This is a genomic window from Bacteroidales bacterium (genome assembly GCA_023229505.1).
Lineage (GTDB): Bacteria > Bacteroidota > Bacteroidia > Bacteroidales > JAGOPY01 > JAGOPY01.
In genome coordinates this window covers 1-57,303 of record JALNZD010000023.1, presented here as the reverse complement: position 1 = coordinate 57,303, position 57,303 = coordinate 1, and the positions used below count along the sequence as shown (strand labels likewise).

At 44.3% G+C, this 57,303-nt stretch carries 49 protein-coding genes and 1 tRNA gene; 23 read left to right on the top strand and 27 right to left on the bottom strand.

All coding sequences use genetic code 11. From position 1 onward, the window contains the following. Nucleotides 1-128: 128 nt before the first annotated feature. A complete protein-coding gene (locus M0Q51_09795; protein MCK9400265.1) occupies nt 129-2,129 on the bottom strand; it encodes a DUF3857 and transglutaminase domain-containing protein in 2,001 nt (666 codons plus the stop codon). 246 nt (nt 2,130-2,375) lie between these two features. Between M0Q51_09795 and M0Q51_09790 the strand changes: the two genes are divergently transcribed. The 4 genes from M0Q51_09790 to M0Q51_09775 all read left to right on the top strand — a co-directional run bounded on the left by M0Q51_09790 (nt 2,376) and on the right by M0Q51_09775 (nt 13,373). Then, nucleotides 2,376-6,056 carry a T9SS type A sorting domain-containing protein gene (locus M0Q51_09790; GenBank protein ID MCK9400264.1) on the top strand — a complete coding sequence of 1,227 codons (3,681 nt, stop codon included), beginning with the start codon at nt 2,376-2,378 and terminating at the stop codon, nt 6,054-6,056. A gap of 219 nt (nt 6,057-6,275) precedes the next feature. Then, nucleotides 6,276-9,530, top strand: coding sequence for a T9SS type A sorting domain-containing protein (locus M0Q51_09785; GenBank protein ID MCK9400263.1), 3,255 nt, complete (start codon nt 6,276-6,278; stop codon nt 9,528-9,530). 196 nt (nt 9,531-9,726) lie between these two features. After that, complete coding sequence (locus tag M0Q51_09780; protein ID MCK9400262.1) at nt 9,727-12,336, top strand: T9SS type A sorting domain-containing protein; 2,610 nt, start codon at nt 9,727-9,729, stop codon at nt 12,334-12,336. Between the two features lie 122 nt (nt 12,337-12,458). Continuing rightward, on the top strand, nt 12,459-13,373 hold the full coding sequence (locus tag M0Q51_09775) for a metallophosphoesterase (protein MCK9400261.1): 915 nt from the start codon (nt 12,459-12,461) through the stop codon (nt 13,371-13,373). An 84-nt stretch (nt 13,374-13,457) separates the two neighbouring features. On the opposite strand, the gene rhaD is transcribed toward M0Q51_09775, so the two are convergent. Genes rhaD through M0Q51_09760 form a run of 3 tightly spaced genes read right to left on the bottom strand, consistent with a single transcriptional unit; the run spans nt 13,458 to nt 15,200 of the window. Next, nucleotides 13,458-14,210 carry a rhamnulose-1-phosphate aldolase gene (rhaD, locus tag M0Q51_09770; protein MCK9400260.1) on the bottom strand — a complete coding sequence of 251 codons (753 nt, stop codon included), beginning with the start codon at nt 14,208-14,210 and terminating at the stop codon, nt 13,458-13,460. Beyond that, a complete protein-coding gene (locus M0Q51_09765; protein ID MCK9400259.1) occupies nt 14,197-14,652 on the bottom strand; it encodes a nucleoside deaminase in 456 nt (151 codons plus the stop codon). The genes rhaD and M0Q51_09765 overlap by 14 nt, the downstream gene beginning before the upstream one ends. A gap of 32 nt (nt 14,653-14,684) precedes the next feature. Continuing rightward, a complete protein-coding gene (locus M0Q51_09760) occupies nt 14,685-15,200 on the bottom strand; it encodes an N-acetyltransferase (protein MCK9400258.1) in 516 nt (171 codons plus the stop codon). Nucleotides 15,201-15,561: 361 nt separating this feature from the next. Between M0Q51_09760 and M0Q51_09755 the strand changes: the two genes are divergently transcribed. Continuing rightward, nucleotides 15,562-16,023: a hypothetical protein gene (locus M0Q51_09755; GenBank protein ID MCK9400257.1), complete on the top strand. Its 462-nt coding sequence runs from the start codon at nt 15,562-15,564 to the stop codon at nt 16,021-16,023. 126 nt (nt 16,024-16,149) lie between these two features. Beyond that, the gene (locus M0Q51_09750; GenBank protein MCK9400256.1) at nt 16,150-16,797 is read left to right on the top strand and encodes a peptidylprolyl isomerase; all 648 of its coding nucleotides are present in this window, start codon (nt 16,150-16,152) and stop codon (nt 16,795-16,797) included. A 123-nt stretch (nt 16,798-16,920) separates the two neighbouring features. Here the strand turns inward: M0Q51_09750 and M0Q51_09745 are convergent, their stop codons facing one another. From M0Q51_09745 to M0Q51_09725, 5 genes are all read right to left on the bottom strand, one after another. Continuing rightward, nucleotides 16,921-18,183, bottom strand: a complete 1,263-nt coding sequence (locus M0Q51_09745; protein ID MCK9400255.1) for an Nramp family divalent metal transporter — start codon at nt 18,181-18,183, stop codon at nt 16,921-16,923. Between the two features lie 55 nt (nt 18,184-18,238). After that, nucleotides 18,239-19,411, bottom strand: a complete 1,173-nt coding sequence (locus M0Q51_09740) for a hypothetical protein (GenBank protein ID MCK9400254.1) — start codon at nt 19,409-19,411, stop codon at nt 18,239-18,241. Between the two features lie 164 nt (nt 19,412-19,575). Next, complete coding sequence (locus M0Q51_09735; GenBank protein ID MCK9400253.1) at nt 19,576-20,310, bottom strand: outer membrane lipoprotein-sorting protein; 735 nt, start codon at nt 20,308-20,310, stop codon at nt 19,576-19,578. A 74-nt stretch (nt 20,311-20,384) separates the two neighbouring features. Then, nucleotides 20,385-22,682, bottom strand: coding sequence for an efflux RND transporter permease subunit (locus M0Q51_09730; GenBank protein ID MCK9400252.1), 2,298 nt, complete (start codon nt 22,680-22,682; stop codon nt 20,385-20,387). A 244-nt stretch (nt 22,683-22,926) separates the two neighbouring features. Continuing rightward, nucleotides 22,927-23,505 carry a TetR/AcrR family transcriptional regulator gene (locus tag M0Q51_09725; GenBank protein MCK9400251.1) on the bottom strand — a complete coding sequence of 193 codons (579 nt, stop codon included), beginning with the start codon at nt 23,503-23,505 and terminating at the stop codon, nt 22,927-22,929. A gap of 117 nt (nt 23,506-23,622) precedes the next feature. Between M0Q51_09725 and M0Q51_09720 the strand changes: the two genes are divergently transcribed. Both M0Q51_09720 and M0Q51_09715 read left to right on the top strand, forming a co-directional pair. Further along, on the top strand, nt 23,623-23,874 hold the full coding sequence (locus M0Q51_09720; GenBank protein ID MCK9400250.1) for a hypothetical protein: 252 nt from the start codon (nt 23,623-23,625) through the stop codon (nt 23,872-23,874). Nucleotides 23,875-24,095: 221 nt separating this feature from the next. Continuing rightward, nucleotides 24,096-26,210, top strand: coding sequence for a M3 family metallopeptidase (locus M0Q51_09715; GenBank protein MCK9400249.1), 2,115 nt, complete (start codon nt 24,096-24,098; stop codon nt 26,208-26,210). 39 nt (nt 26,211-26,249) lie between these two features. On the opposite strand, the gene M0Q51_09710 is transcribed toward M0Q51_09715, so the two are convergent. The 5 genes from M0Q51_09710 to M0Q51_09690 form a co-directional block, all read right to left on the bottom strand. Then, nucleotides 26,250-26,738, bottom strand: coding sequence for a prolyl-tRNA synthetase associated domain-containing protein (locus M0Q51_09710; protein ID MCK9400248.1), 489 nt, complete (start codon nt 26,736-26,738; stop codon nt 26,250-26,252). A gap of 47 nt (nt 26,739-26,785) precedes the next feature. After that, a complete protein-coding gene (locus M0Q51_09705) occupies nt 26,786-27,817 on the bottom strand; it encodes an rRNA pseudouridine synthase (protein MCK9400247.1) in 1,032 nt (343 codons plus the stop codon). Between the two features lie 171 nt (nt 27,818-27,988). Next, on the bottom strand, nt 27,989-28,360 hold the full coding sequence (locus M0Q51_09700) for a YraN family protein (protein MCK9400246.1): 372 nt from the start codon (nt 28,358-28,360) through the stop codon (nt 27,989-27,991). A gap of 152 nt (nt 28,361-28,512) precedes the next feature. Further along, on the bottom strand, nt 28,513-29,439 hold the full coding sequence (locus tag M0Q51_09695) for an LD-carboxypeptidase (protein MCK9400245.1): 927 nt from the start codon (nt 29,437-29,439) through the stop codon (nt 28,513-28,515). 92 nt (nt 29,440-29,531) lie between these two features. Next, complete coding sequence (locus M0Q51_09690; GenBank protein MCK9400244.1) at nt 29,532-29,987, bottom strand: GxxExxY protein; 456 nt, start codon at nt 29,985-29,987, stop codon at nt 29,532-29,534. 172 nt (nt 29,988-30,159) lie between these two features. On the opposite strand from M0Q51_09690, the gene metG reads away from it, so the two are divergent. The 4 genes from metG (at nt 30,160) to M0Q51_09670 (ending at nt 34,116) form a co-directional block, all read left to right on the top strand. Beyond that, nucleotides 30,160-32,223, top strand: coding sequence for a methionine--tRNA ligase (gene metG, locus M0Q51_09685; GenBank protein ID MCK9400243.1), 2,064 nt, complete (start codon nt 30,160-30,162; stop codon nt 32,221-32,223). 26 nt (nt 32,224-32,249) lie between these two features. After that, entirely contained in the window at nt 32,250-32,516 is a 267-nt protein-coding gene (locus tag M0Q51_09680; GenBank protein MCK9400242.1) for a hypothetical protein, read from the top strand. A 150-nt stretch (nt 32,517-32,666) separates the two neighbouring features. Continuing rightward, nucleotides 32,667-32,738, top strand: a tRNA-Arg gene (locus tag M0Q51_09675). Between the two features lie 250 nt (nt 32,739-32,988). Continuing rightward, a complete protein-coding gene (locus M0Q51_09670; GenBank protein ID MCK9400241.1) occupies nt 32,989-34,116 on the top strand; it encodes an ATP-binding protein in 1,128 nt (375 codons plus the stop codon). A 307-nt stretch (nt 34,117-34,423) separates the two neighbouring features. Here M0Q51_09670 and M0Q51_09665 read toward each other — a convergent pair whose 3' ends face one another. The 3 genes from M0Q51_09665 to M0Q51_09655 form a co-directional block, all read right to left on the bottom strand. Then, complete coding sequence (locus M0Q51_09665; protein ID MCK9400240.1) at nt 34,424-35,725, bottom strand: T9SS type A sorting domain-containing protein; 1,302 nt, start codon at nt 35,723-35,725, stop codon at nt 34,424-34,426. Between the two features lie 80 nt (nt 35,726-35,805). Further along, nucleotides 35,806-38,040, bottom strand: a complete 2,235-nt coding sequence (locus M0Q51_09660; GenBank protein ID MCK9400239.1) for a hypothetical protein — start codon at nt 38,038-38,040, stop codon at nt 35,806-35,808. Nucleotides 38,041-38,192: 152 nt separating this feature from the next. Continuing rightward, nucleotides 38,193-38,477 carry an RNA-binding protein gene (locus M0Q51_09655; protein ID MCK9400238.1) on the bottom strand — a complete coding sequence of 95 codons (285 nt, stop codon included), beginning with the start codon at nt 38,475-38,477 and terminating at the stop codon, nt 38,193-38,195. Nucleotides 38,478-38,876: 399 nt separating this feature from the next. Between M0Q51_09655 and M0Q51_09650 the strand changes: the two genes are divergently transcribed. Further along, a complete protein-coding gene (locus M0Q51_09650; GenBank protein MCK9400237.1) occupies nt 38,877-39,656 on the top strand; it encodes a DUF4382 domain-containing protein in 780 nt (259 codons plus the stop codon). A 236-nt stretch (nt 39,657-39,892) separates the two neighbouring features. Here the strand turns inward: M0Q51_09650 and M0Q51_09645 are convergent, their stop codons facing one another. After that, a complete protein-coding gene (locus M0Q51_09645) occupies nt 39,893-40,312 on the bottom strand; it encodes a hypothetical protein (protein ID MCK9400236.1) in 420 nt (139 codons plus the stop codon). A 460-nt stretch (nt 40,313-40,772) separates the two neighbouring features. Here M0Q51_09645 and M0Q51_09640 point away from each other — a divergent pair, with 460 nt between their 5' ends. The 3 genes from M0Q51_09640 (at nt 40,773) to M0Q51_09630 (ending at nt 43,454) form a co-directional block, all read left to right on the top strand. After that, complete coding sequence (locus M0Q51_09640; protein ID MCK9400235.1) at nt 40,773-42,287, top strand: T9SS type A sorting domain-containing protein; 1,515 nt, start codon at nt 40,773-40,775, stop codon at nt 42,285-42,287. A gap of 299 nt (nt 42,288-42,586) precedes the next feature. Beyond that, entirely contained in the window at nt 42,587-42,823 is a 237-nt protein-coding gene (locus M0Q51_09635) for a hypothetical protein (protein MCK9400234.1), read from the top strand. 241 nt (nt 42,824-43,064) lie between these two features. After that, nucleotides 43,065-43,454 (top strand): AAA family ATPase, encoded by a 390-nt coding sequence (locus tag M0Q51_09630; protein ID MCK9400233.1) that lies wholly within the window; start codon nt 43,065-43,067, stop codon nt 43,452-43,454. Here the strand turns inward: M0Q51_09630 and M0Q51_09625 are convergent. Both M0Q51_09625 and M0Q51_09620 read right to left on the bottom strand, forming a co-directional pair. Next, complete coding sequence (locus M0Q51_09625) at nt 43,418-43,786, bottom strand: hypothetical protein (GenBank protein MCK9400232.1); 369 nt, start codon at nt 43,784-43,786, stop codon at nt 43,418-43,420. The genes M0Q51_09630 and M0Q51_09625 overlap by 37 nt on opposite strands. 106 nt (nt 43,787-43,892) lie before the next feature. After that, nucleotides 43,893-45,479 (bottom strand): M28 family peptidase, encoded by a 1,587-nt coding sequence (locus tag M0Q51_09620; protein ID MCK9400231.1) that lies wholly within the window; start codon nt 45,477-45,479, stop codon nt 43,893-43,895. A gap of 208 nt (nt 45,480-45,687) precedes the next feature. On the opposite strand from M0Q51_09620, the gene M0Q51_09615 reads away from it, so the two are divergent. Both M0Q51_09615 and M0Q51_09610 read left to right on the top strand, forming a co-directional pair. Continuing rightward, nucleotides 45,688-46,050, top strand: coding sequence for a hypothetical protein (locus M0Q51_09615; protein ID MCK9400230.1), 363 nt, complete (start codon nt 45,688-45,690; stop codon nt 46,048-46,050). Further along, a complete protein-coding gene (locus tag M0Q51_09610) occupies nt 46,051-46,239 on the top strand; it encodes a hypothetical protein (GenBank protein MCK9400229.1) in 189 nt (62 codons plus the stop codon). Here the strand turns inward: M0Q51_09610 and M0Q51_09605 are convergent. Then, nucleotides 46,224-46,928, bottom strand: a complete 705-nt coding sequence (locus M0Q51_09605) for a hypothetical protein (protein ID MCK9400228.1) — start codon at nt 46,926-46,928, stop codon at nt 46,224-46,226. The genes M0Q51_09610 and M0Q51_09605 overlap by 16 nt on opposite strands. A 240-nt stretch (nt 46,929-47,168) precedes the next feature. On the opposite strand from M0Q51_09605, the gene M0Q51_09600 reads away from it, so the two are divergent. Next, on the top strand, nt 47,169-48,632 hold the full coding sequence (locus M0Q51_09600) for a glycosyltransferase family 39 protein (protein MCK9400227.1): 1,464 nt from the start codon (nt 47,169-47,171) through the stop codon (nt 48,630-48,632). A 46-nt stretch (nt 48,633-48,678) separates the two neighbouring features. Continuing rightward, on the top strand, nt 48,679-48,969 hold the full coding sequence (locus tag M0Q51_09595; protein ID MCK9400226.1) for an N-acetyltransferase: 291 nt from the start codon (nt 48,679-48,681) through the stop codon (nt 48,967-48,969). A gap of 116 nt (nt 48,970-49,085) precedes the next feature. Here the strand turns inward: M0Q51_09595 and M0Q51_09590 are convergent, their stop codons facing one another. Next, nucleotides 49,086-49,901, bottom strand: a complete 816-nt coding sequence (locus M0Q51_09590) for a T9SS type A sorting domain-containing protein (protein ID MCK9400225.1) — start codon at nt 49,899-49,901, stop codon at nt 49,086-49,088. 106 nt (nt 49,902-50,007) lie between these two features. Between M0Q51_09590 and M0Q51_09585 the strand changes: the two genes are divergently transcribed. The 3 genes from M0Q51_09585 to M0Q51_09575 all read left to right on the top strand — a co-directional run bounded on the left by M0Q51_09585 (nt 50,008) and on the right by M0Q51_09575 (nt 51,805). Next, nucleotides 50,008-50,427: a hypothetical protein gene (locus M0Q51_09585; protein ID MCK9400224.1), complete on the top strand. Its 420-nt coding sequence runs from the start codon at nt 50,008-50,010 to the stop codon at nt 50,425-50,427. 188 nt (nt 50,428-50,615) lie between these two features. Continuing rightward, nucleotides 50,616-51,233 carry a uridine kinase gene (udk, locus tag M0Q51_09580; GenBank protein MCK9400223.1) on the top strand — a complete coding sequence of 206 codons (618 nt, stop codon included), beginning with the start codon at nt 50,616-50,618 and terminating at the stop codon, nt 51,231-51,233. Continuing rightward, on the top strand, nt 51,233-51,805 hold the full coding sequence (locus M0Q51_09575) for a DUF3109 family protein (GenBank protein MCK9400222.1): 573 nt from the start codon (nt 51,233-51,235) through the stop codon (nt 51,803-51,805). The genes udk and M0Q51_09575 overlap by 1 nt, the downstream gene beginning before the upstream one ends. 50 nt (nt 51,806-51,855) lie before the next feature. Here M0Q51_09575 and M0Q51_09570 read toward each other — a convergent pair whose 3' ends face one another. Genes M0Q51_09570 through M0Q51_09550 form a run of 5 tightly spaced genes read right to left on the bottom strand, consistent with a single transcriptional unit; the run spans nt 51,856 to nt 57,159 of the window. Further along, entirely contained in the window at nt 51,856-52,986 is a 1,131-nt protein-coding gene (locus tag M0Q51_09570; protein ID MCK9400221.1) for a hypothetical protein, read from the bottom strand. Between the two features lie 3 nt (nt 52,987-52,989). Beyond that, nucleotides 52,990-54,162 (bottom strand): radical SAM protein, encoded by a 1,173-nt coding sequence (locus M0Q51_09565; GenBank protein MCK9400220.1) that lies wholly within the window; start codon nt 54,160-54,162, stop codon nt 52,990-52,992. A 23-nt stretch (nt 54,163-54,185) separates the two neighbouring features. Beyond that, a complete protein-coding gene (locus M0Q51_09560; protein MCK9400219.1) occupies nt 54,186-55,454 on the bottom strand; it encodes a B12-binding domain-containing radical SAM protein in 1,269 nt (422 codons plus the stop codon). Between the two features lie 46 nt (nt 55,455-55,500). After that, nucleotides 55,501-56,868 (bottom strand): cobalamin-dependent protein, encoded by a 1,368-nt coding sequence (locus M0Q51_09555; protein MCK9400218.1) that lies wholly within the window; start codon nt 56,866-56,868, stop codon nt 55,501-55,503. A 21-nt stretch (nt 56,869-56,889) separates the two neighbouring features. Beyond that, entirely contained in the window at nt 56,890-57,159 is a 270-nt protein-coding gene (locus M0Q51_09550; protein ID MCK9400217.1) for a hypothetical protein, read from the bottom strand. Nucleotides 57,160-57,303: the final 144 nt, after the last annotated feature.

Sequence of the window (57,303 nt, the reverse complement as noted above, 5' to 3'; positions counted from 1 at the left end):
AGACTAATGATTGATATCAAAGTATCATAAGTTGAACGGTCTACACTGCACGGGGCAACGCTTAAATTTAGTAAGTTATTCTTTGTACGGACTATATTGTTCTATATTTAGGGACTAATGACTAATGTCTAATGACTATCCTTCTTCAGGATCACCGGTTCATCGATAAATTTGGTCTGCGCCAGGGTGGCTTTACGGAATGAAGGCCACTCCTGCGGCTGATAAATCCGCTTGTTATAATTGGCAAGCTGGCTCATCCTGAGCGTATTGCCATCCAGGCTCATCTCGTAGGACCCTTCGAATGAAGCTGTTGTATCGGAAAATGTTTCTGCTTCGGGCCGGTAAATGATCTGGTATTTGCCAGGGAGCGTGATCGACTCGGTCAGTTGCACCTGCCGCGAACAACGGTCCCTGAACGGATATACTTTCATTTCGGCATGGGTATCCATGGAAAGATTTCCGATTGACCGGCGTAGAAAACCCGATGCTATAAACGACTTCATTATCATTTCGTCTCCTTTTACGATAGCATAAAATGGTATCCGGTATTTCAGGACGATCCGGATCGGCTCTTTCTGGTAATCGTAAGGATCTCCATAGTCCACCGAGAGCATTTCCGCCGCTGGATTGATGCGTTTCAACTCCATTTCAAGGTTATGGTCCCACTGGTCTTTGTAACTGCCGGTGAACATGCGGCGGATGGCGCCATCCGACTGCCCTTCGGCCCGAATCGTCAGCTCGCCTTCCAGCGTTCCTTCCGGAGATAATGTCGACGTCCCGAAAATGCGGATATAATGATTTTCAGGTGGAGAAACGGGCGTAATGGCCAGGTCTGATCCTTCCGGCAGGCCCCTGAGGAAATTCTGCTGCTGCTCGGCGCTCGACCATAGTTCACGGATAAAAGGAACCCAGGTGGGATCAAGGAGGTGATACTGACCATCGGAAAGCTTCACTAATGTAACGCTGTGATTGAACTGGTCGGCCGGGATATAATCGATGCGCGAACCGGCCATGGTCATGGCGGCATACGATTCGAAACCCGCGGCCCGCAGCATGGTCACCAGCATACCCGCCTTGTCTTTGCAGACGCCGCAGCGGTCGGTAAAGGTCATCTCGCCTTTGTGCAGCGTGTAGCCTTCGCCACAGCCCATCGAGATGCCGGAATAACGCACTTCATCGGCTACCCAGTGGGTGAGAAGCGAAACCGAATCCATCTCGGTCTTGGCAATGACAAGGATCTCATCGACTTTAGCCTTGATCTCCGGTGTCCAGTCGAAACTGCCGAAGTCTTCATTAACCTGGTAGAACCATTTCGATTTGGCATACCAGTCGGGACTGGTCGACAGCAGCAGCTTGGGCGCCACATCGGAAAGATCGACCATGCCGGGCTCTCTTTTCAGCGGTTTGATATCTTTTTTTGAAAATGTATAGACCATCATATCGCCTTGCCTGACAGCAGATGATTGCACTTCCCCGTTATAAAACTCATATTGCAGGACTTTATCGGCAGGAATGCTGGCGCGGTAAACTTTTTCGATGATCGGGTCGTCGCTGTAGAAGGTCACGATATCGTAGAAATGGCCACGCATCGGCGGGATGTAGCGGTCGTCGTCGCCTTGCTCATCCGTCAGCAATGCGTAGGTAAAGCCCTTGCGGAAAAGCCACACTTCGACGGCATCGCCCGGTTCAAGCCTTCCCACTTCGATCATCTTTTCCCTGGCGCCCCAGTAGATAGCGCGGGCCGGGGCGGGGTAATCGAGGACAGGATTAGTAACCTCAGAACCTCCTCCACTTCCCTCATCCATGCCTCCATGCCCCCCTGCTTCCACGCTTCTATAAACCACCACTTTTTTAATATCGACATAAGCCGACAACGGGTCATAATCAAATTTGATGACGTTCAGTTGCAGGGCTCCGGCAGGGGTTAGCACCTTATAGAGCCGGTGGATGTTTACATACGTCAGGCCGGTTTCACGGACATCGGCAAAAGTGCTGTCGAACACCACCACCAGATTGGCGCCGGGGTAATCGGCGGCATTGATGGATTTAAGGCGTTCGTCCACCGGACCGGAAAAGGCTGTGAAAAGGCTTCCGGTGAAGAGGAGAAAGAGAGATAATCGTCGTAGCATTGCTTTATTTTTTTGATTTCTAAGGAGGAACAATATTAGTAATTTTCTGCTGATTAAAGGTTTCTCGCAGATCAGCGCAGATTTTTTCGCAGAAATACGCAGATTAAGCATTTAAAATATCTGCGTAATCAGCGAGAAACATAATTACATTCCAATGCAACCATTATTAGCAAAACCTTGTCTTAATATATGTTCTTTCTTTCCATCCGTGATACGTCTCTTTGTCATTATTAATTAACCAACGCCATGATGAAAAAGTTATACTGTTTGATTTTAATGCTCTGTTTGCTCCTACATGGAGTTATAGCATTTTCCCAGGCTATACCCGCTGAGTCAGAGATTTTACCAAACCAAAAATTCACTGATTCAAGGCCATTTGTTCATGCTACTGTCATGGATGACGATACCTGGTGCGAAGTTGTCTGGGGTTGGTATCCTCCTTACTGGGAACTGGTTTACGATGATGGTGAAGCTGATGACTATTTCATTTATGCAAACTCCGGAAGCATGAATGCTAACAGGTTCACTCCTTACGGTTACCCGATAAATATAATCGGGGGCCGGATCTATGTGGGCGACGGCTCTTTCCCCGGTCCGTTCCTGGGAACATCTTTCCAGGTTTTGGTTTACGATGATGACGGCGAAGACGGTCTTCCCGGTACTGCGCTCGATTCTATGGATGTTACGGTAAATAACTATGGCTGGGTGGAGTTTGAAGGCATGACGGCAAATATTTCCGAAGGTGACTTCTACCTTGCCATGAAACAGACTGCTCCATCTCCAAACGCAGCGCCTGTTGGTGTGGATAACGATAATCCAACTTATTTTATCAGCTACTGCTATTTCCAGGGAGCACCCGGTTGGGTCCTTTCCCCGCTGCAGGATTTCATGATCCGGGCATGGGTTGTTGGTTATGAAGAACCTTCAAGGGATATCGATTATTACCAGCTTGACCGTTTTTCCGGTTTCGATCCGGATGGCTCTCCTATTCTTGGCGATACGACTTTGTTGGATACAACCTCTAATGTATATTATAATGATACCAACTGGGCCGGATTGGAGGCAGGCTGGTATGCTTATGGTTTGAAAACGCATTATACCAGCGGCGAATGGACGGATTACGATGTTTCTAATATCGTACCACATTTATTAAATCATGATTTGACCATCAATGTCGATTTATGTGATACTACCTGGCCGGATTTAACGGAAGTCACTTTGGAGGGAAGCAGTTATCCATACTGGTCATACTCTTTAAATGGTTCAGGGGCATTACTTTTTGAGGAGGTTTTCGAGGGATACTATACCATCACGGCAACCGCGCCGGGTAATTCAGCATATGTTCTGGAAAATGTTTACTGGAATGATGATTCGACAATAAACATATCACTGATATGCCCTCATTATCCTGCCAGGAATACATTCGCAGATCCGGTGACGCTGCATGCATCCTGGGATCCGCCGCAGGTGGTCATGCTGGATGATGATTTTGAACAGGATGGATTTCCTCCTCCCGGCTGGCAGGCATTAAGCGATGGGAACGGATGGTTCAGGACAACCGACGGAAGCGGCGCCGGATGGAACATCCCCGGGTGGGACAGTTATTATGCCTGTACCAATGATTTGCTCGTGGGTGAAAATAATGGGAGCACGGATTATCTGATCATGCCTGTTCTTGATCTCAGGTACACGTATAATTTTATTCTTTCATTCAATAGTTATTTTGATGGAAGTAACGGGCAGGAGGCTTTTGCAGAATACAGCATGGATGGCGATCCATACTGGGATATATGGGATCAGATTGAACCTTCAACATCCTGGGAATATATTGAACTTGACCTCAGCGCCTTCTCAGGTCCGGAAAGCGAACCTGTCTGGTTTGCATTCCATGCGGATGATAACGGGCAGGATGCATCCGGCTGGGCCATTGACGGTGTAAGAGTCTATTCACCTGATCCACCTGCCTCATTGATCGATTACTATGTTTATCTCGACGATTCCTTGATAGCGATAACCGATACGACTTCCATAAATTTGCCCGTTCTTTCCTATGGACAGGAATATACCCTATGTGTGAAATCACATTACCCTTCCGGACTAAGTGAAGCGGAATGCACAACATTCACATCAGTTTACCTTTACCCCCCGTCATGCTTCTACCAGGCTGATACCGGAAATCAGCCACTGATCATCTGCCCGCCGCTGGATTCCACAGGAGCTGTTCCTTTTAATTTTATGGGATATAATCTCCACTTAAATGGTAGTTTCATTACTTTTTTACCTTCTTCAACAACAACTTATGATCCGGAATGGCCTTCTCCAATCCATACAGATGCCGAACTTACCGGTGTGTTTGATCTTACCCCTTTTGGCTTTCCTGGTGAAACCGGGGAATCAATGCCACAATGGACCAATTATATTATGAGATGGGGGTATCCGCTTGATTTCCTGGAAAACTGGAGTTTAGGGAATTTTGATGAGAATAACTGGACTGCTGAAGGGCCAAACTGGTCGATTACCGGCCAGGTTGGGAATCCCTCCCCGGCAGCAGAATTCACCTGGGATCCAATCCAGAACGATTACTCCATGAGCCTGGAAAGTTATCCTTTCCTGGCGGATTCAATGTTTGCCGGGCAGATTTACCTCGATTTTGATATCAAGCTTGATGCCGTCATGCCAACAGGTAATGAATTTCTATTTGTTCAGGTCTGGAACTGGGAAAGCCAGGCGTGGTCAACAGCAAAAACTTATTTGAACGACTACGGTAGTTTTGGCTGGGTATCTGAACATCTTGAGATTACTGATTATGCGATAAATAAAGTCTTTAAGATTCGTTTTACTGCTCAGGGTGAATCATCAGTAAACCTTTTATGGTGGTTAGTCGACAATATCCATGTTTACCGGGATTGTAATGAACCTTATAATTTGGACGTTATGGGGAGTTATAATGGAATACAACTCACATGGGATGGTATTGAATACGATCAGTGGATTCATTGGGATGATGGTGTATATTCAGGTACCTCGATCGGTACAAGCGGTGCTGATCATTTTGATGTCGCAGCCCGATGGATTCCTTCCCAGCTGGCAGATTATGATGGTTATTCATTAACACAAATCGCATTTTTCCCGGGAGAAGAAGCAGCAACATACCAGCTTAGGGTATGGATAGGACAAGGTGCCGCTAACCTGATCGTTGATCAGCCGGTCGAGAATCCTCTTATTGACCAATGGAACATTGTAACGCTGACTACGCCTGTAGTCCTGGACGTTTCAAAAGAATTGTGGGTAGGTTACCGTGTGAATAATTCTACAGGTTATCCGGCAGGAGTGGATAACGGTCCTGCAATCGACGGATACGGCAACATGGTAAACCTTGGAGGTTGGCAAACCTTATTGCAAATTAACCCGGAACTGGATTTTAACTGGAACATCCAGGCTTATCTTTATAAAAATATTCAATATAACAGTTCGATAAAATATGCGATTTACCGGTATGATGACGCCGGGCCTTATTTCCTTAGAGATTATTCGGATCAGAATTTCTATATGGATGATTCTGTATGTGGACTTCCTCCCTTTTTTCATGGATATAAAGTTACTGCCCTTCATATTAGTGGAATTGACACCTGTGAATCGGATTTTTCAAATGAAGGATGGGAGAGTTGTGATGGACTAAATGAAAATAATCAAGAATCTTATATCAACATTTACCCAAACCCATCAAATGACTTTATAAGGATTGAATCTTCAGAAGAATTGAGATTTATCAGCATTTACAACTCCTTTGGTGAATTGATGTTGAAGAAAAAGGTTGATGACCGGCATCTTGAAATACCAGTTCCAGGTTATCCGCCAGGGGTTTACATGATCAGGGTTGAGACAGAAAAGGAGACTATTTCCAGGAAGGTGCTGATAATTCATTGATTATTAGGTTTCTCGCAGATAAACGCAGATTTATTCGCAGATAAACGCAGAATCATCATTTAAAATATCTGCGCTAATTCGCGTCTTGATCTGCGTAAATCAGCGAGAAACTTAAATAACATTCAAAATGCAACCATTCTGAGCTAAACCTTGTCTTAATATATGTTCTTCCCTTCCGTCCGTGAAACGTGTCTTTGTCATCAAGAAACAACAATTGCCATGATGAAAAAGTTATACCGTTTGTGTTTCGTGCTTTTTTTTCTCCTGTTTGGAGATATAGGATTTCCCCAGGCTGTGCAACCCACGTCTGAGGTTATACCAAGCCGGGCAATTACCGATTCCAGGTTCACTGTCGTGGCCACTGTCATGGATGACGACACCTGGTGCCACATAGAATGGCCCGGTCGGTCTTATTACCTGGAACTTTTACACAATGACAGGGAAAAGGAAATTGATTATTACCAGATCGACCGTTTTTCCAATTTCGATCCGAACGGCTCTCCCCTGCTTGGCGACACGACATTTCTGGACACAACCTCCCTCTCGGAATATCATGATTATGATTGGGCCGGATTGCCGCAAGGGTGGTTTGCTTATGGTGTAAAATCGCACTATACCAGCGGGGAATGGTCGGATTACAATGTTTCCAATGTTGTAGGACATCTGAATTCATTTACTGTATTCATCAGTGTTATTTTATGCGACACGACCTGGTGGGAATATACCGTTTTAACAGTTAACGGAGTAGTTTACCCGATCGATATGGAGGGTGGAAGCGGATCAATTACTCTTGAGTTTTGTTCACCCGGTGGAATACACATTGACATTACAGTATATGCGCCTGGAAATGATTATTATATTCTTGAAAATCAATATATTGGTTCTGATAAGGTTTTTAATATAATGCTATCGTGCAGACATTATCCCATAAGGAATTTATCTGTGGATCCGGTTTCGCTGCATGCAACATGGGATCCACCTCAGGTAGTTGGTCTCGATCAGGATTTTGAAGATAATATTTTTCCTCCAGCCGGCTGGCAGGCATTAAGCGAGGGGAATGGCTGGTTCAGGACCAGTGATGGAAGCGGCGCCGGATGGAGCATTCCCGGATGGTATAGCTATTATGCATGCACAAATGACTTGTTTGTTGGTGACAGCAATAACGGAAGCATGGATTATCTGATCACTCCCGCTCCTAATCTTGACTACAGGTTCAATAACTTTCTTTCATTTTATAGTTATTTTGATGGCATCAACGGGCAGGAGGCCTTTATAGAATACAGCTTTGATTATTCTGAATGGGAAACATTATATCAACTGGAGCCTTCAACATCCTGGGAACTGATTGAACTTGACCTTAGCGCCTTCTCAGGCCCGGAAAGCGACCGGATATGGTTTGCTTTTCATGCGGATGATAACGGGCAGGATGCGTCCGGTTGGGCAATTGATAGCGTGCGGGTTTATTCGCCCGAGCCTCCTTACACGTTAACCGGTTACTGGGTGTTTCTCAATGATACTTTGATTGCAACCACTGATACGACTTTCCTGGATCTGCCCGCCCTTTCCTATGGCCAGGAATATACCCTCAATGTAAAAGCACAATATACCAGTGGTTTGAGTTCATCGGAATATGTATCATTTATATCGGAATATTTGTACCCTCCCTCATGTTTCTACCAGGCCGATACCGGGCTCCTGCCACTCATCATGTGCCCGCCGATGGATTCCACAGGCGCTATTCCTCCTGGTTTCCTGGGATATAATCTTTACAGGGATGGGGATTTTGTTGAATTTGTACCAACTGGGCCAATTCCGCCAATATATGTAGATGAGGGTTTACAACCGGGAATCTATCAATACGAACTTACGGCATTATACGATCTTACTTCTTATGGATATCCGGGCGAAACCGGGGAATCTATGCCACTGGAAACCGAATTTATTTGCAGATATGGTTATCCGCTTGATTTCCTGGAAAACTGGGATTCAGGGAATTTTGATGAAAATAATTGGACTACAGACGGGCCAAACTGGTCAATTAACGGCCAGGCAGGGCACCCGGCACCAACTGCCGAATTCACCTGGGATCCGATCCAGAGCAACTACTTTATAAGTCTGGAAAGTTATCCCCTCCAGGCCGATTCTATGTCTGAAGGCCAGATATTCTTGGATTTTGATATCAAGCTTGATGCCGTCATGCCAACAGGTAATGAATTTCTATTTGTTCAGGTCTGGAACTGGGAAAGCCAGGTGTGGGCAACAGCAGACACCTTTTCAAACCTGGAAGGAAGCTTCGACTGGCTTTCGGAACACCTTGATATCACCCCATTAGCTATGAATGAAGTTTTTAAGATTCGCTTTTCTGCCCATGGTGAGAACTCAATAAACATTTTAAGCTGGTGTATTGATAATATCCATGTTTACAGGACTTGTAAAGCACCCTATGATCTGGAAGTTCATGCGAATTATTTTACTGGCGATATTGAATTAAATTGGAAAAGCCCGTTAGGTATAGGTTTTGTGGATCAATGGATTTATTGGGATGATGGGGTAAATGCAGGCAATTCAATAGGTGTTTCCACTCCGTTGGATATTGATGTTGCAGCACGATGGGAGCCGGCACAGCTAACAGATTTTGAAGGTGCTTCTGTAATACAAATCGCCTTCTTTCCGGCAGAAGAAGAGACAACCTACAAGGTCAGGGTTTGGATTGGTGCCGACGCAGCTAATATGGTCGTAGATCAGGAAGTGATTTCCCCTCTTATCGGACAGTGGAACTACGTTACACTGGATACACCGGTGCCGATCGATATCACCCAGGAATTATGGGTTGGTTATCAATTTAACGGATATACCGGATACCCTGCAGGCGTCGATGATGGCCCCGCCATAGATGGTTATGGCAACATGTTGAAATTCGGAGATTGGCAAACCTTGCTGGAAATCGATCCGGAATTGGATTATAATTGGAATATAGCGGCTCATATTCAATCTCTCGATGATAAAAATAGGGATTCCCAAAATTCGGTTAAATATGCCATTTACCGGTCAGATGACGGGGAACCTTATTTCCTCAGAGAATACTCGGATCAGAATTATTATCTGGATGATTCCGTGTGTGGAGGGATTAATTATCACCTCTATAAAGTTTCCGCACTTTTTATAAACGAAAATGACACATGTGAATCAGGTTTTTCAAATGAAGGATGGGAAGGATGTCCCGGAATTGTTGAAAACGAAAATGATTCATTATCCATCTACCCGAACCCAAGCTCGGATGTGATCCGGGTCGAATCAACAGAAACCTTGCATTCTGTCAGCATTTACAACTCCTTTAGTGAATTGATGTTGAAGAAAAAGGTTGATGACCGGCATCTTGAAATACCAGTTTCAGGTTATCCGTCAGGGGTTTACATGATCAGGGTTGAGACAGAAAAGGAGACTATTTCCAGGAAGGTGCTGATAATTCATTGATTATTAGGTTTCTCGCAGATAAACGCAGATTTATTCGCAGATAAACGCAGAATCGGCATTTAAAATATCTGCGCAAATCCGCGTCTTGATCTGCGTAAATCAGCGAGAAACTTAAATAACATTCAAAATGCAACCATTCTGCCCAAAACCTTGTCTTGTTTATTGATTACTAACCAAATAATCTCTATATTGACCCATGATCAGATGGTTTAGCATATTAGTCATCCTGATATGGACTGCTCCCCTCTCCGGACAAAGCGACGATCATCGTAATTTCCTTCCTCCCTATAACTTCCGGGTTGATTCCGTCTCTTTGCTGGCCACCTGGGAATCACCGAAAATCGTCCTCCTGGATGAAGATTTTGATAGCGGTTCTTTTCCTCCGGAAGAATGGACTGTAAATAGTCTTGGCGTTGGCTGGCTGGGTGTTGAATCCCCTGATTATTACTACTGGCATGTTCCGGAACATCCGGGAGGTTTTGCCCTTGCAAATGATGACAGCGCGCCCTATAGTAACAATGGAAGTATGGACTACCTGGTCACCCCGGTTATGGATCTGACCGTTGCCGATAGCTTCAAGCTCTTCTTCGATTCATATTTTGATGGCGGTTACGGACAGCGGGCTTTCCTGGAATATAGCCTGGACAGCGGAAATACCTGGCAGCTTCTCCTTCCGTTGGATGCCGACCTGGACTGGAAAAACCAGGAAGTCGATCTTTCATCGTTCTCCGGAACAGATGGCGAAAACAAATTCCAACTCGCCTTTCATGCTGATGATTTCGGTTATTATGCCTCCGGCTGGGCTATCGACAATGTGGTGGTTTACTCCAACCGGAATCCGAACCAGGTTATCAAATACAAAGTATTCCTGGATTCGGATTTAATTGCCCAGGTCACTACCACTTCGTACCAATATAATTTTGAGTTTTACAGCATTCATAACTGCGGAGTTCTTGCACGTTACCAGGATGGCATCTCGGATACGGTTTGGCAAAATGTACGCTCGGATTATTTTCCCAAACCCTATCACCTTATGGCAACCGCACCAGATGACGCTGCAATTCTGTGGTGGGAGCCCCCTGATAATCCTGATTACCTGATTGGTTATAATGTTTACCGGAATGATATTCTTATAGCTTATGTCTATTGCACCGAACCGGGCTGCTGCAATTACATTGATCCCATTGATTACAGTGAAGAGTCAGTTTTTCTTTACGAAGTCACAGCCCTTTACGAGTTAAGTGAATATGGATTTCCGGGTGAAATCGGAGAATCCATGAAAGAAGGGCCGGCAGGGGTGTATAGTTGTTGCTGGAATGAGCTTGATTTCTTTGAAGACTGGTCGGATTGGATATACAATTACTGGAAATTCTCCGGTAATAACTGGAAAGTCGATCCGGAATTGGGCAATGAAGCGCCTGCTGCCGTTTTCAGCACGGATTCGATCCTGAACCAATATGAAGATACACTTCAAAGCTACTTTTTTTTAAACTGGGGAATTGTGGATATCATCCTCGAATATGATTTGTCGCTTTCTTCAGTCAATGCAACCGGGGATGAAAAACTGCTGGTACAGGTGTATGATTATTTAAATGATACCTGGAATACGGTTTTGACATACGATAATCTTGAAGGAAGCTTTGGCTGGCGGCGTGATACCGTTAATATCACGTCATATTTCAACGACAATTCCTTTAGGATCCGGTTCGATGCCCAGGGTGAAAATTCAGCAGATATCAATTACTGGGCTATTGATAACATCGCAGTAAGACGAGCATGTTATCCACCTAAAAATGTGCAGGCAACCATCTCACCTTCTTCAGAGGATTCCGTCCTGGTGACCTGGGAAGAACCATTACCTAAACTGGGTGAATGGCGCCAATGGGATGATGGGGAGCAAAGCTCCAAGGTTGGCGTCGGGGTAGGAAAATATATGTGGATGTCATGTGCAGTGCTGTGGACACCAGATCAGTTGGCAAATTTAAAAGATGCCACACTGACTTCAATTGGATTTATTCCGTGCAATGGCGGAACATTTTATAAAATTGCAATCTGGACCGGTGAGAATAAAGACCTTGTTTATGCCCAGGCAGCCGGCAATCTCGATATCGACCACTGGAACAATATCTCATTGGATGTGCCGATGAAGGTCGATATTACCAGGGATCTCATGGTCGGGTATCAATATTCTCAAGCTACCGGATTTTCGATGTCCGTAGATGATGGCCCATGTATTGACGGCTTTGGCAATCTTTATCAATTTGGATTAAATCAACCCTGGACAACATTGTTTGAAGTTAACCCGGAACTGGATTATAACTGGAATATCAAAGCCTATTTTGAAAGGGAAGGCTATCCGGTTTGGAAATACCAGTTATTCAAAAGCGTAGACGGGAATGATCCCGAAATGATCGCCGAGCTTGAAGGCCTGGAATATATCGATATGGTAAGTTCCGGTTATATGACATCGTGTTATAAGCTGAAATCGGTCTTTCCCGACGGTTGCGAATCGGATTATTCTACAGAGGCATGCGTGATATTCACAAATACCGATCCGGTTGAACTGAAGAATGACGGATATCTGAGAATCTTCCCCAATCCGTCTGCGCGGGAGGTGAGTATTGAGTCGTCTGAAACCTTGCAGTTTGTCAGCATTTTCAATTCTTTTGGTAAATTGATGTCGAAAAAAATGGTGGATGAAAGGTATTATGAAATACAAGTTTCAGATTATCCGGCAGGGGTTTACATGGTCAGGGTTGAGACGAGCAGGCAGACGATTTCCCGGAAGGTGCTGATAATTCATTGATTATTAGGTTTCTCGCAGATAAACGCAGAATCGGCATTTAAAATATCTGCGCAAATCCGCATCTTGATCTGCGAAAATCAGCGAGAAACCTTTATCTTGGCCCCTCAATTAAAACCAGATTTATGAGCCTAAAATCTTTATTCTTTCGCACTTTCATTATTGCTACCATCATCTTTCTTGCCACATCCTGCAATACCAATCAAACCCCGGCAAAACAACCCGCCAACGAATTCAGCTTCGTTTTCATGACCGACATCCACGTCCAGCCTGAAAATAATGCCGAAGCAGGCTTCCGGGCAGCGATCACCAAAGTGAATGAACTGAATCCCGAATTCGTCATCACCGGCGGCGACCTGGTGATGGATTGCCTGGGACAAACTCATGGCCGGGCCGATACGATTTATAATATCTATACGGCCATGGAGAAGGAATTCAAAATGCCGGTTTACAACACTATGGGCAACCATGAGCACTACGGCTGGTATGCCAGCAGCGGCGCTGATACCAACCATCCCGAATACGGGGAGAAGATGTTTGAAAAACGTATCGGGCCGCGTTTCCAGCGCATCGATCACAAAGGCTGGGTCTTCCTGATCCTTGATTCCGTGGTGAAGGACGGCAAAGGCGGCTATGAAGGAGGCATCGATGCAGAACAGATACAGTGGATAAAGAATCAACTTACCAATATCGCCCCGGAGACCCCGATCGTCATCAGCCTCCACATTCCGCTCCTGACCACCGAAGCCCAGATCCTGCGCGGGGCAACGGTCGCCAATGAGCCAGGCGAAGTGGTTGTCAATTCCAGAGAGGTCCTCGGTCTTTTTCAAAACCATAATCTAAAACTGGTGCTCCAGGGCCATCTTCATTACTACGAAACGCTCTATGTCTTCGGCACCAACTTTGTAACCGGCGGCGCTGTATCAGCAGCCTGGTGGGAAGGATCATACTTAGGCACGGAGGAAGGGTTTGTGCTGGTGAACGTTAAGGGAGATTCTGTGAGTTGGGAATATGTTGATTACGGGTGGGCAGTTAAGTAAAATGTTGAATGTTGAATGTTAAATGTTGAATGGAGGACTTATTAATAATTACCGAATTCAACATTCAAAATTCAAAATTCAACATTAATCAATTCCGGCAGTCCTGCACATTAGGTAGATCCGTGCCGCTTTAGCCATCAGGTCGATGCGGTCAAAGGCTTCGTGCACATCTTTTCCTGTCGCCAGGCAACCGTGCTTTTCCCAAAGGATGATCCTGTGGTCTTTGAGAGATTTAAGGGTGGCTTTTGCCAACTCCTGCGAACCAGGCACTTCCAGCGGCACATAGCCTATGCCTTCAGGAATAAAAAAGGCTGTTTCAGTATGCATTTTCAGGAGGATCTCATTCAGGCGGGCTTCGCTTTGAAGGTTTTTATCGTGCGTGAGTGCTACAAGTTCATCGGCATGGGTATGGACGATGGCCTTTTCTCCCTGTCCCTGCTTCACCATGTGATGATGGATGGCTAAATGTGAAGGTAGTTCTGAAGAGGGGAAGAGGGGATGTTCCGGATCTTCATAGAGCACCTGGTAACAGTCTCCTTTCTTCGATAGCTTGATCAGGCAAAGGCCCGTACTTGGGTCTTTGGCCAGGTTCCGCATGCGGGATCCTTTGGCTGTGATAAATATGTGATGATGGGCGATGGCGGGGTATTTCACCTCCAGCGGGATCATCGGAAAGATGCGGAAATCCATGCGGATTCCCGGGTAGAACTCTGTCACATTTACCGAGATGTTCCCCCCGCTTCCTTCTGCCCAGCCTTTTTCCCAGAGCAGCCCGGCCACTTCGCCGATGCGGGCTGCGGCTTCCCGCGCTCCCTCGTTGGTTTTATTCAGTTGCATCTTGTCGTTTTGATTTGAAAAATTCTATCAGCAAGTCAGCACATTCTGCTTCGAGGATGCCCGGCACTACTTTCGTGCGGGGATGAAGCAATGGCGCATTGGTTTTTGTGTAACCGCGCTTGTCGTCAGCGGCACCATAAACCACCCGGTCGATTTGCGTCCAAAAAGCAGCCCCCGCGCACATTACGCATGGTTCGAGGGTCACGTAAAGGGTGCATTCTTCCAGGTATTTCGCACCCAGGTAGTTAGCGGCTGACGTGAAAGCCTGCATCTCGGCGTGGGCCGTGACGTCATTAAGCCGCTCGGTCAGGTTATGGCCCCGTGCGATGATCCGGTCGTAGCAGACGATGACAGCGCCAACTGGCACTTCATCCAGATCGAGCGCTTTCCTCGCCTCCTTCAGGGCTTCTCGCATGTAATATTCGTCTGTGAATACCATCATTACAAAACTAATTATTTTTCCGCCTTTTTTCCTCAGATGGCCTCATTAAATTCATCCCTGTATTTTGCAACGCCACTGACGTCTTTCATGATTTCCTTATCAAGGATGATGATCATGAAGGCTTCATCCGGGACTCCATCCCATTGACATTTTATGCCGTAATCCGAAGCCCGTTCAAAGTCGAACTTAGGGTAATAAGTATCGTGTCCGAGGACAATGATGAAAGGCACCTGTTTCGATTTTAATCTGCTGATTCCTTCCCTGACCAGCATTGAACCGATTCCCTTTCCCTGGTATTCGGGTATAACAGCCAGTGGGGCCAGTCCCATTCCATGTCTTATGTTTTGATGTTCCGGAATTTCGACAGGACTGAAGAAAATATGGCCGACTATTTTTCCATCTTTAACAGCCACTAACGACAGTAGATCCAGGCTTGATTTCCTGAGCTTCTCTACGATGTTGCCTTCCTGTGGCTGGTTGAATGCCATGTCATTAACGATCCTGACTGCTCCAAAATCTTCTTTTCTTTCTTCCCTTATTTCGATCATATTCAATCGTTTTTAAATATCATACCCGCTTAACCCGATCATATCACTTGTTGTTAAATTCTGATCAAATTTATGCAGATTTAAGACTGTTTCTCGCTGATTTACGCAGATTTTTACATCTGATTTACGCTGATCTTAAAAATACATTTTCTCTTATCTGCGGAAATCTGCGCTGAATATCTGCGCCCATCAGCGAGAAACCTTATTCCAGTTTTATTCAAGGCATTTTTTGTCATGATTTTCAAGAACTTAATCCCTATTTTTTGTTAAAGAATCGTTAAATATTCCCTACACCTGTTTTATTAAATACCTTTGTTTAGAATATTTCTTAATAACCAATAACCCAACTAAAATTAAAATTATGAAAAAGCTTACTGTTACGCTATTCAGCGTGTTTTTCCTTACTTCGATCCTGATCTCCTTAAATCTGAAAGCACAGGAGGCCGACCTTTATTCTGAAGGCTCAGTCTGGAACCTGACTTTTGTTAAACTAAAGGCCAATATGGGGGATGATTATTTAAAAGGCCTGAGTAAAACCTGGAAAGCATCCATGGATGAGTTAGTCCAGCAAAAACTGATCAAATCTTACAAGATCCTTATGGGTGAAGCATCGAATCCCCAGGATTTCGACCTGATCCTGATGACCGAGGCAGAGAATTTTGCTTCATACGATCCGAATCCGGAAAGGGACGCAAAGAGGGATGATGTTGAGAAAAAGATCAGGGAAGCACTAGGAGAAGAATTCCAAAAAACCGTTTCCAGCTATTCGACCCTGAGGGAAATTACCGGGAGAAAAACGATGCGGGAAATCTTCCTGAATTAATTTTTAAGAAAAATGATTTGCAATTTACAGTTTAAGATCTAAGATCTTAGATTGTAAATTGTAAACCGTAAATCATTTCTGTGTCTATGATTTAACGGAAACATCCTAAATTAGCTTAAAAAAAGGATGAACCGACCTCTTCTCCCCCAATCCCTGATCATGCTCCTGCTTAGCATATCAGCCCTTTCTCTCCATAGTCAGACCATCCCTGATACAGCCCTTCTCCATCTCACCGCCCCGGACACCTTCCAGGCCGTTTTTGTCACCACCAAAGGAGAAATCACCATTGAAGCTTACCGGGACTGGTCGCCACAGGGCGCCGACAGGCTATACCAACTCATTAAGTCAGGCTTTTACACCGACAACTGCATCTTCCGGGTTCAGCCCGAATACGTCGTCCAGTTCGGTATTTCTGACAGCTCCGAAGCCAATTTCTTCTGGGACAAACGGCCCATTGCAGATGAGCCCGTCAAAGGGAGCAACCTGAAGGGTGTTATTTCCTATGCCCGTGATGGTGCAAATACCCGCACCGCCCAGCTTTTCATCAATATTAAAGACAATTTCAAGCTCGATACGATCAATTATAACGGCCTCCGCGGTTTTCCACCCATAGCCAGGATCATCAGCGGCTTTGAGGTCGTTGAAGCATTCAACAGTAACAATGGTTTCGAGCCCGCCAACCACCAGGACTCGGTGATGGTGCAAGGCAATGCTTACTGGGAGAAGAAGTTTCCGGGATTAGATTACATCAGGGAAGTAAGAATAAAAAATTAAAATATATAATCTGTGCTAATCTGCGCTTTAATCTGCGCGCATCTGCGAGAACCATCAAAAAAGTTTCTCGCTGATAAACGCAGATTTTCGCTGAACAGAAAAGAAATTTAAGGTAGCCTTTCACTAAACAAAGAAGCTGATAAAAAGCATAATATTCAGCAACGTCACGATCCCCCCGATGGTATAAAGCAGCGTGCGGGTAAACATCGTGTTCTTGTATTTTCCCATAACCTTCCCGGAGGATGTCAGGCGGACCTGCAGAAAAATAGTAAACGGAAGCTGGATACTCAGCACCATCTGGGAAATGATCAATCCCATGAAAGGGTTTGATATCAGCAGGATGATCCCGAAAGCAATTACCAGCGAAAGCGCTACCCCCAGGCGCGAGTGGTTATCTTTGATATCATACGGCTCTTTGAATATCCCTGCAAAAATGCTTCCCGCCGCCATGCCGGAGGTGATGGTTGACGCAACGCCTGCAAAGAGCAAAGCAACGGCAAAAACTACAGCCGCATGATTTCCGAGTAATGGTCCCAGGAGCTGGTTTGCCTGCTGCAGCTCCGTAACCTTTGTGCCGGATGAAAAGAAAGTGGCCGCTGCCAGCAAAATCATGGCGCTGTTGATGGCCCATCCTACGACCATAGAAAACAACGTATCGAAAAACTCATATTTGAGCTGTCTTTTGATCACCTTTTCATCCTTCCGGTTCCACTGGCGGCTCTGGATGATCTCCGAGTGAAGAAAGAGGTTGTGGGGCATGACGACGGCACCCAGGACACTCATGATGATGATCATGGAGCCTTTTGGAAACGATGGCGTCACCCAGGAGCGGACCGCATGGTCCCAGTCGATATTCACGAGCGTAAGCTCATAAATGAACGATAACCCGATAATGGAAACAAAGGCAATGATCCACTTCTCAATGACCCGGTAAGAGTTCGAATAAAGCATGATCATCACGAAGACCAGGACAAGCAGCGCTCCTGCCCTGACGGGAATATTGAAAAGCATGTTAAGGGCGATCGCGCCGCCAAGGATTTCAGCCAGCGAGGTTGAGATGGAGGCGAGCATCGCCGACCCGAGAAAAAGCCTGGAATACCGTGGTTTAAGGTAGATAGTGGTAGCTTCCGACAGGCATAGTCCCGTTGCAATACCCAGGTGGGCCACATTATGCTGTAGAAAGATCAACATGATGGTGGAGAGGGTAACCATCCATACAAGCGTATAGCCATAATCGGCTCCTGCCGCCAGGTTCGACGCCCAGTTCCCCGGATCGATAAACCCAACCGTAACCAGCAATCCCGGGCCGATGAACTTAAAAATTTCCTCTCCCCCGAACCTTGGTTTGCGGCCTTTCCGATCCAGCTTATTTAAAAAATCGAACATGAGGATAAAAATACGATTTTTTACAGCCTGTCGAAATGTGCCTGCAAAAACCCCATCAAAACTTAAACCTCACCCCCAGCACAAACTCATCCTTATCCTTATACTTCGCAAAGACGTCGTCGCCGGCGCCGCCAATCAGGCGGATGCCGAGGGAAATCTCGGTGTTGGCGTTGGGAAGATATGAGAAAGAAGGCATATAGATCAATGCATGGTTGCCGGGAATGTCCTGCCAGCCAGAAATCACAAAAGCGCAGGTGAGAGGCCGGAGCTTTAATTTGTCATTGAAAAGATACTTCTCGTAATTGAAGACAAAATAATCATTCAGGTTGCCGCGGCCGCGTTCGTGGACAAATCCGTGCAGGTACTGAAGGTTCACGTAGTGTCCGCCGCGGAAGGTATAGTCGAGACCGGCGGCTACTTTGAACCAGGGCTTCTTCTCTAAGATCACGGAATCCACAGGCGGGAGACCAAAAGCCGACAGATCATTGGTGAGCATTATTTCTTCTTCGGGGAAAAAAGCGGCGGCTTCGGCCCAGATGCCTACAATTCCTATGGCCCCGGCCATATCAATGCCAATAATATGCTGACGTGGGAAGAAAAACAGGCTCTTAACACTTATCCCGCCAGTGGCGTCAGCAAGGGAAATTTTATTGTAATAGTTCACGGGCAGCCCTTCCCTTCCATAAACATAACTGGCGGAAAAATCAAAACCTGCTGCAAATCCCCCGAGTTTCACGGCATAAGTGGCGTTCTCTTTCAGGTTAAGCCGGGGCATGGCGAGGCTGTCGTCGTAAGCGGCCAGGTGCAGGTAGGCGGGAAGCTCCATGGGCATGAAAAGCCCTTCGGCCCAATCGCCGCGCGGAAGATTCGATGGACGGAAATAAAAGACGTAATCGCCTTCGAGGTAAAAATCTTTGAAATAATACTTGAGCTGGATAGCGTCGGATCCGAGATGGCGGCCAAAGTCCCAGATGTCCTCCAGGTCATAAGAATTCACATTGTCGGTGGGGTTGAGTTTGTCGGCCGTCCCCCAGGCTATCCGCTGCCGTCCGATCTTCATGTCGAGGTTTTTGGTGAAGACACCGTAAAGCTCCACATAGGCTTCGCGGATGTCAATGTTGTACGGGGAGGTCTCGTCCTTGTCGAAAAGCTGCCCGGCATGCTGCAGGAAAGGATAACCGAAGGAACGCAGCCAGACCTGGGAATGAAACTTCGCCTTATCAGCCAACTTCTTATCGAGCTGTAGATCGAGGCGGTTCTCGTTCCATGACCACTGGCCGTCCCCGAGGCGGAAACGATTGTCGAGGTAAAGCTCGCCGTAAAGGCGTAAGGGGCTTTCCTGGGAAACGGCCGTAAGAGCAGTGATGGATAAAATAAAACAAATCAGTGATTTCATTTCTTCATCTCTCTTACTGTGAAATCTTCTGCCGTCAAATTATCATCAAAGGTCACCTGGGAGGTTTTGAAGATCGTGCTGTGCTCCTTCACTAAATCGGTCATTTCCATTTCTGTGGCGGCCCAATAGCCATCAACCTTTTCGATCTTCTTGTTTACCAGTTGCTTGATCTTCTGCCCGCCGCGGTCATAATAGTCAACCTGGCGGAGATAATTGTTGTCCTTGTTCACCAGCATTTCGAGACGGGAATAGTCTGACTCCACGCCTGTCTTCGGGACGAGCTTCAGCTTCCAGGCATCCGTGGTCTGGGAAAGCAGTTCAGCATCGTACTCATCAGAAAGGGGCTTGGATTCCATGTCGTCATAAGAGAAGTCGGTGCCGGCAAAGGTCTGGTTCTTGACGTGCGAGGCGATCCGGCGCTCCTTTTCATAAGCCGGCAAATAAATATACATGACATCTTCCGGGAGTGACAGGAAAGCGATGCCTTGCTGGGATGCGGGGGCGGTGAATTTGAAAAGCCGCATTTCCGAGCCTTTCTGGATGTATTCGGCTTCGCGTTCCTGCTGGTTGCCTTTCTTGTCGGTGAGGATGATTTTTACTTTGGCCGTCTGGTCTTTGGAAGCGTACATGACGGCATCGGTCTTTTTCAGGATCTCCGTGCCGGTCTGTGCGTTTGTATTTAATGCTGAAAAGGCCAGGAGAAGGGCTGCTAAACAGATTTTCTTTTTCATTGGTATATTTTTTAATTTTATTTAATGTGCTCTTTATTGCCACCAAAGCACCAAAACACGAAAATTCACAGCGGTTAATGTTTAACTGACAGGGTTTGGTGATATTTGGTGTCTTGGTGTTTTTGTGGCTTATTTATTACTTTGAATTTTCCGGAAATAAACAATGTTGCCGGCAACAGCGTGAGCGCCGCGGCGCCGGAGGTGAACATCGTCACCGCAACGAGCAGGCCGAAGCGCTGCAGCGGGACGAGGTTCGAGAACATGAGCACCATGAAGCCGAGCGCCACCGACAGCACATTGATAACAATGGCCCGCCCGCTGATCCGGATGGCATGTCCCAGCGAGTAAGAAACATCTGCGCCTGCTTTGATCTCGTGATCAAAATGGGTGATCATGTGGATGGCATAATCCACCCCTATCCCGATGGAAACGCTTCCGACCAGGACCGTCGCGATGTCGAGGGGAATTTTTACCAGTCCCATAAAACCAAACAAAACGAGCAAAGTGGCCAGGATGGGGATGATGGCGTGGAGGCCTCTCCGTAATGAACGCAAGATGATGGCGACCAGCAGCAATACGAGCAGCGTGGCATAGATCAGTGACTGCATCTGGCTGAAGATCAGGCTCCGGTCGATCTGCAGGTAAAGCGACGGCAATCCGGTGAAATCTACTTTCCCCTTCCAGGCCGGGTGCTCATCGATAAAACCCTGAAGCTTGTCAACAAAATCCTGCATCCTATCGACATCACCCGTATTGAACGTCGCGTTGACGAGTCCTTCATCCTTTTCATACGTCACGAGTTGCTCCATAATATCCTGTCCTTCCAGCAGGAACCAGAGCTGATCGACCTTATTCTTTTTCTCCGGGATGACCTTCCCCTCGCCCATCACCTCGTTCATCTCTTCGATCAGGTCGGCCACCGACTGGGTATGCACCACGGATTCAGAATGTTCCATGAACTCAGCCGCCAGGCGCATGGTATTGAGCACTTCGGGATCCTGGACATCCCCTTTGACAGTCAGGTACACAGGCATGCTCCCGCCGAATTTCTCCCGGAAGATCTCCTCGGCAATATGGGTCGGATCGGATTTCCTGAAATAATCAAGGATATCCACTTTGCGCTGAATCATGAATATGCCGGCAATGGCGATGCATAATACAATGCACCAGCTTATGATCACACGCCATGGATGGCTGATCACCAGGTTGAAAATCCTCTGAAGCAACTTATCGAGCAGGTCTTTGCTGTTCTGCTTCAAAGGCTGCCCGTGTTTTATTTTTTCGGGGAACAATGCCATTACAGCCGGGGCGAAAGTCAGTGACAGTACCATGGCGAACGCCACGCCCAGCGCCATAAAGATGCCAAAAGTGCTGATCATGGTCAGGTAAGAACCGAAGATGAAGGAGATGAACCCGGCCATGGTGGTCGTTGCGGCGAGGAATACCGGGATGATGATATACGCCAGGGCTTCTTGCAGCGTCCGGTCCGGGTTCTCCGCCCTGGTTTGCCTGACGCGGTTGATCACATGGATAGTGTAAGCGCTGCCAACGGCCAGCAGGATCACCGGTATGACGTCAGAGATGATAGAAATCCTGATATGAATCAATCCCATGAGGCCTAAGGTCCATATGATACTGATGGCGACAGTGAGCAGCGGCAGGACCACCCCGCGCCAGGAGCGGAACGACAGGAATAGCACGATGATGATGACGAGTGCCGCGATAGGAGCCAGGAAGTCCATGTCGCCCAGGATAATGTCGGCAAGGCTTTTAAATGCGAACGGCATCCCGCCGAAATAAACCTTTTCAGGCAGGTTCAGGGACTCGACTTTCTCCTGTATTGCCGTGGCGACGGTGATCTTATCGATCCCTTCCGAAATTTTAACCATGACAGCCGTGAAGGTAGCATCTTCGGAAACCAACGTGCCCCGGTACATATCCTGCGATAAAGCGTACGCTTTCAAAGCAGCCAGTTCTTCATCTGTTTGAGGAATATCATACTTGTCAACCAGGTTACCGATCTCTATGCCCCAGTCACTTCCTTTAATGTCGATGATATTGGTCAGGCTCGTTACGGTCCCGACGCCAGGAATGGTTTCAAGGCTGTCGGTTATCTGGCGTATGTGCTCCAGCGTGGCCGTGTTAAAAATGTCATCGGTTTCCAGGCCGATGACGCCGGTATAATTCCCGCCGTATTTATCGCCTACCTCCCTGAAAAGCATGGCTTTCGGGTCATTTTTCGGGAGATAATTGAATACATCCGGGTCGATTTTAAGATTCCTGAAGAATATTGCCATCACAACAGTCAGTAAAAGGGTGATAATGATGATGGCTTTACGGTAGTGTATAATTAGCTTGGAAAGACGGATCATAAATATACTTTTTGACGTTTATTGTTTTATAGTCAGTTCTATTGTAAAAAAATTATCGCACTGAAAGCGATGGATCAATGCAGTACAATTTATTTGTGACTTTCTTATGATCGATATTCATTTCCTCGTGGTTGCTCATGTTTATTGATTTTAATTATTCATTTTGACTAATAACGTTTTTTAGTCATATTTATTACAAAGATAAGGATAAAATCATGTATTTTCAACATTTTCTGAATAAAAATTATGGTTTTTCCAATCCTTTTATGAGAATATCGAGCAGTTCCACGATGGTTTGCTCGTATTCGGCGATTTTATGCTGGTGGTAGAAAGGTATCTCAATTGCTTTCATCGCCAGGATGATCACCTGCGCGGTGGCCTGGGTGTCCTTGATCTGGAATTTATTCTCCCGCAGGCCCCTGTCGAGCACCGCTTTCATTAGTTCTATCTCGAACCGGGTAAAATCTGCCCGGCAATCGGTAAGGAACCCAAAATCATCTACAAAATCAGCTTTCAGCGATTCATGGTAGTTCGTTGCATCTTTCATCAGGATCATCCGGTTCATCAGGTAGTTCCGGATCATACCCGTTGCATCCTGACTATCCACTATAACCCGGGTCAGTCCCGACTTAAGCACATTGATCTCCTGCGTGACTACGGCCAGGAAAAGTTCTTCCTTGCTCTTGAAATAGTAATAAACAGAACCTTTGGCTTTATGCGCCGTGCGGGCAATTTCATCTACCGTGGTCTTCTGGAATCCATACTTTCCAAATATCCTGGCAGCAACTGACAGGATCTTTTCCTTAGTCTGATCTTTCGCCATTAATCCTAAACTTTTTGACCATTTAAGTTAATTGGTCTAAAAATATGAAAAAATGTACTTCCAAATACAAAGGCGAATTATTTTAATTAACTTTGATGTTCACTAAAACCACTCAAAATGAAAATCATTGCAATTATCAATTATCTCGGCTGGGCTTCCGGGATTTTCGGCGGCCTGCTGATGCTGGGCGGCGTCATCGGTTTCTTCACAGGTACCGAATTCCTTGGTGTCGGAAGTTTCTTCAACTTCTTTTTCATTGCGAATAGTTTCCTGTTCCTGGGCATTTTTATCCTGGTAGGAACACGTTGTTTTTGCTGCTGTAACTGCAAAGACGATAAATGCTGCACCGACGAGGGTAAAGCAATATAAGCAAGTGCAATTCGATATTTAAGGGTTCTCGTATATCGTAATTTAAGGGTTCTCGCTGATTTTCGCAGATTTTAAAACACAGATCGGCGCAGATTAGAGTTAAGCAAGATTCCCTATTCTGAGCTTATTTGCGTTGTTTATCCGCGTAAATCTGCGGGAAATTTTATTATCCATCGCATTTCTTCCTAAATTCGCCACCTGAATTCAAAAACCAAACTAATATGAAAACATTCTTTGGATTATCCCTGTTATTTATGGGGATGATGATGTCTTGCACAACAGGAGAAAAAAAGATGAAAACAGAAGAAAACCCGTTTTTCACCGCTTACGGCACACCTTTTGAAACTGCTGCCTTCGATAAGATCAGGAACGAGCATTTTATGCCGGCCTTTCAGCAGGGCATTAAAGTCCATGAGGCAGAAATTGATGCGATCGTGGCAAATCCCGGGACCCCGGATTTCGAAAATACGATTGTAGCTTTGGATCGCAGCGGTGATTTGCTGGTGAGCGTCAGCAACGTATTCTACAACCTGACTTCGGCCAATACCAATGAGGAGCTGCAGGCTATTGCGAAGGAGGTATCTCCTATTCTGACCACTCATTACGACAATATCCTGCTCAATGCAAAACTTTTCCAGCGGATCAAGGCCGTTTATGAGCTGAAATCGCAGCTCAACCTGACCACCGAGCAGGCCACATTGCTCGATAAAACTTACAAGCAGTTTGCCCGCGGTGGCGCCAATCTCCCGGAGGATAAGCAGGCGGAACTGCGCGAGATCAACAAGGAGCTTTCGTTGCTTTCCCTGCAATTTGGCGACAATATGCTGGCCGAGACCAATGCCTTCAAGCTCATCATCGATAACCCGGAAGACCTGGCTGGCCTACCGCAGTTTGTCAGGGATGCAGCCGCAGCAGCAGCAAAAGAAGACAGTCTGGACGGAAAATGGATAATCACGCTGCATTCCCCTTCCCGCATTCCTTTCCTCCAGTTCTCCGATAAACGGGAATTGAGGGAGAAAGTCCTGAAAGCCTATATAAACCGGGGTGATAATAATAACCAGTACGATAATAAGAAGAATGCTTCGAAAATGGCCGCGCTGCGCGTGAAACGGGCCAGCCTGCTGGGATATGCGACCCATGCCGATTACATCCTGGAAGAAAATATGGCCAAAAACCCGCAGGCTGTTTATACTTTCCTGGATAAAGTCTGGTCGGCAGCACTTCCTGTTGCGAAGAAAGAAGTGACCGAACTGCAGGCCATGATCGATGCGGAAGGGTCGAAATTCAAGCTGGAGCCCTGGGACTGGTGGTATTATGCTGAAAAGCTCCGCAAACAGAAATATGACCTGGATGAGGAAGCTTTGAAACCTTACTTTTCCCTGGAGAATGTCCGCCTGGGAATGTTTGACGTAGCCACCCGTCTTTATGAAATTACCTTCGTGGAGCGGAATGACATCCAGAAATATCACCCAGAAGTCAGGACCTTCGAAGTGAAGGAAGCTGACGAATCGCACATCGGGATCCTTTATATGGATTTCTTTCCGCGTGCCAGCAAGGAAGGTGGCGCCTGGATGAATAGCTACCGCGATCAGTATATGGCGGGCGATTCTGCCGTGACCCCGATCATCACCATGGTATGCAATTTCAGCAAGCCAACGCCAGATATGCCTTCATTGCTCACTTTCGAAGAGGTCAGCACCCTCTTCCATGAGTTCGGCCACGCCCTCCACGGTTTGCTGTCCGACTGCACCTATCGTAAGATTTCGGGCACTTCGACACCCCGGGATTTCGTGGAGTTGCCTTCCCAGATCATGGAAAACTGGGCTAGCGAACCGGAAGTGATGAAAATGTATGCCCGCCATTATAAAACCGGCGAAGTTATCCCTCAGGAGCTGATCGACAAGATCACTGCAAGCGAATATTTCAACCAGGGCTTTACAACCGTGGAATATATGTCAGCCTGCTATCTCGACATGGACTGGCATACCCGTATCGATACCACACAGGTGGATGCCATTGCATTTGAGAACCAGTCGATGGCGAAAATCGGCCTCATTCCGGAGATCGTGGTGCGTTACCGCACTCCTTATTTTGCCCATATCTTCGCCGGCGGTTATTCCTCCGGTTACTACAGCTATTTGTGGGCGGAGGTGCTGGATGCCGACGCATTTGAAGCCTTCAAAGAGACGAGCCTGTTTGATCCATCGACGGCCAAGGCTTTCAGGGAGTATATCCTTTCCCGCGGCGGCACTGATGATCCAATGAACCTGTACAAGCTATTTCGGGGCAAGGAACCGGATGTTAAGCCGATGCTGAAGCGGAAGGGATTGATCTAAATTAGTAGGGGTCACCGGCCGATGACCCCTACATGCGTATTATAATTCAACAAACTCAAACATATTTCCTGACCATTTCAAAAATTTCATGAACCCTTTCCCTGTGATCACCAGGCTGGCAGTATTATCATTGGGATGAAAACTCAGATGTTTTGCATCTTTGAGCATTTCATCCAGAAAAACATATACATGGTCGGTTTCATCGTTGATCAGGCCGAAGAGAGAAACGGACCCGGGTGTGACACCGAGATATTTTTTTAACCGCTCCGGTGATGCAAAGGTGAGCTTTCCCTGTTTCAGCCGCTTTTCCAAATCGTGGATGGCAAAGGGCGTGGAGTGTTCCATTATCACAAGGTAGTGCTGGTTGCCCTTGTGATTGCGGAAAAAAATGTTTTTACAGTGGGTGGAATCGATGTTTTTCCAGTTCTTGAGGGCCTCTTCAATGGTGGGTGCAGCCGGATGCTCATAATAATCAAAACTGATAACCAGTTCTTCAAGTATCCGGTACAACTTTGGATCGCCGCGCATAGGACGTTAATTTGCAGGATAAAAATACAAAATCCTGCGGGAATTCATCATCGCATCATAATCAGCGAGATCACTTCTTTCTCCGTTAAAAAGCGCCATTTGCTCCGTGGCAGGTTTCTCTTGGTGAGCCCGGCGTACATCACCCGGTCGAGCTTGGTGACCTTATAACCCATCGATTCAAACATCCTTCGGATGACGCGGTTTTGTCCCGAATGTATCTCCATGCCGATCTCGCGGCGGTCGGCGGCATCTTCGACATAAGCGATACTATCGACCTCTACTCTATCACCTTCCAGTTCAATTCCGCCGGCAATTTTCATCAAATCCCCTTTCGACAAGGGCTGGTCAAGCACCACATGATACATCTTCTTAATCCTTGACCTGGGATGCATAAGCTTTTTCGCCATTTCGCCATCGTTAGTGAAAAGAAGTAATCCTGTTGTGTTCCGGTCCAGCCGTCCTACGGGATAGATGCGTTCCTTGCAGGCGCCGGCAATGAGTTCCATCACCGTATTCTTGGCGTGAGGGTCTTTGGTGGTGGTTACATAACCCTTTTGTTTATTGAGCAGCAGATAGCGCTTTTTCTCATTGGAAAGGGTTTGGTCGCCATACTGCACTTTATCACCGGGCATAACTTTGCTTCCCAAAGCGGATACAACTTCACCATTCACTTTTACTACTCCGGCCTTGATCAGTTCGTCAGCTTCACGCCGGGAACAAACCCCCGAGTTTGCAATGTATTTATTGAGCCTGATCCCTTCCGGTTCTCCCTTAATGGCTTTGATAGGTATCCCGCTGCGGGTCGCGTATTTCTTTCCAGGAGCAGATGGACTATATGGCCTTTCTTTCTTAAAATGTGATTTCGCAGGTCTGTCTCCATCTTCCCTTGCCGGAAATGGTCTTTCTTTTTTGAAGCGAGGTTTTGCCGGTCTTTCTTCTCTTTCTTTAGGACGGTATGGTTTCTCCATCCTGCTGTCTGATCGGCCGGTCCTCCTTTTATCCGGGCCCGGGCTTCTTTCTTTTTTCCCCATATTTTGAAAAGGTTTTCTTGGCTGGCGGGGACTTTTTTCGGCACTCATAAGTTGCTATTGTTAACCTAAATAATTAAATTCCAAACTCCAAGCACCAAATTCCAAACAAATCCGAAAAACTAAATCCTAAATCCAAAACTATGTTAAGTTTGATTTTTTGGATTTTGAATTTGTTTGGTGCTTGGGATTTGGAATTTTGCAAAGATAGTAACAAAAGCTTCAGCCCGTCCTAAGTCGGGGATAAAAAGCGTCTTTTAAGTGGTTTATCCTGGTTTCGTCTTTATTATGGATGATCGAAATGATATCAAACCGCGCTTCCAGGGTAATATTTTTACGGAAGATGTAAGCATTCGCCGCCCTGATCAGGGACTGCTGCTTCTCTTTGGTAACCGCCTCTTCCGGCTCCGCAAAAGTATCATTTCGCCTCGATTTGACCTCGATGATGACCAAAAAATCCTTGTCCTTCGCAATGATGTCGATTTCATTGCGTCCCGCCCTCCAGTTTTTGTCAAGGATATGGTATCCCTGCTTCAGGAGATGCGTCACGGCGATCTCTTCGCCCTGCTTGCCTAATTCGTTGCTTTCGGACATGATAAATCAAATTCCAAATTCCAAATTCCAAACAAATCCCAAAAAGCAAATTGTCCAACTGCAAACTGTCCAATTGTCCAACTTCTTCTGTCTTCTGTCTTCTGTCTTCTTCTAACTGTTAATCCGGAAAAAGACTGAAATATACCCGGTGGTTAGAAAAAAAGTTTTACTTCATCTCCGACTTCCAGTGTAACTTCCCTCCCCAGGATGAGCGCCCGGTTGTCATCGATGTGACCGGCGGGGAAGTTGTAACAGACAGGATAGGGATAATCCTCCACTGCTTCGGCAATAATCTCGTTCGCGGTCTTATCATAAGGCACTTCGTTGTCATGCATTTTGGTCATTCCTCCGACTATCAATCCCGCCAATCCTTCCAGCTTACCGGAACGCCTGAGGTTCATCATCATCCGGTCGATATGATAAAGATATTCATCCAGGTCTTCTAAAAACAGGATCTTCCCGTTGGTATTGATATCGGAACTGGTATTGGTCAGGCTGTAAAGGATGGAGAGGTTGCCGCCTACCAGGGGCCCTTTACAGCTGCCTTTCCGGGTGTATTGCTCCGGAAGAAACCGATAGATAAGTTCTTTGCCGAATAACGCTTTTTTTAAACTGTTAAGCGACGGGCTCCCATCGCATTTATCCTTGAAATTCACCGGCATGATGGCATGCAGGGTTTCTACACCATAGTGACGATGGATATGGGAATGCAGTACCGTTACATCGCTGTAACCAACTATCCACTTAGGACTTTGCAGGAACCGGGTGAAGTCAAGCCGGTCGATGATCCTGACGGTGCCATAACCTCCGCGGGAACAGATGATCGCACGGATGGAACCGTCGTCGAGCATCTGCTGGAAATCGGACTGGCGCTGGTCATCGGAGCCGGCGAACTGGTTAAAGGAGGCAAAGAGGTGATCGCCGAGGACCACTTCCAGCCCCCAGGCTTTGAAAATATTGATAGCTGTCTCGACTTCGGCAGGAGAGATCTTCCGGGCCGGGGAAACAAGAGCGATTTTATCGCCTTTTTTTAGATATGGAGGAGTAATCATTTTATTATTTCTCTCTAATAATAACAAAGATCAGCATTTTTAGTTTGGTTTGTGCTATATCTTAACTTCTATTAACCACAATAGGCACAGTAGGGCACATTAGATAAACACATTAGAGATTAGTAACCTTTTGGCAGTTTTGCATATAAATCGGTCACGATTGTTTTTTGTCCTTCCTTAAAAATATTCATACAGTTGAAATTTATAAGAATCCCTTTAGGTTTTTCAAGGAGTTTAAGATATGTCAATAGCTGTGCTCCATGAATTGGCTGCAGGCAATCGATTGCTTTAATTTCGACAATGATAGCCTCTTCGACCATTAAATCAAACCGCAGGTCACAATCAAGATAAAGTCCTTTAAAGATCAAAGGAACTTTCTGTTGAGAGATTACACCCAAACCCTTTTCTTTTAATAAGTGAATCATACATTTTTCATAAACACTTTCAAGTATTCCCGGCCCCAATTCTTTATGAATTTCAATTGCAACACCGATAATAGTAAAAGTCAGTTCATTTAAATACTTCTGTGTCATATTCTTAAAATTTATTTTTTTATAGAAAATTTGAAAATCCACCTTCTATTGTGTGTTTCTAATGTGCTCTAATGTTCCTATTGTGTTTAACAAAAGCGAATAACACAATGAAAACATCTTCCCCAACCTGTTTATCCGGAATTTCCCCGATTTATACCCGATAATTCAATAAATTTGCCCGGAATAGTTTTATTAACCGCTCAATCAATTATTCATGGAAGCGAAATCGTGGAAACGGACCACTGTCACTTCTGCCCTGCCTTATGCCAACGGCCCCATCCATATCGGCCACCTGGCAGGCGTTTATGTGCCGGCAGATATATATGTCCGCTACCTCAGGTCAAAAGGCGAGGAAGTCCTCTTCATCGGCGGATCGGATGAGCACGGCGTGCCGATTACGATCAAAGCCCGCAAGGAAGGTGTCACCCCGCAGGAGGTGGTCGACCGTTACCATGAGATGATCAAGGATTCATTCCAAAAATTCGGGATTTCTTTCGATATCTATTCGCGCACATCCAACGCCATCCATCATGAAACGGCCTCGGAATTCTTCACAACCATGTATGAAAAGGGAGAATTCATCGAAAAAACATCCCTGCAATACTTTGATGAGGAGAACCAGCAATTTCTTGCCGACCGTTATATCACGGGAACCTGCCCCCGCTGCGGAAATCCGAAAGCTTATGGCGACCAGTGCGAGAACTGCGGCACTTCACTGAGCCCTGACGAACTGATCAACCCGACTTCTGCACTTAGCGGGAATGTTCCTGTCAAAAAAGAGACCAAACACTGGTACCTGCCGCTGGATAAATACGAGGGCTGGTTGAAAAAGTGGATCATCGACGGGCATAAAGATGACTGGAAGCCGAATGTTTACGGCCAGTGCAAATCCTGGCTCGATCACGGCCTGCAGCCCCGTGCCGTGACACGCGACCTCGACTGGGGCGTGAAAGTACCTTTACCGGACACGGAAGGCAAAGTGCTCTACGTCTGGTTTGACGCGCCCATCGGCTACATCAGCGCCACGAGAGAATGGGCACAGATCAATGGCAAGGACTGGAAACCCTGGTGGAAAGATCCCGAAACGAGGCTGATCCATTTCATCGGAAAAGACAACATCGTTTTCCATTGCATCATCTTCCCGGCGATGCTGAAGGAAGAAGGCACCTTTATCCTTCCTGACAATGTGCCGGCTTTTGAGTTTATGAATTTAGAGAATGATAAGATCTCGACTTCGCGGAACTGGGCTGTCTGGCTCCATGAATACCTTGAGGAATTTCCGGGAAAACAGGATGAACTGCGTTATGTGTTAACGACCAACGCCCCGGAAACCAAAGACAATGACTTCACCTGGAAAGATTACCAGACCAGGAATAACAGTGAACTGCTGGCTATCTTCGGCAATTTCGTGAACCGCACGATGATATTGACCCAGAAGTACTTCGATAGCAAAGTACCTCCGCGTGGTGAGTTGAACCAGACCGACCGGAATGCCATAGAAGAGATAAAGCTTTTCCCCGGACGTATCGGTGGCAGCCTGGACCAGTTCCGCTTTCGCGAGGCGCTGACGGAGATGATGAACCTGGCACGCTTGGGCAACAAGTACCTGACCGATTCCGAGCCGTGGAAATTAATCAAGACCGATCCGGAGCGTGTGAAGACCATCCTGAACATTTCCCTGGAGATCTGTGCCAACCTGGCCATTCTTTGTGAGCCTTTCCTGCCTTTCACCGCGGAACGTCTCAGCCGGATGATGAACCTCCCCCAACGTAAATGGGCTTTTGGCGGCAATCCCGAACTCCTTGAGCCCGGCCACCAGCTCGGGCATCCGGAGTATTTGTTTGAAAAGATTGAAGACAATGTTATCGAAGCCCAGGTGCAGAAGCTGCTGAATACGAAACTGCAGAATGAAGCGGCCACAGCGCCGAAAGTATCTCTGAAACCCATAAAAGATATGATAACCTACGATGATTTCTCGAAGCTCGACATCCGCGTTTGCACCATTGAAGAAGCGGAGAAGGTCCAGGGGGCCGACAAATTGCTGAAGCTGACTGTCAATACCGGCCTGGACAAAAGAACGATCGTATCAGGCATTGCATTGTATTACAAGCCGGAAGACCTTATCGGCAAGCAGTTCTGCTTCGTCCTGAACCTGGCGCCGCGGAAGCTGCGCGGCATCGAATCGAATGGAATGATACTCTCCGCCGAGGATCCTGAAGGCCGGCTAAGCCTGATCACTATAAATGACCTGTTTGCAAATGGCAGTGAAGTTAAATGAGTTTAATCATACAAAGCTTCATTCATATGGGACATCACGAAACCGACGAAAGCATCAGTCCTGCCGAAAAGCAATTCCGTGAGCTGATGTATAACGGTGACGATTTCTTCAAGATCGAAATCTACCGCAATGCTGTCAAGTATTACAAAGATGCAGCAAAGCTTGATGTGGACAAGGACCTGGCAAACCAAAAGGTTGCCGAATGTGAGCTACTATTGCGCCATGAGCGGAAAGTAATTTACATCCTCTTATCGATAGCGGCGGTAACAGTCATTCTGATCTGGCTGATCTGACTTAAGAGTTCTGAGTTCTGAGTTTTTATGTTTTGTGGGTTAAATGCGGGAATTTTATAAAATTGATTAATTTTACAGCCTATTTGAGGGTTATTAGTAAATAAGTCCCTAACTCAAAACTCAAAACTTAAAACTCAAAACTGACATTTCGGCCCTATAGTTCAACGGATAGAACGGAAGTTTCCTAAACTTTAGATTCAGGTTCGATTCCTGGTGGGGCTACAAGATCGGGCGAAAGAGCGATCGGACGATATTCGATATTCGAAATGAATCTCTCAAACAAATCGCATATCGCCTGATCGTCTGATCGGGATTTCGCCTGATAGAATAAAAGGTTCCTTCCCCAATTTCCCATCGTGTTTCGTCCATTTTCGTTTAAAATCCTTGCTTTTCGACCAGGTATTTGTATATTTGCAAATTGTAAATTACATTTTGTAAGTTACAATTTGTGATACAAAATTAAAACCAGGCAATGACATCTCTTTCAAATCCTTTTATAACGACCGGTTACCATGGGCGCAATTATTTTTGCGACAGGGAAGATGAGGCTCAAACCTTGCTGGATAACATATCAAATGGCCGTTCAACCACCCTGACATCAATCCGGAGAATCGGTAAAACCGGCCTGATAAAGCACGTTTTGGCCAATTTACCTCCGGACCAGACAGGGATCTATATTGACATCCTTCCGACCGAAAACCTGAATGAGTTTCTGAATGTTCTGGCATCATCAGTATTTAATACTATCCCTGAGAAATCAACGCCTGGTAAGAAAATCCTCGATTTTATCAAATCCCTCAGACCTGTCATCACTTATGATCCGTTATCGGGGCATCCGCAGGTTACCTTCGATGTCAGACCGGGCGAAACCACCCGGAATATTGCTTCCGTTTTCCAATACCTTGAGAATTTTCCGCAGAAGGTGGTCGTTGCTATTGATGAATTTCAGCAGATTCTTCAATATCCTGAAAAAAATACCGATTCATGGCTCAGAAGCATTATTCAATCACTCAACAATGTCCGGTTCATATTTGCCGGAAGTCAACAGCACCTGATGACAGAGTTGTTCGCAGACCCTTCCCGTCCTTTTTTCCAGAGTGCCGGTTTTCTTAAGATCGGAAAGATCAGTCGTGAACAATATTCCACTTTTATTAGCGATCACTTTCAAAAGGCCGGAAAGCAGATCAGCGCTGAAGTGATTAATGAAATTCTTGACTGGACTGACGTTCATACATACTATGTTCAGCTGCTGTGCAACCGTGTCTATGCAATGGATACACAGATAATCATCACTGAAACCTGGAAGGATGAAGCGGCCAGGTTGCTGCAAGAGGAAGAGATCATCTTTTTTAAATACCGGGATTTGCTGACAAAACAACAATGGTTCCTTTTAAAGTCCATTGCTCATGAAGGTGAGGTGTATTCCCCTACATCCAAAGATTTTATTTCGAAATACGTCCTGGGAAGTTCCGCTACAGTTTTACGCTCACTACATGCATTGCTTTCCAAAGAAATGATTTATTCCGATTATAATCCTGAGGGGCGGATGTTTTACAGCGTTTATGATGTTCTTTTCAGGAGATGGATGCAGCGGTTTTAAATGCACGATGCTGGAAACTCTATACACGATAAAATGAAGGAAAAAACGCATATCGCCTGATCGTCTGATCGGGATTTCGTCTGATTAAAATAAGGATTCCTTCGTTAATCAAGTTACCAGTATCGGGCATTAAAATTTCCTTCGTTAATCGAGATTCGAGTTTCTTGTTTCGTGCATTTCTTGTAGTATCAAATAACAGCCACTAAAGCACCGAGGCACCAAATTTCACTAAAAAAGACTAATCGACCAGCAAACTTTGGTGGGTTTTAGTGCTTTCGTGCTTTGGTGGCTGAAAGATATAAAAATTTTACTGCTTAACAAACTTCCCAAATTCCACGGTACTGTTATCCGTTATTTTCACAATATAAACGCCACGGGGCAGCGTGCCGATATCCAGAATCGTTATGGGCTCGGTTATGCAGCGCGATAAGACCTGCTGGGCGCTGACATTGCGTATTGATAAGGTTGTGCTATTGACGGTGATGGTGGAAGGCAATGATAGAGTGATAGAAGTGGAAGAGGGGTTGGGGAAAATTTTGATCTGGTTATCTGGGATAGTAGTTTCGTCCACGCCATTCAGGCAAGCGGTTTCAACTTCTTCCTGGCTGTTGCAACCTGTGGCGTTGTTGTAGAATTGAACGAATCCGTTTGGGATGGCTAAATAATCGCAAATGCTTTGTACTTCGCAGGTTGATAGAGCATAGTTATTTATGATATTAATACCTGTGATAGATCCAGCACTTATGTTGTCCAATCCGATCAAACTGGTCAGGGTCCAGTTTCCATCAAACTCAATCCTTCCCCCGATCGAAGTCACATTAGCCAAGCTCGTTATACTAGTCAGGGCAATGTTATCATCGAGAACAATTATACCCCCTATGAAAGTCAAACCCTCCAGCCCCGTCATGCTGGTCAGTAATGGGTTCCCAGAGATCGAAAGATCTTCACCGACGTAAGTAATATTTTCCAATCCTTCCAGGCTGGTAAGAGCGTTATTTGAATAAATCCAAAGAAAATCCATGATTGAATCTACTTTATGCAGTGGTTCTAAATTTGTTAGAACAGGATTGTGAAGAATCCAAAGGGATCCTCCGATGGAAGTGACATTATCCAGCCCTGTTAAACTCGTAAGAACAGGATTGATTTGGATATGAATGTAGCCTCCGACGGATGTTACATTATTCAGCCCTGTTAAACTGGTCAGAGCAGCGTTATTATCGATTTCAATTTCGTTGTGTATGGAAGTCACATTGTTCAGCCCAGACAGGCTGGTCAAGGCATCGTTAACAGAAATTGAAAGCCCCCCACCAATGAAAGTCAATCCCTCCAACCCTGTCAGGCTGGTCAATGAATCGGTATACCAGATTTTAAGAGTACCACCGATGGAATTCAATACACTCAAACCGTTCAGGTGAGTGATATTGATTTCGATATCCCATTGACCAATTGTAACATCCCCTTCAATCTGGGAGCAGTTTGGATAATTCACCTGAAAACTGTCAACCTGTGCCTGGGTAGTAAAAGTAATACCTTCAGGAAGGCAGGATTGGGCTTGGGTGTCCACCCGGATTATTACCAGGATGAATAAGACGAGAGAGTATTTATTCATGGTTCTTTGGTTTGATCCATCTTTTTATAATTTACAACAAAGAGCAAGACCGTCATTGAGATATCAAGCTACGGGTAGTTTCAATCGTCTTTCAGGCAGCGGACACTGAAAGCGAAGTAACCCCAATTGCCACTAACCTGGTATATTTCCGGAAAAGAATAGTGCAGGGAACGGATCCATGCCTCGTGGGCAAAGTGTCCTGTAGAGGTCCACCAACTGGTGTTATAGCCAAGATCGGAGAAGCCGGACCCTTCTTTCCATCCGCTAGCAAGTCCCGAAAAGCCGTACAAGTCAGTGCCGTTTCCATTTTCATACCAGCCACTAATGGTTTTCAGGTTTGTTCCGGCATCATAACCACGCCAGGCTATTCTGATATCCCATTCAGGATCTCCTATTGGATAATAGCTATCTGCTGAACCTTCCAGGATTTTCCATTCATTATCTGTGGGGATGTGCCACCCGGGAGGACAAATACCCTGTACTCCCGGTGGTTCAGCGTACTTCATCATTTCTCTCCATTGATAAAAACCTCCATATTTTATGCAACTGTCAGGTTCATTGTTATAACAGTACTTTTCTATTATTCCATTGTCCCATTGATCGACGTTTGCCGGGATCATCACTCCTACATTCAGGTTCTCTTTCAGCCAGCACTGACTGAAAATTTGGATAGTGTTATAAATCTGTCCCTCGTATTCAACCGTTGGTGTTCCCGGGCAGGGGATGTTGGTGGCGAACTGAAAAGTGTAGTTTTCACTTTCCAAAGGACTATCAAGTATCCCTGACTCAAGCGTGTCTGAATAACCGATCAGGAGCAGTTCATCACCTACATTGTAAGGCAGATCTGATTTTAAAACAAGTGTCGTGTCTGACCAAAAGATCGTAGTATTAAACTCCTGCGTGCGATTCATAACTTTTATGCTGTCAAGCCGGACATAAGAAGCATTATTGAGAGCGGTGAAGGTTAATGTAAGAGGAGCAATATAAACTTCATCCCTTAAGCAACGTACACTGTGACCCCATTTCCAGAAGTAATTCTCCCGGTCTACTTCCGGACTGTTGAAAATGAGACCACGACCCCATGAAAAGGTATCCCCACCGTCAGTAGATGACCACCAGTTGACGACGTATCCAATGGCGTCGAACCAACCAGCACCGCCCATGCCACCCGGCAGAGCTGAAAAACCAAAAAAATCAGTCCCGTTTCCATTATTTTCCCAACCACTGGTAGTTTTCAATCTTGTACCGGCATCAAAACCACGATAAGTATAGTTAGAATCCCACTCCGGATCTCCAATTCCAAATTGACTGTCAACAGCCCCTTCTAAAACTTTCCATTCCTCATCTGCAGGGATATGCCATCCCTGTGCACAAATGCCCCGTGCGCCTTGCTGTGTAATGTATTGCATCATTTCATTCCATTGATATAAACCACCATACTTTGTGCAGCTATCTTGCTGGTTGTTATAACAGTATTTTTCAATGATTCCGTCATCTGCCATTTCCTGTTGTCCTGGAATCATCGTCCCAACGTTCAAGTCCTCCTTCATCCAACATTGACTGAATATCTGTATCGTATTATAAAATTGTCCTCCATATTCTACTGTCGGTGTCCCTGGACAGGGTATATTGGTTGCGAACTGGAAGGTGTAAGATTGGCTGTCTTCAGGTGCATCCCATATGCCGGATTGAGTAGTATAAGTATAACCAATGTAGAGCAATTCATCTCCGATACTGAAATCAAAGCTTTGAAGATCTTCAGATGCTTTTAATTTTGTTGATGAATTTTGAGTTCCCCGGTATTCAAGTGAACCTGCCTTATATGTCAATATCCCAGTGCAGAGGATTTTTATGCTGCTGTTTTTTCCCCTCCACTGTGCCGTGAAGAAGAATATACTTCCGTCACCGGGAGTTAATCTAAAGGAGTGTAGCCCTTCATCAAGTACCCGTTCCAACCGGATGATCACACGACCAAGCACATCCGTTATGGTCATGCTCACTAAGTCCTTTGAAGGCACGTACAGGTTGATGGTAGTCTGATCTGCAGTGGGGTTGGGGTAGTTTTGGAACACCTTGAAACCCTTGTCAGCATTGTTAACTTCGGGTATACCCACCTCGTAATCCAGTACCAGGACGGTATCTGGGTAATATAACACAGTGTCTCCACCCTGGGTTCGGTTCATGACCCTGATACTGTCAAGCTGAACCCAATCTGTATTGTTGACGGCTGAAAAAGTAAGAGCTATTGAAGGTCGTTGCCCGAATATTTCGGATAGTGCAAACAGGAAGAAGATAAGAGTGATAAATCTTCTCATAATGAATTGGTTATAATCGACCTTTAAAGGTACGCAATTTTACCTTCCTTCTTTAATCCAGTATCGAGTTTCTTTATCACAAAAAAAAGAGGATACCGGAATTTTCCGGCATCCTCTAACTTTTACATGAAGTAATCAGTAAGACGAATATTTTAACGATAATTAGAATAACGTTCTTCTCTTCTTGGTGATTCACTTCTGGGCCTGGCTTGTTTGACAACGATTTCAGCGTGGTCATATTCGCAGCTGTCCAGTTCTTTAATGGCTTTGTTCGCTTCGTCATCATTCTTCATCTCTACGAATCCGAATTTCTTGGAATGACCGGTCATACGGTCATTGATCACGGCAGCCGAAGTAACTTCGCCATACTCTTCAAATAAAGTCTTTAAGTCATCACTGGTTGTGGATGAACTTAACTTTGCAACAAAAATGTTCATAATTAAAAAATAAAATTGATAAATAAATAGAAGTTGAAAACTGTAAGGAAAGCAAATCTTTGGAAGGAAGTGCGAATCAATATAATTTTGAACGCAGCAAAGGTAAATAAATAATTGATTATCAAAACATTTTGACAAAAATAAATATTAAAGGGGTAAGATAAACCGAAACGCCAGGTCACAAAATTTCACTTTTTAAAAGATTGATGCAGCAGGTTTAAATGCATGATGCACAAAACACGATACACGATTTCAGAAGGAGTTTTCCTTTCGCAATCGTTCATAGTGTTTCGCATATGTGAAAGATGTAACTCTTTCCTTTAATTGTGTAACAGTTAATATGACACACAGACGTAATTTTGCCATCTGAAAATTTATTCAATTAATAAAATAATCAAAATGAAAAAATTAAGCATTCTTATTATCCTCGCCATATTAGCCGTCCTGACCGCATGCGACAAAAACAACAATACCAATGATCCGGCAACCAACCCGGTATTTTCTGTGAAACTGGTTGATGCAACTTCTGGTTATGATGCTGTGAATGTGGAAGTACTTTATATGGAAGCTAACATGGGCAATGGTTGGGTTGAATTTCCGGTTGAGCAACCCGGTGTTTACAACCTCCAGGAATTCACCAATGGAAACACCATGCTCCTGATCGGCGATACATCAATAACCCCGGGCATGATGAGTGAATTACGCCTTATCCTTGGCACGAACAATACGGTAGTTGTAGATGGCATCTCTTATGAGCTTGAAACTCCTTCGGGCCAGACATCCGGCTACAAAATCAAAATGGATCCGCAACCATTGGAATTAGGCGGCCTGTATCGGTTAATTATCGATTTTGACGTAAGTGTTTCAGTTCATATGACCGGCAATGGCAAATACATGCTTAAACCCGTTGTAAGAGGTTACCTGGAAACGGCTGTCGGCGCAATAGCGGGCACGATCAGCCCTCCGGCAGGTGCATATTATATTGAGGCTTTAAACTATACAGATACAACCGGTACGCTTATTGACCCGGTTACAGGCGAATTTCTGATCGGTACTGCCATGCCAGGCACTTATAACGTCACTTTCTACGCTAATCCCGGTTTTTCCGACAGAACTATCGGAGGTGTCGTGGTTTTAGCAGGGAACATCACCCAGATGGGGATCGTTAATATCGAATGATTGATTATACTCATCAGTATCTATAATTTTCTATGCCGGCCGGGGCCATAAGATCGGGCGAAAGAGCGATCGGACGATATTCGATATTCGATATTCGAAGTAAATCTTACAAACAAATCGCATATCGCCTGATCGTCTGATCGGGATTTCGCCTGATTAGAATACAAGGTTCCTTCCTCAATTTCCCATCGTGTTTTGTGCATTTTCATCTGCCACCCAGTTACCCAGTCACCCAGTCACCTATTCACCAGTTCTTCCAGCTCCCTCCCGTAATCGTATTGCAGATCTTCGTGTAAGGACAGCATCGTATTCTTTATGGATGCTATTTGTTTGTCGTAGAGGGTATTCAGAGCTGTATTGTGATGAATCGGAGGTTTGAATTGATTCAGTTTGGAACAAAAATAGATCAACAGCTCAACCTCTGTCTCCTTTTTCTGTGAATAGCGAATGTATTTCCTGATATTTCTCAGGATTTTCCGAATGCTCTTTTTGATGAAATATGAGGATGTCCTGTTTATTTGCTCAAACTGTTCGTCCACTTCTCTTTTTACGCTTTCGATATAGGCCTGTTCATCGGATGAATCAAACAGCAGGTAGGTCAGTAATTCCTTGTTTTCCTTCTTGAACCGCGACAACCGAAGGCATAGCTCAAGCAACTCGTTCGGTGAACGCTGCCTTAACTCTTCCTTGAGTTCTTTTATGGAAACGGCTTTATTTATTTTTCTTCTTTTTAGGTCCGATGGTCTTTTCTATGTAAAACCGTCTATGGTCCCGTAAATTTACAAAAACCGTAATTTCTCTTTCCAGCATTTAATCATTGATATTTAAACTCTAAATATTCACTATTCAACATCCGAAAACTTAACATTAACTCCTCCCAATTCTGCGTAGCAGATAAAGTACTGTAGAAGCAACAAACATAGAATCAAAAATTCCCCGGAAGGGATCAACAGAAGAAATTTGGAGATAATGTTTTAGAAAAGAAAAATACATGATCATGATTATATTCCGTAATTTTAAGAGCGAAATCCAAATCAAACAATAATTTTCAAACTCTTTATATTTTCCGCTTATATTGAACTTCTTCCGGACAAATACTAAAAGGATTGATGCATCATGGCTTCAACAGATAAATCATTCAAAAAACTTGTATTGATTCTCTTCCTGATTGCCTTATTGCCGCATCTTGCTTCAGGAACCAGGAAATATGTGCCTGATGATTACCCGACAATCCAGGAAGCAATCAACAGCATTAACGCAGTTGATTCAGTTATTGTACGACCAGGATTTTACCAGGAGAATCTTGTTATCACCAATAAAGTAGTGAAACTGTTTTCTGAATACATTTTTACGAATGATACGGCTGTAATCAGCCAGACAATCATAGACGGGAACCAGGCTAACACGGCTATCTACATCAACAACAATAATTTTCAGCTTTGCGTTATCAACGGATTTACGATTCAAAATGGTCGGTCTGACTGGGGAGGGGGAATAATGTGTTGGGAAAACTCCACTGTCCGTATTGAGAATTGCCATGTCCGGAATAATTTTTCAACCGGATACGGGGGTGGAATAGCTACTGCCGGGAATTCCCAGGTGAATATCGAAAACTGTGAAATAATGAATAATTCAGCAACAAATGAAGGGGGTGGAGTTGAAGTAGGAAATTTCAGTAGAGTCAGCATTAGTGATTGTATTATTTCCGGTAATTATGGACAATATGGAGGTGGAATTTATAATTGCACAATTCCGTTAGCCTCAGAATACAAATTCGGCTTGGCTGTTAACAGGTGTATCTTCACCAATAATTCGGCATATGCCGGTGGAGGGTTTGCCAATGCCTGGGTTCCGAATGAAGCTAAAATTGTGAACTCAACTTTTTACAATAACCAGGCAAGTAATTCCCCAGAAATATTTATCTGGGGGGGTAATTCAATCTGGGTCATAAATACCATCATTTATAATGATTCTGCATTGGTCAGGGATGTGATGGGAATTGGTGCCTATGGAGGCTTAATGCGTTTCGACTATTCGCTGATATATGGCGGAGAAAGTACAATTATTCATAATGATACAAGCGCATTATTGATTTATTCTGAAACAAACATTGATACGATACCTTGTTTTGTCGATTCATCGAACGGAGACTTTCATCTCGAATCTCTCTCACCATGCATTGATGCTGCTATCGACTTCTGGTACATACCAGCGCTTGAAGTCCAACCAGGAGAAATATTCTTTTTCAGAATTGGAGATGTCTTAGAAGTTGCGCCCGAAGGCTCTATCCTTGCCGGCGATACGCTGGTTTATATTCCACCAGATGAGTATTACGGCTCAATGCCAGATATGGGTGCATTCGAGTACTATCCTCCGATTAGCGTAAAAGAATTCCAGGTGCATGAGCGTTTATTCATTTACCCTAACCCTGTCAGAAACAAATTGAACATTAAACTTCCCGCTGATAGTAAGAAATCACAACTGTCCCTTATCGATTTGGAAGGTCACCTTTTATTTGAAGAAAATATTAACGTTAATGAACCGATAATCACTTTGGATGTTTCTGGATTATCCTCAGGTTTCTATTTTCTCAAGCGAGGGGATGAAGTATACAAAATCGTAAAATACTGAACAATGTTTTACACCAAATCGTACACCAGGAAAATGAGAACACTCGGAAAGGGCTGCTATTGCAGGGATATTAAATCCAGGTTCGATTCCTGGTGGGGCTACAAGATCAGGATTTCGCCTGATTAGAATACAAGGTTCCTTCCCCAATTTCCCATCGTGTTTTGTGCATTTTCAACTAAAATCCTTGCTTTTCGACCAGGTATTTGTCTATTTGCATTTTGTAAATTACAATTTGTAAGTTACAATTTGTTATATTTAAATTAAAACCAGGCAATGACATCTTTTTTAAATACAGGGACTTGCTGACAAAGCAGCAATGGCTTCTTTTAAAGGCCATTGCTCATGAAGGTGAGGTGTATTCTCCGACATCCAAAGATTTTATTTCGAAATACGCCCTTGGAAGCTCTGCCACGGTATTGCGGTCACTACACGCTTTACTTACCAAAGAAATGATCTTTTCCGATTACAATCCTGACGGAATTATGTTTTACAGCGTCTATGATGTGCTTTTTAGAAGATGGATACAGCGTTTTTAACATGAACGCCGTTCCTTTGCCAATTTCTCACCGTGCTTCATAAATTCTGAATTAATGTCGATCATAATCGCCAATATTACGTATATTTGGCGATTAAAGAATTCGAAATGATTAAAAGAACACTGGAAGAACTTATCGGCAGCAGGCTTTTTAAAGGAAAAACCATTCTTCTGCTTGGCCCCAGACAGGTTGGGAAAACTACTTTGATGAAGCTCAAAGGTTGGATAATTCAGGCTTGACTTTGAAGATCATCCATGATAATTGCCCTGAAATTCAATTGGCTGCCACTGGTTCCAGTTCTTTTGAGCTCACCGATAAAATCAAGGAATCACTGACTGGCAGAAAGTGGACTTTTAAACTATTTCCACTATCTCTTGAGGAACTAACTGCACAAACAAATAAAGTTGAATTGATACGTTCACTTGAAACCAGGATGATTTTCGGCTCATATCCTGAAGTCGACTATATAGAAGAATTTGACGGGAAAATTCATGCCTACGAGTTTAAATGGCAGGATACCGGCAAAGCCAGGGCTGCATCAGCTTTTTTAACCGCCTATCCTGAAGCGGAAATAAAAGTCACCCAGTCACCCAGTCACCCATTCACCAGTTCTTCCAGCTCCCTCCCGTAATCGTATTGCAGATCTTCGTGTAAGGAAAGCATCGTTTTCCTGATGGATTCAATTTGTTTGTCGTAGAGGTTTTTCAGCGCTGTATTGCGATGGATCGGAGGCTTGAATTGATTCAATTTTAAACAAAAATAGATCAGCAGCTCTACCTCTGTCTCTTTTTTCTGCGAATAGCGAATGTATTTCCTGATGCTCCTCAGGATTTTTCTAATGCTCTTTTTGATGAAATACGAGGATGTTCTGTTGATTTGCTCAAATTGTTCGTCCACCTCTCTTTTTATAGTTCTGATATAGGCCAGTTCATCGGACGATTCAAACAGCAGGTAGGTCAGCAATTCCTTGTTCTCCTTTTTGAACCTCGATAAGCGAAGGCATAACTCAAGCAGTTCCTTTGGAGAACGCTGCCTTAACTCTTCCTTGAGTTCTTTTATGGATACGGCTTTATTTATTTTTCTTCTTTTTAGGTTCGCTGGTCTTTTCTATGTAATAGCCTTCTCTTGAAAGCAGGTGGTCAAGGTTGGCAATGCCATAAACAACCACGGCCGTTACAATGGAGGTGTGCTCCTGGTATTCCCTGATGCTTTTGTTGTACAGGTCTCTTTCGGTATGCCAGATCTCATGATAGCTGAAGTCATATCCTTTCGGATCACCGGTATTTAAGCTGATGGTGGGCACTCCCAATACTGCGAACGGGCCGCTGTCGGTCCCCCACGCTTTCTCAGGTTTCTCCGTGGGTTGTCGCTCATTGATGGTAAATGGGAAATCGGGGTTGATATCGTTCAATGGTGCACAGATCTGTTTAAAATCATCCATCATTGTCGCGGAAACACTCACTCCCGTCGGTACGGTAGGGCCTCCGTCACGGTTGACCATGTTGGAGATCCTGTCCAGTTTATCCCCGTTCCGCTCGATCCAGCTTTCGGAGCCTAAAAGTCCGAACTCTTCACCGGCCCAGAGAATGGCCAGGATGGTCCGCCTGGGTTTTCCGCCTGCTTCCATGATCAGCCGGGCGGCTTCCATGGTAGGAGTGGCCCCGGAACCATCATCCACGCCACCCGTAGCCACATCATAAGAATCCAGGTGCCCGCTCATGATGACATATTCATCGGGGTATTCAGTTCCCGGAATAATTCCAATGACATTGTGATATTTTACCGGCCCCATCCTGAAATGGTTGCGGATGTCGAATTCAAGCAGAAAATAGCGCCTTTCCTCTGTCATTTGTTTGATGATCTTGTACTGATGCTCATCCAGTTTTATATCAGGAACGGTTGGAAGGTTCTCAAATGTCATATTGTTGATGTTCTTCCTGTCGTACATAACCCGGATTGGTGTTTTGGACGACTGGATGATGCCCAGTATTCCCGCTTCGCGCATTTCTCTGTAAAAGAGCGCGGGTTCTTCATTCAGAAGAAGCAGCTCTTTTTCGGGAATGCCCTTGTCACGGTTGTTCCGGTTCTCGGTCCTGATCTTGTTGTTTTCTTCCTCTGTTCCAGCATTTACTATTTTGATGGAATCCCGGATGCTGTCGGCTCTTGCGGAAAAATCTACGGGCCAGCCTTCGTTTTCTCCCGAGATCAGTACCCAGGCGCCTTTCAGTCTTCCCTTCATGCGGTCAAACTCTGCCTGTGTCCGCGGCTCGATAACCACATGACCACGCTGGACACCTTTTGTTCCCGAGGTATAGGAAGGTGTGGCAAAGTGCAGGTACATACCTTCATCCGAAAGCATCCTTCCAAACCAGGGGCCGCGGTTAAAGCCTACCGGAAGCTCCCCGGCTTCGTCCATTTCAACCTGCATGCCCCACTCCCTGAATTTACCGGCGGCCCATTCGGCGGCGTTTTCAAATGCATCTGATCCGATGGGCCGGCCCCCGAACCGGTTGCACAATATGTCGAGATGGTTCATGGTTTGATTGTCGGTTTTCCCGGTCTCAATGATCTTTTCAACAACGGAAACGGTTTGAGCCTGGGTGAAAATTCCCGGCAGCAAGCTGAAAAATAGCAGTATCGTAAGTTTATGCTTCACAGGAGTCGGTTAATGATTATGGTCGCGTAAATGTAGCAAAATCCGTAACTACTCTTTCCAGCTTTAATGATGTTCTTTTCCGGAGATGGATGCAGCGGCTCTAAGCGCCGAACATTCAGCTTTAAATTCCTTATTCAATTTTGCATCGTGTTTCGCTTTTTTTCAATTATTTTTCCTACTTTTACCCCATAAATTAAAAAACCAACCTATGAAACTAAAATTCTTCATCTTATTTGTTCTCTTTTTGGGAATCGGTGCCATTTCTTATGCACAATCACAGACCAGCGCCCCTGCAGAAAAAAAAGACGCACCTGCTCAGGTCGTAAACCCTGATCAGGGCAAAAGCGGCGAGTGCCCGGGTCACCAGACTACTGTCGTCAAATCGGACTGCAAATGGGTGGATGCCAACAATGATGGCATCTGTGATACTTGTAACAAAACCAAAAAGGACTGCATGGACAATTGCAAAACAGGATCAGAAAAGAAATGTGACCCTGCGAAATGTTGCCCCAATGGTGGAGCAAAACCCGCTGGATGTTGTCCTTCCAAAGATGGCAAGAAAAGCGAGTAAATGCTTTTGATCAAAAATCCCATGATCAAAGCCTTCATCCTCACTTTAATCCTGCTCCCGTCTTTCCTCTTCTCCCAGGGTTCCCTGAAAATCCGGCTTAACGCTTTTATGGATGAATGGCATACCGATGCGGCAAGAGCAGATATGCAGGCTTATGCAAAGGGCATAAAAGGTCATTTCATTAAGTAGATTACTTCCCGGGTATTGATACCAACTTTTATCCCTTCGACCGTAGCGTTACTAACCCTTACTTCAATTGCCTTTTGTCCCAGTTCTGAGTCATACCCGATTATTTTTAATTGAATCCCTTCCAGTTCGTTGATGCCCAGGGCATTATTCAGTGGAAAATAGTATCCTTTGTTTTCACAGGTTCTTAGCAGGATCCCTTTCAGGCTTGCTACAGCGAAAAATCCTGAATCGTCGTGAATTGCAGTGGCCAGAAGCACTTTCGATTCGTCACCGGCATGAATGATCATATAGCTTGCCCGGGAATCACTTTTTATCTCCCCGTCAATTTCCCAAAGGACCAAAACCCCATGCCAGTCCGGGTCCATGACATAATGCACCCAACCCACATCCGATGCATACACAGGAATCTCAATAGTGTGTTCTTCATATGAATTTGCTCCAAGAGTGGAAAGGTCTATTCTCAGCTTATTAGAACCAATTTTTAATACGTTCTGACCATAATCAAACAGGATCTCTGCAGGCGGATCAACAATCGTGTCACCTGTTATTCCGGGAGTGTCGTAATTAATCTGATAATTACAAAAGGCTTTCTGGGGAAGCCATTCCGGCTCAACCGTTCCGATGCCATAACTCTTCATCGAAAGAATTGCCCATAAGATCAAAACGAATAAAACACGGAGTTTTTTCATAGTTTAAACTTTTTGGTTTGGTTTTTTCAAACGTAAGTTTAAAAAAAGGAAAATTACAAAATTCTGATCTGAAAACAAAAGATTTAGCAGATCTTTAGTTGATGTCGGTTATTGATTAGAAATCAGTGCTTTGCGCACAAAAAGCGTAAATCAGGAATGTCAGTTAACACTCTTTGCATCCTTCTAAATAAGCTCTTCGGCCTTTGCATAACCCGAATTCAATATCTTTGATTAAAAAAAATGCTGAAAGCATTCTTCTCATATAAAACATCAAATCCGATCGTTGTTATCATTTTATTCTCCCTGGTGGCCGTAATCCTCCGCTTTTTCAGTTTCTTCCCGAGCGTGATTGATCACGACGAATCTACCTACCTTGAAATAGCCAGGATGATCCTGGCGGGCAATACGTTGTATGTGGATATGATCGACATCAAGCCGCCGGGTATTTTCCTAATCCTGGCGGGTTTTCAAGCGGTGTTCGGATATTCTATTTTTGTTCTCCGGCTTCTAGTAACTTTATGGATCGCAGTCACTGCTTTCATGATCTATAAAACAAGCGGGCTGCTGGTGAAGAACGAAAGGGCTTCCCTGGCCGCCGGGATCATTTACATCTTTTTTATTTCAACCTGGTCGTTTTATGGTATTTCCATCACCCCCGAGATCTTCTTCAACCTGTTTACCATTTCAGCTTTATACGTCCTGCTGAAAAAGCAAAGCCTTGTGAATTATATGCTTGCAGGGCTTTTAGCCGGGATGGGTTTTATGGTGAAATACCTGGTGATATTCGATTTCGCGGCATTCATGATCTTCTTTATTATCCTGAACCTGCGAAAAAAAGAGAAACTGAACCTCACAAAGATGACATTTTCCATCATTCTCGCCGGGATTGGCTATTTCATTCCTTTTGCCCTGATGAACCTCTGCTATTATCTTAATGGTCATTTCGATGCCTTATACAACATCGTATACCTGGCGCCGGCGAGATATCCATCGGAATTCGATCCCTGGAGGATGTTGAAATTTGTACTCGATTTCCAGATACACTTTCTTCCTGTTTTCTTCTTTTTCTATTATGTTTTGATCAATAAAAAGTTCACCGGACCGGAAATCTCATTAACGAAAAAGCTTTGCATTCTCTGGTCTTTCTTGGCCCTGGCAGCCGTGCTAATTGCCGGGAAGGCATTCCAGCACTATACTATCCAGCTTATGTTGCCTGTCAGCCTGATGGCCGGTGTTTTCTTTCATTCAGAGAGGTATCTCCCTGCTTTCCTGCACCAGCCGTTCAACAGGAAAACGGGACGAGTTATCCTGGTAGTTCTCATCCTTTTGATAACCATGATGAAACTTGAATATTTTTTACGGAAAGACATTCCCCGGGAAATAGCAACCTACCTGAAACCAAAGCTCAAAGCAGAAGATGTCATCTATACCGGAAATTATCATCACATCCTTTATTACCTGTTGAAAAAAGACAGCCCGACGAAATATACCCACCGCTCGTTGCTGTTAAGAGACAATCATATTAAAGCACTGAACATAAATGCTGATGAAGAATTCAGGCATATTATGGCACATTGGCCGGTTTATATTATTTTAGAGAAAGAATACCCGGCAGGGATAATGAAGGATTTCATCAAAAATAATTATTCTGTTGAAAAGGATTTTAGTAATGGGATTTTGCTTTACCGGCTAAACAATTTCTAATTTCTAATTTCAATTTTCTAATTTCTAATTTCTAATCTAAATAATTGTGACCCTGAAACATACAAGTTTTAATGTTGAACATCGGTCAACCGACAACCGGTTTGAGGTTGATCTTGGAAAGGATAAGGCTATCCTGATTTATATGATCAAAGCGGGGCTGTTTATTCTGCTTCACACCGAGGTGCCTCTTCCTTTTGAGGGACGGGGCATTGCAGGGGAGATGACCCGCGCGGCGCTGGAATATGCAAAAAATGAAGGGCTTAAGGTAAGGTCTTACTGCTCTTATACCACCGCTTATATTGAGAGGCACCCGGAATACCAGGACCTTGTGGGGTAAAGTTTTTACCGGAAAAGGTTCTCGCTGATTTACGCAGATAAAGACAGATTTTCGCTGATTAGTTTTAATGCAATGATAATCAAGAATCTGCGAAGATCAGCGTTGTAAATCTGCGATTATCTGCGAGAAACAACAATTTTCCCCTGAAATAACCTGTTATCTTCCTGAACTGCTGATATTAAATATATCCCTTCAGGCAGCGTTTTAATTTCAATTCGATAATTATCCTTTGCTATTGAATTGATCCTGAGCATTTCTCTCCCCATCATATCAGAAATGACAATGAATTTAGCGGATCCGGGAAGCTTCAGGTTCACTGCATCCTGTGCCGGGTTAGGATAAATCAAGAATGTGTTTTCATCATTCCTGATATCATCCACCCCGACGACCCATTCTTCAAAACCTCCGTTGGCAACAAGGTTATCACCACCTGTTTGCCGGAACCGGATATCATCGATCCAAATGTGGGCGGTTGTGGTGAAATTATAAAGATCCGGCTGGTTATAGAATTTGATCAGTACATAGCCGACAACAGCCTGGGCTGGGATAACGCCTTCCCGGCTTATCGTCTGCCATTCGGATGAATCAGAGGAAAATACCGGGGCCTGCCCGAATACATCGAATCCGTAAGTATCATAAAAGTCGGCGTAAACCTTGACCTGGCCGGCGGTATCGTTATCAAAAACATCAAAAGAAAATTCATAAGCTGCTCCGGGTGTAACATTATAAACATCAGACACCAGGTAAGGAACCGCACCGCTGTTCAGTTGAAGATGGCACGATTTCATCCCTTCCGAAAAGAAAGATTCATCAGGATAAAGGGTGACATCTTCATTGGGATTGATCTCATCGACGGTCCAGTTCAGCGGCACCTGGGTGTGCACAGTGGCTCCAATCAGAAGGAAGACGAAAAAAATTGCGATAAATTTCATTTTAATTTAATTATTTATATGTATGATACGAAAATACAAATATCTTTGAACAATATCAGTCATCAATAGTTTAAATTACAACCATTAAACCTTAAAAAATGAAACTATGAGTACAAGAGCAATTTTAGCCGGCATTGCCGGGGGCATTTTCGCTTTTCTTCTGGGTTGGCTCATTTTCGGTATGTTCCTGATGGACTTCTACACCGCGAACACTACAGAGTATGTGGGCCTTATGAAGGAAACGCCAAACATTGTTTTAATTCTCTTAAGTAATCTGGTATGGGGACTGCTGTTCGCTTTTGTTTTTGATACGTGGGCAGGGTTCAGAACTATCGGCCGTGGTATAGTGGGCGGTATTATTCTCGGTTTACCGATCATGTTGAGCTTTGATTTATATTTCATGGCCTTCATGAATTTATACAGCGGCACCCTTATTATTGTGGATGTCCTTGCGAACACAATTATGGCAGCCCTTATGGGTGGCTTGATCGGATTTATCCTCGGCTTGAAGAAAAAAGCTGCTTAGACACTTATTTAAACTGATATCATTCGATCGCTTCTTTCCGGTAAGGTTCCGGGAGGAAGCGATTTTTATTTTCTCCCTTTTTAGATATTTTCGAAAGCAAAGCGTTTCCCTGAAGCTTATGGTGAAATAAGTTTCGGTTAAATTACTGCATGTAGCTTTTTACTATCTTCGCATAAACTCTGCAGCTTATGCTCGTCATTGGTATCGCCGGCGGATCGGGATCAGGGAAAACCACCGTTGTCAATAAGATCATCCAGGGGCTTCCGTCTTTTTCCGTTTCCATCATCTCCCAGGATGCTTACTATTGGGATAACGGCCACCTGTCGCCCCAGGAAAAAAAAAGGATCAATTTCGACCATCCCGACTCCATCGAGTGGGAACTGCTCATTCATGACCTCGACTGCCTTATCGCCGGGCATCCCATTGAAATGCCGGTTTATTCCTATGTAAGTTGCGGCCGGTCAAAGGAAACCATCTCCGTCATACCCAAACGGGTGATCATAATAGATGGGATTCTCATCCTGACCAACGAACAGCTCCGGAATCGTTTCAACGTGAAAGTCTTTGTCGATGCTGATGCCGACGACCGTCTGATACGCATTATCCAGCGCGATATCCTGGAACGCGGCCGTTCAGTGGATACTGCCCTCACTCACTATGAAACTTTCGTCAAGCCCATGCACCTTCAGTTTATTGAGCCCTCCAAGCGGTATGCAGATCTTATTATACCCCAGGGCGGGGAAAATGAAGTAGCCATCGAATTGCTGGCTTCCAGGATCAACTGGAAATTAAACCAGGAAAAGTAATGATCATCATCGACAATACATCTATATCCGATGACCTTTACTTCGTCCGGTTCTGCTGCCATCTCCAACGCTGCCTGGGGGCCTGCTGCGTGGCAGGCGACGCGGGGGCACCGCTGGAAGAAGCGGAAATCTCCATCCTCGAAGATGAACTTGAGAATATCAAGCCTTTTATGACCGAAAGAGGGGTAAACACCATTAAAGAGACCGGGGTTTTCGATTATGATATCTTCGGAAAGTTCGTTACACCGCTGGTAAATGACTGGGAATGTGCCTTTACCAATTTTTCGGACGGAATCGCTTTTTGTGCCATCGAAAAAGCTTATTCAGAAGGAAAGACTAAATTCCGCAAACCCGTTTCCTGTCATCTTTACCCGGTCAGGATAACTACTTATGAGAATTTTATTGCGGTAAACTACCACAAATGGAATATTTGCAAACCGGCACTCAAAAAAGGAAATAAAGAAGGGATCCCGTTGTATAAATTCCTCAGGACAGCCCTGGTCAGGAAGTTCGGGCTGAAATGGTATGAAAAGCTCGAAGCGGAAATTGCTCAAAGGATGAGCAAACAATAACCCTTTGTGAACCTTTGCTTCTTTGTGTAGCCTTGTGTAACAACTCCCGGTTAAGCATGTTTTTTATATATATAGATTCTGTATTTTTTGACGCTTTTACCTCCTATTTTCTCCATTATTGAATTCATTTTCAAATTATTTTCCAACACATAGCAAGCTTCGCCATGATATATACCCATGGTAGCCAGGTTCTCCTGTATTTTTTTATACAAAATTAAATCAATACCCTTGTTCCTAAATTCGTCGAGAACGCCAAGTATCAATATTCGCGCATTGTTGATCTTCCGTTTGTACCATAGAAATTTCAGGATCCCGAATGGCAAAAGTTTTCCTGATTTAATATGACTTAATACCTGGTTCAAGTCGGGAATGGCAACAATAAAACCAATCTGTTGCATTTCTTTCTCAACAATCAGAACCAGTTTTTCAGGTACAAATTGCCTGAGTTGAAGTGCTAATTCTCTGAATTCCTTTTCAGTTAAGGGCAAAAATCCCCAGTTGTCTTTATTCGATTGATTGTAAACCTCGCGTAAAGCGCTGATTTCCTGATCCAGTATTTTATAGTTAATGGTTCTGATATTGATATCCGAAGCTTTGAGATTATCGGTGATTCGATTTAACACCATTCCAATGGATGGTGATGTTAATATCTGATCACCAATGAAATAGGAGGACAAATCCATTTCTTTTATAAAACCATATCGGACCATAAAATCATTATAATACGCCTTATTGTATGGCATCATTACAACAGGCGGCGTGTCGAATCCTGAAATAAGCATTCCGCATGAATCATTTGTTGTAAAATTTTCAGGGCCAATGATGCTTGTTAAACCTTCATTGCTAAGCCAATTTACTGCTTTGTCCAGCAGGGCTTCAGCTACATCAAAATCATTAATTGATTCAAAAAAACCGAAAAAGCCGCATTTCTCACCAGTATGTAAGATGTGATTATTATTTCGTATCAAAGCAATGCGGCCTGCCAGCTGCTTTGCTTTATATGCCAGGAAAAAATTGACTTTTGAATGTTTGAAAAAAGGATTTTTCTTCCGGTCGAACATCGTCTTTTGGGAAATATATAGCTCCGGGACATAATTTGGATCATGCCTGTATAAAATGTTAGGAAATTGAATAAACCTCCTGAACTCGCTTTTTGACTTTACTTCACGTATTTCAATCATGACCTAATCAATTACCTGTTTTTCGAGTGGTTTACCATAGCGTTTGTATTCCTCAAGACCACAAGAAGGTACAAGCCTTCCTTCAAATAAAATTGCATCAGGACAGCCATCACACTCATCCCGCAAACCGTTCACAAATCCGGGAGGAATTATATAACAGAGCAATTGTACGGTTGCACGCCGGAATAGATTTATCGGGTTATGTAATATTTCTTTAAGAAAATTACGGGCGACAACTCTGAAGTCTGAAAGAAATATGCTTAATAATATAATTTGCATAAAATTCAGGTAGCTCCGACCCTTCCCGAATTTGTAGGCATATTTTCCATTGAACAGATGATGCAGCATCTGAAATGACTCGACAAATTTTGGGCCCGTATATCCGAGAATCTTTTTGTTCATGACAATCCATGGTGACTGTAACCATTTAATACCGGCATCTTCTAATTTACTTCCCAGGTAAGCTGAATACCGGATATCGGGAATATTTTCCTGCACCTGTTTGCACAGATCTTCTGCATAAACCCATTTTGAACTATCAATTTGTTCGCTTTTGTCGAAAAGAACCTGCCTTATCGGAATAAATGTGACAAAGTCGACAAGTTTTGAATTATCTATGGACCATTTGATTACAGAGCCAATTTCATGAAGGTTGTCGTGATTGACAACACAAAGGAATGTTAAATGAATGCCTTTAACAGCATACACCATTTCTCCATAGTGCTTTCGGAGAGAATTGAGTTCTTCTTCGGTAGTTGTCCTTTTCCGGCTTAAAGAATCGACCCTGATGATAAGGCCGGCCAGACCTTCTTTTTTGAACCTGGCAATGATCCCGGGTGTTAAAAGAACCCCGTTCGTATGAACAAAGGGATACATTCCATTATCCTTAATAAAGCGAATGATGCTACCCAGTTCCGGATGTAAAAAAGGTTCTCCGCCACTGACAGATATGATCTGACAATTTCGCAACCGTTTCATTTCAATGATATTCTCTTTCACTTTCTCAATCGGTTCATGAATCGGAATATTGTCGTCCCTGTCGCAGCCTCTGTAACATCCAGGGCATTTGAGGTTGCAGTCGGTGGTTATCTCAACCCACCCGTTCGGGTTATCGTTCTTAGAAAACGGCAGGCGGTAAAGAGACGAGATTTCGGGAAGTCCATATGTTGTATTCATCGTTAATTGTATTTAGAAATTCATCATACAATAAGAGGTGTTTCACCCCTCTTTACATAGGATCGGTAATGAAGATTTACGGCGAAAGCAAAAATATGCTTCAATGGATACTTCAGGATTTGTTTATTTAATAGCGTCCTGGAGATTATTCCGTGCAGTGAAAATATTTTCCCGTTAAGCCAATGATACATTTCGGTCAGTTGTTCCGGTGACATCTTTTCCGGATAATGAACACATTCCGAAGCCGTATAATGATCGAAATTCTCATGTATTAAACGACCTGCTGCCTTAAGTTCAATATAGAGCTGTGTTGTAGGAACCGGAGTTAAAAAATAAATTCGCAACAATGGAATTTTACACTTTCGAATAAAATCATAAGTTGCGTTTAATGATTCCGTGGTATCACCATCTGTACCGATAATCATTTCCGCACTTACCATGATCCCTGCCTTATTGAAAGCTGCCATTAACTGTTGGTGGTCATCAACTTTGAGCCACTTTTTATTCAGTTTATCCAACCCTTCCTGCGAAATACTTTCTAATCCAAGGCTAAGGATTTCACACCCCGATCGGGCAACCAGTTTCAATAAAGACTCATTCCTGGCAAGATTCATTGTGCATTGGCTCGACCACTTCATTTTTAAAGGGAGTATCTTTCTGCATAGTTCCTCAAGGTAAGCAGGGTTGCTTACGATGTTGTCGTCAATCATATAAAACTTATGATATCCAAGACTTTTAATCTTTTCAATATCCCTGATTACCTCATCAACAGGCCTTACCAGATGACGTCCTTTATATAAACAAGCAATAGAACAAAAGCTGCAGGTATGATTACAACCCCTTCCCGCTTGTACCGGCAGCATGTCGCCAATCCTTTTTTCGGCAAGCAGTTCGTATCTTGGCAATGGTAAATTATGAAGGTCTTGAACAGGATTATCATAAATGCGTTGCAGACAACCAAACTTTTCAAAGTCTGATAACAGCTTCGGGAAAGAAATTTCTGCATCTCCGATAACAATACTATCAGCGAATTTCAATGCAAGCTCCGGGATCATCGAGGCCATGTAACCTCCCATAAAAACAATCTTTCCTCTTTTTTTAAATTCCCCGGCAAGGTCGAACGCCCTGAAAATTGCGTGTCCCATTGCACCAATACCTATTATATCAGCATCAGTATCGAAGTTTATATCCTCAATAACTTCCAGTCTTACTTCTACATCCCAGTATTTTGGAGCCATTGCAGCCAAAAGGGGAAATACCAATCCCGGCAGGTACAGTTTCTTCTGCTTCACAAGATCCCCATTAGAGAGATATTGAGATGATTGTATTAAAATGACCTTAGGCATTTTCCATAAACTCCATAATTTTTATTTTGTATTGCTTTTTTACCTTGTTCATTCCTCTTGCCATTTTTAACTGCATATGAAGCGGATACTTCAAATGGCTGATAAGGTTTTTCGGGTTTAGTACAATTCGAACATAAAGGTTAAGGATGTTTTTGTAGAAATCTTCAAGACTCATTTGTTCAGGACGAATAGTCACATGGGCGAGGTCCCATTTTGCAAAGTCGCTTCTATTGATAACCAGATCTTCTTCATTCACTATCAAGCCGGTGCCCTTTAAAGGAGTTAATGGTTGAAGGTTTACAAACTTTATTCCCAGGCCAATCATGATATCACCTGCTTTTCTGAAATCACTCAAACTCCATGAAGGTGAAATAATAACGGCAGCATAACAATCGACCTTGTATTTATTCAATACGGCCATAGCCAGCTTGTTCGTATTGCTGTTAGTTTGTTTGTTAAAGTCATTTAGTTCAATATCTTCAAACGATTCGAGCCCTACGATTACTGTTCTTAAGCCAACCTCTTTAAATTCTTTTATCAGCTCATGATTTGCCGCGATAAAATCAGCTCTTCCATACACAAGATATTTTTTTTTAATCCCCCGTTCTTTTAATAATCTGATCAATTCTTTAGTGCGGCTTACACTGATCAGAAAATCATCATCTACAATATAGATCTCCTTTTCTCTAATGGAGGATATTTCATCCATTACCTCATTCAGCGGGCGTGCATAGTATTTATCTCCGGTTATTACCCTACAGAAGCAAAATTTACAATGATAGGGGCAGCCAAACGATGCTTTAATTAAAGCCACTTTGTTATGAAAAACATAAAAATATTTGCTCCTGTACTTCTCAGTGAGGGTGCGCTCTGGCACAGGGTTATAAAAATCATATTCAGGAAGGTTGTCTTCGTCTAGTAACTCATCAGTTTTCAATATTCCTGGGGGGAAATGCGATTTCCCGGTAAGGAAATCAAAAAGTTGTGGAAATGATCTTGTAGCATTTCTAACCACTCGATAATCAATAGCTTCATGATTAATATCTTCCGGGAATTTTTCAACATGCACACCACCCACAATTGTAATGATATTCTTTTTAATCAGTTTTGCTGCTATACAATATTGGATAATAACCGGAATGTGGGTGATATAGCCGGTAACACATATAGCATCAGGGTTGAAGTCGTTAATGAAATAATTTATATTTCTTTCTTCGAGTATCATGTCAACAATTCGTACCTCATGCTCCCCTTTGATAAGAGTTGCTAATATTTCGAGTTCCAAAGGTTCAACAATCATCAGATGCTGTAAGCCTATGGTGTCAGGTGAAGGTTTCGGCCGGATAAATAATACTTTCACTGCGTCTTTTTTAATTGTGAATCAATTTTCAATTTTAAAAACGTGACATTTTTCATTCGTTTTCGAGTAAGACATTAGATTCTTGAATAGTTTGAGCAATCCGAAAATCACGGGATTTTTATGATATAAAAACATTTTTCTTTCGCTCATTGCTCCACCAAGCCTGGTTTTTGCAATTTCGGCTGTTTGTCCAAAATCTATGATATAATATTTATAATCAATAGCAGCTTCTATAATGCCCAGCAGATTATTATTGTATGATTGGAATTGGTCCCTGAGTAAATAGTTCATTCCGCCAAAAAAGAAAAAATCGGGTAGGAAGCGGCTCACGCCGCTGTCCCCCCACACCACCCGGCATACTTAATCGTACCAAGGCGGTTTCTATTAACTTTTACACCTTCATCCTCAGATATAAGGACTGTAAACCTTGTTGAG

Bases quoted from the DNA above. Each gene is read 5' to 3' on its own strand.
- M0Q51_09550 (MCK9400217.1), bottom strand. From the start codon at position 57,159: ATGAACTATTTACTCAGGGACCAATTCCAATCATACAATAATAATCTG.
- M0Q51_09705 (MCK9400247.1), bottom strand. From the start codon at position 27,817: ATGAGTGCCGAAAAAAGTCCCCGCCAGCCAAGAAAACCTTTTCAAAAT.
- M0Q51_09615 (MCK9400230.1), top strand. From the start codon at position 45,688: ATGAAACTAAAATTCTTCATCTTATTTGTTCTCTTTTTGGGAATCGGT.
- M0Q51_09650 (MCK9400237.1), top strand. From the start codon at position 38,877: ATGAAAAAATTAAGCATTCTTATTATCCTCGCCATATTAGCCGTCCTG.
- M0Q51_09680 (MCK9400242.1), top strand. From the start codon at position 32,250: ATGGGACATCACGAAACCGACGAAAGCATCAGTCCTGCCGAAAAGCAA.
- M0Q51_09610 (MCK9400229.1), top strand. From the start codon at position 46,051: ATGCTTTTGATCAAAAATCCCATGATCAAAGCCTTCATCCTCACTTTA.
- M0Q51_09710 (MCK9400248.1), bottom strand. From the start codon at position 26,738: ATGCGCGGCGATCCAAAGTTGTACCGGATACTTGAAGAACTGGTTATC.
- M0Q51_09660 (MCK9400239.1), bottom strand. From the start codon at position 38,040: ATGAGAAGATTTATCACTCTTATCTTCTTCCTGTTTGCACTATCCGAA.
- M0Q51_09570 (MCK9400221.1), bottom strand. From the start codon at position 52,986: ATGATTGAAATACGTGAAGTAAAGTCAAAAAGCGAGTTCAGGAGGTTT.
- M0Q51_09735 (MCK9400253.1), bottom strand. From the start codon at position 20,310: ATGAAAAAGAAAATCTGTTTAGCAGCCCTTCTCCTGGCCTTTTCAGCA.
- M0Q51_09715 (MCK9400249.1), top strand. From the start codon at position 24,096: ATGAAAACATTCTTTGGATTATCCCTGTTATTTATGGGGATGATGATG.
- rhaD (MCK9400260.1), bottom strand. From the start codon at position 14,210: ATGCAACTGAATAAAACCAACGAGGGAGCGCGGGAAGCCGCAGCCCGC.
- M0Q51_09765 (MCK9400259.1), bottom strand. From the start codon at position 14,652: ATGATGGTATTCACAGACGAATATTACATGCGAGAAGCCCTGAAGGAG.
- M0Q51_09730 (MCK9400252.1), bottom strand. From the start codon at position 22,682: ATGATCCGTCTTTCCAAGCTAATTATACACTACCGTAAAGCCATCATC.
- M0Q51_09585 (MCK9400224.1), top strand. From the start codon at position 50,008: ATGAGTACAAGAGCAATTTTAGCCGGCATTGCCGGGGGCATTTTCGCT.
- M0Q51_09665 (MCK9400240.1), bottom strand. From the start codon at position 35,725: ATGAATAAATACTCTCTCGTCTTATTCATCCTGGTAATAATCCGGGTG.
- M0Q51_09795 (MCK9400265.1), bottom strand. From the start codon at position 2,129: ATGCTACGACGATTATCTCTCTTTCTCCTCTTCACCGGAAGCCTTTTC.
- M0Q51_09655 (MCK9400238.1), bottom strand. From the start codon at position 38,477: ATGAACATTTTTGTTGCAAAGTTAAGTTCATCCACAACCAGTGATGAC.
- M0Q51_09565 (MCK9400220.1), bottom strand. From the start codon at position 54,162: ATGAATACAACATATGGACTTCCCGAAATCTCGTCTCTTTACCGCCTG.
- udk (MCK9400223.1), top strand. From the start codon at position 50,616: ATGCTCGTCATTGGTATCGCCGGCGGATCGGGATCAGGGAAAACCACC.
- M0Q51_09775 (MCK9400261.1), top strand. From the start codon at position 12,459: ATGAGCCTAAAATCTTTATTCTTTCGCACTTTCATTATTGCTACCATC.
- M0Q51_09700 (MCK9400246.1), bottom strand. From the start codon at position 28,360: ATGTCCGAAAGCAACGAATTAGGCAAGCAGGGCGAAGAGATCGCCGTG.
- M0Q51_09670 (MCK9400241.1), top strand. From the start codon at position 32,989: ATGACATCTCTTTCAAATCCTTTTATAACGACCGGTTACCATGGGCGC.
- M0Q51_09725 (MCK9400251.1), bottom strand. From the start codon at position 23,505: ATGGCGAAAGATCAGACTAAGGAAAAGATCCTGTCAGTTGCTGCCAGG.
- M0Q51_09780 (MCK9400262.1), top strand. From the start codon at position 9,727: ATGATCAGATGGTTTAGCATATTAGTCATCCTGATATGGACTGCTCCC.
- M0Q51_09790 (MCK9400264.1), top strand. From the start codon at position 2,376: ATGATGAAAAAGTTATACTGTTTGATTTTAATGCTCTGTTTGCTCCTA.
- M0Q51_09760 (MCK9400258.1), bottom strand. From the start codon at position 15,200: ATGATCGAAATAAGGGAAGAAAGAAAAGAAGATTTTGGAGCAGTCAGG.
- M0Q51_09640 (MCK9400235.1), top strand. From the start codon at position 40,773: ATGGCTTCAACAGATAAATCATTCAAAAAACTTGTATTGATTCTCTTC.
- M0Q51_09745 (MCK9400255.1), bottom strand. From the start codon at position 18,183: ATGTTCGATTTTTTAAATAAGCTGGATCGGAAAGGCCGCAAACCAAGG.
- M0Q51_09600 (MCK9400227.1), top strand. From the start codon at position 47,169: ATGCTGAAAGCATTCTTCTCATATAAAACATCAAATCCGATCGTTGTT.
- M0Q51_09750 (MCK9400256.1), top strand. From the start codon at position 16,150: ATGAACCGACCTCTTCTCCCCCAATCCCTGATCATGCTCCTGCTTAGC.
- M0Q51_09605 (MCK9400228.1), bottom strand. From the start codon at position 46,928: ATGAAAAAACTCCGTGTTTTATTCGTTTTGATCTTATGGGCAATTCTT.
- M0Q51_09785 (MCK9400263.1), top strand. From the start codon at position 6,276: ATGATGAAAAAGTTATACCGTTTGTGTTTCGTGCTTTTTTTTCTCCTG.
- M0Q51_09575 (MCK9400222.1), top strand. From the start codon at position 51,233: ATGATCATCATCGACAATACATCTATATCCGATGACCTTTACTTCGTC.
- metG (MCK9400243.1), top strand. From the start codon at position 30,160: ATGGAAGCGAAATCGTGGAAACGGACCACTGTCACTTCTGCCCTGCCT.
- M0Q51_09755 (MCK9400257.1), top strand. From the start codon at position 15,562: ATGAAAAAGCTTACTGTTACGCTATTCAGCGTGTTTTTCCTTACTTCG.
- M0Q51_09590 (MCK9400225.1), bottom strand. From the start codon at position 49,901: ATGAAATTTATCGCAATTTTTTTCGTCTTCCTTCTGATTGGAGCCACT.
- M0Q51_09720 (MCK9400250.1), top strand. From the start codon at position 23,623: ATGAAAATCATTGCAATTATCAATTATCTCGGCTGGGCTTCCGGGATT.